Origin of the sequence: Parasphingomonas puruogangriensis (assembly GCF_036663635.1) — a bacterium.
Classification (GTDB): domain Bacteria; phylum Pseudomonadota; class Alphaproteobacteria; order Sphingomonadales; family Sphingomonadaceae; genus Sphingomonas.
The window spans coordinates 1-56,075 of record NZ_JAXOJI010000011.1 but is presented as its reverse complement, the minus strand read 5'-3'; the positions used below and the strand labels follow the sequence as shown (position 1 = coordinate 56,075).

The following is a 56,075-nucleotide window of genomic DNA, read 5'->3' as shown; positions in this document are numbered from 1 at the left end:
CCTGCTGTGTGGCGGCACATGCAACGATCGGCGCGATCGCCTCCGTGGTGAACACCTGGGCGACCTCGGCGACAGCGGCGAGCTTGGCCGTCCGGTCACCGTCACGAAGATCGCGCAGGTGGCGCTCAGCCGCGTGTCGGACCAGCTCGCCGCAGGTGAACAGCTTCCCGTCTACTGCCGCCTTCGCCCACGCTGTCGTCGGGTCCGGGTCGGACAGGAAGCGGTTAGCCACGGTTCTTCAGATAACCGCCGCCGGATTGCTTGCGAGCCTTCCGCTCTACCTTCGCGCCGGTCCCCCGGTCGCGCGGCGAGATGCACAGTTGCTTCTCCAGCGCCTCGGCCTGTGATGCCGCGTTCGATTGCACCGTCCACCAGGGGTTGTACGTCGGAACCTTCGTTTTCGGCGCCGGGATGACCGGCCCCATCTTCGCCACCGTCTTGGCCGCCAAGTCGTAGCTCACGTATGCGACGACCAGACGCTGGATGGCGTGCGTGTTCGCGACCGCGAGCTTTTCGGCCGAGCGCATCTCAGCGACAATGCGCTTCCAATGCTCTGACGCCGCATCACGGTCAGCTTTTCGACCGAAATAGCGGACCCAGTTCGGCTCAGGCGGAAGGCCGTCGCCCCCCTCCAGTGCGATGATGTCGGCCATGATGAGCCTCCCAGGCGACCGGGCCGAAACCCTCCCCCCTCAAAAATTGATCTCGGTGCGCATGGAGGGCGTGGTCGGTGTCCGCCCCGCCGCCCCCTCAACCTTTCGGCCGGGGGTGGGCTGCGCCATGCTGCCAATGGTCGAGCGTGAGCCACGCCTATCAGGCCGCAAACAAAACTAACCGGTTGAAGATACTTTCATCAGCACGAGGCCGCAGACGATTAGCGCGGCAGCGATGAGCCGCACCGCTGTTATCGCTTCTCCAAAGAATACGATGCCAACGATCAATGCACCGACCGCACCAATACCTGTCCAGATCGTGTATGCCGTTCCCAAAGGCAGCACGCGCATCGCCCACGCGAGCAGACCGAAGCTGATCAACATGCCCGCGAGGGTAATTACGCTCGGCCAGAGTCGGGTGAAGCCATTCGACTGCTTCATCGAAGAAGCCCAGACAACCTCGAATAGACCCGCAAAAACTAGTGCAACCCAGGCCATGGCAACCTCAATTAAAACTGCCGTGCCGTCCCGGACTTGATCGCCCAATGCGACGCGTGAACGAGGTCACCGCTACGGGCATGTGGCTACTCCCCGGTTTTTATCAACGTCCCTTTCCGCCATCTCGGACATCCGGCCGATCACGGCTCCTATTCCAGGGGTGGTCCGCGCTGGTCGGCCGCCCATCGCGCCCGATACCTCGGCCCTCCGCCGGCTTGGAAAAGCTGAACTGCTCGGCCGTGACGATCAAGTCGCAAGGCCGGCACAGGTTCTCGGTGTTCTCATCCTCATCGCTGCCATCGTGGTCGAGCGGGATGATGTGGTTCACTCGGTCCGCGAGGGTGGTGCGGCCTAGGCCCTGGCCTTCCCATCGTCCTAGCCCGGCACATCGTTCGCATAGGCCATGGGTGCGAGCGAGGCGGCGTTTGCGCTTGGCCTGCCCGGCGCGCCCGCGCAGGCGTTCGGCGGGCATCGATTATCCCCAAAAACGCGAAAGCCCGCCGGTTAGGGCGGGCTTCGATCTACGCTGGACATAATTGTTCCAAGGCGTTTTTGGCACTTTTCGGGGCCGCCTGCAAGCCCCTATCGCTTATCACGCCAGATAGCGAACGGCAGGATCGATTGAGAACGGACTACGCATTTTGTGCTCGTCATCCTCTCCACGAGCCCAAAAAACAGCTGCGAACCTAATCTATATTAAATTTGCTGGATTTCGCAGAGCTATAAAAGCTCATCGCACACGAAAGAGCCGGAGCGAATTGGAGCATTGGAACCGCTCCTGTTCGTTGGAGAACCGCTATGCCTTCTTTAGACGCCAAAGATTATGCGGCGCGCGCGGCAAGGTCCCGTAGGATCGCTGAGACGACCGCCGACTCCGAGATCGCAACTATTTATCGACGGAGCGCCGCCAGCTATGCGGAGCTGGCGAGACTTACGGCGCCGCATTGGTAAGAACTGTATCTCCAGGATATCACCGAGCATCGTAAGATGGACGAAGTCGGCTTCAATCTTACGACTGCGGTGGAGGCGCGTCGGCCTTTAAAGGCGGTTCGCGGGCTTAGGGTTGCTCAACCGGCCTGACGCAAACGGCGGTGTAAGTAGTTTTCGTCAAAGCCCGCTATTTGGATCAACAGGACTGGGTTCCGGATGATCAGGCTGCCGCGCGTCAGTGCAATAGCACCCGATAACCGCAACTCTTTCAAAACGCGATTGATATGGACTGCTGTCATACCCAGGGCATCGGCGAGAACCGTCTGCGAAAGCGGGAAAGAAAACTCCTGATGTACGACTAATCCAATACCGTGCGCCCGAAGATAAAGTTCACACATCAAATGCGCTACGCGTTCTATCGAACTTCTACGGCCCATACTAACGATCCACGCGCGCATGATGCCCTCATCCACGAGCTGCGCTGAATACATCGCGCTCGCTATGTTCGGGTGCTCGAGCATCATCGCTTGCATCTCAGCTTTCGTGACAGTCGCCACCAAGGCCGCACTAATGGTCTGTATGCTGTGGTCCATCTCCGCGAGTAGCTTGATATGCAGATCGCAGGCGTCACCAGGCATCAGGAACGCCATGATCTGGCGCGCTCCGTTCGGCAGCACTTTGTAGCGGCAGGCCCAACCCTCCAGGATAACGAACATCGGGCCCGGTTCATCGCCTTCCCGGATCAAGTCCTTTCGGGCGGTGTAGCGGCGAGTGCGTGAAGTGGCCTTTTCAAGCGCCGATGCGTCGGCAGCTGTTAATTCGGCTAACCCGCTCAATTTTTTAACAAATGGGTTTGCCATGAGAGGTTGTACCTCGCCTGTCTCCCATAAGACATTGCCTAATGTTATTGTCTATTATTGCCATAGGTTAGCATTTTGGCAGAAATTTGGTGTACCCGAGCTTATCGCTGGCTGGGTTTATCAGGTGCTGGTGAGGAATAGCGAACAGGTGCTCCCGCCTGCATCGGAGTGAATTATGCAAACAAACGACAACGAGCCCATCAGACAGATGCCTTCGTCGCCAGACGCCCATGGCCAGGCAGCGCTGCTATTAGTCGAAAGCCTCATCCACGGGCTTTGCGAGAATGAGACGTTGAGCGTTCGTGAGGCGGTCGAGATCACCGACCGGGCTGTAAGCGTTCAGTTCGATCAAGCGGAGGAAGCTGACACTCCATCAGGGCCGGGTTGGAAGTCGCATGATCTTCTTATGTCGATTGCGGCGTCGCTAAGGTTCGACGATAATGAGGGGCCAAGGCCTCGTCTCGTAACCGCGTAAATTGGGTGTCTTCTGGCGCCAGACGCTGTTGAAAGCATCCATTTCCGGTCATTCCTCACACAACGCCACCTTGTCGCGCACAATTCGCGCGATCTCCGCCCACGGTCGCAGAAAGCCGCGGTCGTCTAGAAACGCGGGATCGATCGCCGGCAAAAGATACGGCTCATTCGTCGCCTCGGCTGCGGGCTCCTGCCGCCGCGCCTGATCGTAGGTCTGTCGCGGGGCAGCGTCGGCGGGGCGGCGTATCACATGGCCCGGCGCGACGGCCTCGTTCATTGCATCCACCATACCCTGATCGATTGCTGAGAACGCTGCCGCCACACACATAGGCCAGCGTCCGATTGCTTCGAGTAGCAGGCGCTTCGACTTCCGTTTGTTGACCCGGTATCGCGTCGCCGCGACGGTATAGCCGATCGCGTCCCCGACGATCATGTCGAGCACCAGCGCCCTGGGCGCCGGCAGCATCTCGCGCCAGATCCCGTAGGCGTGGTGCATACGTACGCGGTGGATCCGCTCGCCGACCGCACCACCGCGTGTCGACTGATCGACCCGAGCCTCGAAGCTGGCCACCTTGACCGCCACGTCTGCCTCGATACTCCGGTGCACGTTCGCGATCTGCGCCGCCCATTCGAGTTGTTCAGCGTCGATCGTGCCGTTGGCATGGAGCTGGGCCAGCGCGCCATCGTGCGTCCGGGCGGCATGCTCGAGCGTCTCGGGCGTGCCCTGCTTGTGCGACCACCGCGCGGCGATCGATTCCGCGGCCTGCGCCTCGGCGATCAGCCGCGCCTCTTCCTTCCGCCAGACGCTGGCCTTCATGCCCTTCGGTTTCTTGAACACCGGCGGTTTCGGCAGCTGGCCGAGCACCAGCGTTTCGAAGCGCTGCCGCTCGCGCTTCCGGGCCGCGTCGATGCGGCTCAGCCGCAGATTGGCTTGGGCCACCTCGCCAGGAAACGCAGCAGCGCGTTCCGCCAGCGCCCTGCGCGCTCGGTCGATCCGAATCGCCCGCGTTTCATCACCGCTCAATCGCTTGCCCTTTGAAATCTGGATGTTCGCCCGCTGATGCGTGCCAGCCACGGAACGGCATGCGGGCCTGAATCGCACGCGGCGCGTTATGGCTTCTGCAACCGAGGAGAGAGCCATGAGCGATAACCGAGCCGAAGATGACCTGCCCGTCGACGCGACCGAGGTTGAGCAGATCATTCCACCCGAACAACCACCTATGGATGACGCCGCTGGTCCCACGGATGAGGATGATTACGACGGTGATCAGCTCGACGAGAAAACCTTCACGCGCGACGACGATTAAGCTTCGGGCGATCGGGCGCTCCATTCTGCGGAGCGCCCGCCCATCGGCAGTCACGCGACGTCCTCCCGCAACGATGGAAGCGGCCAGCATTACGGCGAGTTCTACGTCGAGATGCCAGGTGGTAGCATTCAAGGCGCCGGCATCGAATATGCTGAACCCGTGTTCGCGGATCGCGAGGCCTATCGCGCGTACATTATCGCGAAGGTCGCTGCCGAGCGTGAAGAGGTCGCAGAGGCAGCTCAGCAGAAGGATGAAGCGCGGTGATCGCGTGGCTACACCGCCTAGGCCGCGGGCAAACCGCTGCACCACGTATCCAGCGTGCTGCCAAGCCGCGCGTCCGCATTCGCGCAGACGGCTGGATCAGGCACATACCCAGCCCGTTTCCGTTTTCACCGAAGATGCTGGTCGAGGTGATGCTCGCCAGCGGGACGGTAATTGGCGATCACCTATCAGATTATGCCGGCTCGTACCCGGACGCCTGGTGGCGGAACCAGGCGCCCAGCCGATCGAACAATATCTGCTTTTACCGGATCGTGGGGGAGCCGCCGCGATGAACGCCCGCCCCCTACCCGCGCGCGCCGCTATCGAACGCGCCGTGGAAGCACTCATCGATCTGCTCGACGAGCTTGATGGCGACGCCGACCTTGAGCCGGAGCACGATATCGGCGCTGACGACCGCGGCGAGCTAATAGGCCAGACTTTCGCAGATCAGCAGCAGCAACACTCGGCGGCGATGCCGCTGCATGGTCCGACCCGATCAGCTCGGGTGGGCTTCGGGCGCTTCGGCCTCGTCGTCCTTCTCGATCGCGTTCGTGTAGGCAGCGCCTTCATCGGCAATGCCGGCATCTTCGCTCTTCTGGGCGGTGTCTTTGAAGTCGTTGGGGCTGGGCTCGGACGGCTTGTGGTCGGACATGACGCTCTCCTAGTTGGGAAGCATCAACGCGCCCGGCCGCTTCGGGTGTCCTTCCCATCTCCCAAAAGGTTTGCGTCTCAATGATCGCTGCCGCTTTCCTATGCCTCGTCACGAACGTGCATGATGGTGACGGCCCCTTATGGTGCGCCAACGGGGTCAAGGTGCGTGTCGCGGGTATCCAGGCCCCCGACTTCGAAAGCGCGGAGCCGTGCCGCCGCGGGAAGGCAGCCTACGTCTGCTCTGATACCCAGGCAGAGCGTAGCCGCGCGATCGTCGAGCGCTTGGTGCTACGGAAGACACTGAGCTGCCAGCCAGTTGGCAAATCCTACGCCCGCGTGGTGAAACGCTGCACGCTACCCGACGGCCGCAGCCTGTCCTGTGCCGCGATCGCCGCCGGCGCGGCCACGCGCTGGGATAGCTATTGGCGCCGGTATCACATGGGAGGGTGCCGATGAGCGTCGGGCCGACAAACTATCCTGCGAGCGGGTTGGCCGGGGAGCGTGAAGCACAGCGCCAGATTGATCGCAGCCGGGACAGCCTGGTTCGCTTGCCAGAAGTGCGGCGGCGCACCGGGCTCTCCACGCCGACCATCTATCGCAAGATGAAGGTCGGCGAGTTCCCGGGCCGGATCGCACTGAGCGCGAACGTGGTTGCTTGGTACGAAAGCGATATCAACAGGTGGGTGTCGGATCCTCTGGGGTGGCAGGTAGCTGCTTAATGTTGCCGCACTTGCATTCTTCGCTGAAATAACAGCTAATCCGTGCTGCTATAGGGGGGATGCTACTATGGGTTTGGCTTACGAGAATTTAGGCAATCCGACACGCCACTTCATGCTCGAAGAAATAGACATGGATGTTGCGAACGGACAATCTACATTAGCAACTACCTTAACCCGCAAGGGTGTGAATCTTGGCCGCGCATCTTGCGAACCGCAGCGGGAACACGTCGCGCTCGAACGCCTGGATTACCTTCTTCGCTTGGACAGGTGACCAGCGAGCGCGCTGAGCGTCGTGCCAATCACGCGCGACTTTTTCAAAGGTCACGCCGGCGGCCGCGTGCGCTGCCATCTTCCGCTTGCGCTCCTCGAGCCCCGGGTCGCGGTGATCGCGGAGCAGGATGCGCGCGCGATCGCGCTCTTCGCGCGCCTTGGTTAGGGACACTTCTGGGTAAGGACCGAAGATCAGCCGCTTCTCCTTGCCGCCGAATCGATATTTCAGGCGCCACGATTTGAAGCCTTTCGTGGTCACGAACAGGTAAAGGCCGCCGGCATCCGACAGCTTGTAACCCTTGTCGCGGATCTCGGCTTTGCGAGCCTGTATGTCTGTGAGTGGCACGATGCCCCCTTTTTTCGCTAGCGTGCCCCCATCATGCCCCCAACCGAAGCTTACTTCGGTGTCGACGGGTGAGAACCCTTGATGCTATGAAAGTGGCGGTTTCCCGGGGCTACTGCAACCCCGTGAAGCCCGCTGGCGACCGCTGAAATGGGGGAGTGGTGGGCGATGACGGGCTCGAACCGCCGACATTCTCGGTGTAAACGAGACGCTCTACCAACTGAGCTAATCGCCCGTAGCGCCAAAACGCCTCGGTCCGCAGCGCATGCCAAAAGCTGGCCCCGCCGGCAAGCCCTCACGCGATGGACAGGCCGGCGCGGCGGATCGCGGCAAAATAGCCGCGCATGCCGTCACGCGCCGTACCCGATAGCGCCATGAAGGCGCGGCGGCGGTCGAACGGGTCTGGCTGACGTTCGAGCAATCCCGCCTCGGTCATCTTGGCGATCCAGCGCAGCGCGGTCGTCGGCGCCACCGCCGCGGCGATACATAGCGACGAGACCGAGACCTGCGCGCGCTCGAGATCGGCGGCGTAGAGATCGAGCAGCATGTCCCAGGCCGGATCCTCGAGCAGGCTCGGTTCGAAGAATTGCGAGCGCAGCCGACGGGATCGAATCGCCTGGCGCAGCTCGACCGCGCTGACCCCGCCCTCCACCGGCGGGCTGCCATAGCCGTTGCGGCGATCATCGACCTTGTAGAACAGCGGCTCGGCGGCGGGATGGTCGTCGCGCGTCAGCCGCGCCAGCGTTTCTGCGATCCGCGCCACTTCCTCGTTAAGCCGGCGCAACCGTGCCGCCTCGGCATCGCGGGCAATCTCCCCGACATGCCGGTTGAGCGGCACGCAGGCGGCAATGCTCAAGGCCGCGACCCGCTCCGTCATGGTCGGGTTGCACAGCAGATGCACGTGGCGACCGAACAGATGATGCGCGGCTTGATCGATCTGATGGTCGTCGATGGCGGCGACGATCCGCGCCTCCCGTTGGCGCGCCTGATCGGCGATCTGAGGCAGCGCGTCGTCGAGCGCTGCCGGGTCGAGGCCTGCCGTCTCCACCACCAGCAATTCGATGCGCATCGGCCGGCGCAACGCCTCGGCGGCCTCCGCCCAACCCTCGTGCAGGATGATGCGCCCACCAGCGGCCCGGATCGCCTCCTGCGGGGCCATGGACAGCCCCGGCTCGGCAATCAGCGCGACGCTGATATTGGTGTCGAACGATGACAATGGGCCGTCGATCATCCCCCGCTCCTCCCGCTCCCCGCATCCGAAATACGCATTTTACGCGCTAGCGGGGAGCCGCACCCCATCCGTTTCGGTGCGACCGCACGGCAGCGGTGCGATCGCGACGTGCGAAACTACCGCCATTGTGGAGCAAATTCGCGCAGGATCCGATCCGAACCGCCGCCATCCGGTCGCTTATGCCGTCCAGCGACTGACGCGATCAGTCCAACGACTTGACGATTTCCTCCACCATCTTCTTGGCGTCCGCCAGCAGCATCATCGTATTGTCCATATAGAAGACGTCATTGTCGACGCCGGCATAGCCGACCCCGCCCATGCTGCGTTTGATGAACAAGACCGTCTTGGCCTTTTCCACGTCGAGCACGGGCATGCCGTAGATCGGCGAGGTCTTGTCGGTCTTGGCCGCGGGATTGGTCACGTCGTTGGCGCCGATCACGAAGGCGACATCGGTCTGGGCGAATTCGCCGTTGATATCCTCCAGCTCGAACACGTCGTCATACGGCACATTGGCCTCGGCCAGCAGCACGTTCATATGCCCCGGCATGCGCCCGGCGACCGGGTGGATGGCGTATTTCACGCGCACGCCATGTTCCTTCAGTTTGTCGCCCATCTCGCGCAGCGCGTGTTGCGCCTGCGCCACCGCCATGCCGTAGCCGGGGACGATGATGACCTGCTCGGCCTGCTGTAGCAGGAAGGCGGCATCCTCGGCCGAGCCGCGCTTCCACGGCCGCTGCTCCTTCGCCTCGCCATCACCCGTCGCCGCTTCCGCGCCGAAGCCACCGGCGATTACGCTGATGAAGCTGCGGTTCATTGCCTTGCACATGATGTAGCTGAGGATCGCGCCGGACGAGCCCACCAACGCGCCGGTGATGATCATCGCTGTATTGTGCAGCGTGAAGCCCATCGCCGCCGCCGCCCAGCCGGAATAGCTGTTCAGCATCGACACGACGACCGGCATGTCCGCCCCGCCGATCGGGATGATGAGCAGGAAGCCGATGACGAAGCTGAGCGCGGTGATCGTCCAGAACACCCAGGCGCTCTGATCCTGCGTAAAATAGGCGACGAGGCCAACGATCGCGGCGAGCACCGCGAGATTGATGACGTGGCGGCCGGGCAGCATGATCGGCTTGCCGCCCATATTGCCGTTGAGCTTGAGGAAGGCGATTACTGAGCCGGAAAAGGTGATCGCGCCGATGGCAATGCCGAGGCCCATTTCGATGCGGGATACGGTGAGGATCTGGCCGGCCGCGTTGGCGATGCCGAAAGCGATTGGATTGAGAAACGCCGCCGCCGCGACCAACACCGCTGCCAGACCGACGAGCGAATGGAACGCCGCTACAAGCTGCGGCATGTCGGTCATAGCAATCCGGCGCGCGGTCAGGATGCCTATAACGGCGCCGAGGACGATAGCGCCCGCAATCCAAAGCAGAGCCCCCTCATTGCCGGGGACATTGCAGTGGTTGTAGTATTCTGGTCCGGCCAACTTGCTAATGCATATCTGGGTAGGCCGATAATGACTGACCAGCGTCGTCACCACGGCGATCGTCATGCCGATCATGCCGTAGCGATTGCCGCGCTGCGACGTCGCCGGCGACGACAGGCCGCGCAGCGCGAGGATGAAGCACACCCCGGCGATCAGATAGGCCAAAGCCGCCCAGGGATTAACGCTTAGGTGTTCCATTTGCTCGCCCGCCTCATTCGTCATGCCAGCGAACGCTGGCATCTCCCCGTTGCTCGCGTGGACAAAGCCGCACGAGACCCCAGCCTTCGCTGGGGTGACGGCTAGTGCTTCGCCGCCGCCGCCGGCTTCTTCTTGTACATCGCCAGCATCCGCGCGGTGACCGCGAACCCGCCGAAGATATTGACGCTGGCCAGCACCACCGCGAGCAGCCCGAGCCATTTCGAGGTCGCTCCCGTGCCCCCGATGCCGGCCGCCGCCGCCGCGATCAGGGCGCCCACGATGATCACGCTGGAAATCGCATTGGTCACCGCCATCAGCGGCGTGTGCAGCGCCGGGGTGACCGACCAGACGACGTAATAGCCGACGAAACACGCCATCACGAAGATCGACAGGATTCCGATAAAGTCCATTCAGTCTCTCCCCGCCCCGCAAAGGTTACAAAGGTTGGCTGAAACATGCGCAAGTTTCACCTTTGCCCCATCGGTTGCCGCCGATCGAATCGAACCATGACAGGTCGAACGCTTGTAGGACAGCATGCTCGTCACCGATCGAGCTTCTGCGCCAGAAAGCTCTGCAACCCCCGCACATCGGTGTTGCGCCCGACCTTGAACTCGATCGCGTCATGCCCCGACAGATAGATGCTGAGTTCCGCATCGAGATCGAACGTCCCCGCCGTCTCGATCGAGAAAGCGGTGATCGAGCGGTACGGCACGGTGAGATATTCGCGCTTGCTGCCGGTCAGCCCCTGGACGTTGATGTACAGCACGCGCCAGTTGGTGAAGGCGATATAATCGCGCACCGTCTTGTAGACGAAATACACCGTCTCGCCATCAGTCAGCGCCTCGCCATGCTTGTCGATCAATTCGCGGGGATCCGCGGCGGTGGCGTTGATCAGGCCCATCAGGCCGCGGCCCGGCGCGGCGCGGGGATGGCGCGGCCCATCTCCTGCGCCGCCTCGATCCAGCAGGCGATCGCATCATAAATATTGTCGAGTGCCTGCTGCGGCGTGTCGCCGTCGGATCGACACCCGGGCAGTTCCGGCGCAATCGCCGTAAAGCCGCCGCCGTCCGCTTCTGACAGGGGCAGGATATCGACCTCATATTCTAACGGGTTCATGCGCGCGTTCCTCGCACGGCGTCGATGAACCTGACCAGATCACGCACGTAAATCGGCTTAATCGGCCGATGAGCGGGAATGGTCAGTATCTTGGCCATATCGACATGCTTCACCTTGTAATGTGATCCTTTGCTCGGCGGCGTGCAAGCGATCCCGAATGCGTTGCAGACTGCTGTAACGTCTTCCATCCGCCAATCGCGCGGATTTGTCCGCATCCGCTCCAGGAGCTTCTCAGCACCAGCCATGCGGAATCAGTTGAGTAGCCTCGTATTGACCACCGCGCCGTCCTTGGTCAGCCGGATCGCATCGCCGATCTCGTCGTCGAGCACCGGCTTGCCTGCGTCCTTGTCCCAGAATGCGCTGAGGAAATTGAACAGGTTGCGCGAAAACAGCGCCGAGGCATCTGCCGCCAGCCGCCCGGCGACGTTACGATGCCCGACGATCTTCACGCCGTTCACCGTCACGACCTCACCGGCCACCGCGCCTTCGACATTGCCGCCCGCCTCGACCGCGAGATCGACGATCACGCTGCCCGGGCGCATGCTCGCCACCTGTGCGGCGGAAATCAGCCGCGGTGCCGGGCGGCCCGGGATCAGCGCGGTGGTGATGACGATATCCTGCTTGGCGATATGCGCGGACACCAGTTCAGCCTGCGCCGCCTGATATTCGGGGCTCATCTCGCCGGCATAGCCGCCGGAGCCCTCGCCCTCGATGCCCGCGACATTCTCGACGAACACGGGTTTGGCGCCCAAGGACATGATCTGCTCCTTGGTCGCCGAGCGCACGTCGGTCGCCGAGACCTGCGCACCCAGGCGCCGCGCGGTAGCGATCGCCTGCAGCCCGGCGACGCCGACGCCCATCACGAACACGCGCGCGGCGCTGACCGTGCCGGCCGCCGTCATCATCATCGGAAAGGCGCGACCATATTCCGCCGCCGCGTCCAGCACCGATTTGTAGCCGGCGAGATTGGATTGCGAGGACAGGATGTCCATCGATTGCGCGCGAGTGATACGCGGCATGAATTCCATCGCCAGCGCCTCGATCCCCGCCGCGGCGTAACCGTCGACGCGGTCGCGTTCGCCGAACGGATTGAGGCTCGCCGCCAGCCACGCGCCGGGCGCGACGCCGGCCAAGGATGCCGGCTCCGGCCCCTGTACGCCAAGGACGATGTCCGCGCCGGCCAGCGTCGCCGCGCGATCGCCCAGGCTTGCCCCGGCGGCCTGGTAATCGGCATCGGCATAGGAAGCCGCGCTCCCTGCCCCCGCTTCGATCGCCATCGTCGCGCCGAGCGCGATGAACTTCTTGACCGTCTCGGGTGTCGCGGCGACGCGGCATTCCCCGGCGGCCTGCTCCTTCAAGACGGCGATCTTCATGCGCGCGGCGCTTAGCGCGAGATCAGGTAGATTACCGCGGCGGCGACCACGGCGCAGGCGAGAGCGCCCCATTTCAGCATGCCGATCACCTGCGCATAGGTGCCTTGATGCGCCTTCATGTCACCGTTACCGGCCATATCCTCTATTCCCTATTCGGCTATTCCCATTCTCGCTTAGCCGCCCCCCGCTTGTCCCTCAAGTCCCAAGACGCGACAGTCGGGACGCGCTTAAGCCCGTCTTTACCCCCCGTCGTTAAGGATACTTGTGACGACTGAGGACGGGAATACGGATGACGCGCAACGGACAGCGCCTTTTGATGCTGATTGACGACGAACCGGCGCAGCGCCGCCTGGTGGCGGCGATCGCGGCGCGGCGCGGCTGGCGCGCGGTGTTCGCCAATGACGGCGAGATGGCGATCGCCATGCTCGGCACGCAGGACGGCATGCAACTCGACGCGATCCTGCTCGACCATTGGGCGCCCGAGGCCGACGCCGCCGCGCTCATCTCCGAAATCCGCGTGCGCCGCCCGGCGCTGCCGCTGCTGATGCTCACCGCCAATGGTTCGGTCGCGCAGGCGGTGGCGGCAATGCGCTCCGGCGCGACCGATTTCCTGGTCAAGCCGCTGGCCCCGGAACGCCTGCTCGCCGCGCTAGACGCTGCCGTCGCCGGCATGGCGGCCGGCGAGTTGCGGCCCTTGACCGAGAAAATCCCGGCGATGCTGGCGTTCGACGAGATCGTCGGCTCGTCGCCCGATTTCCGTTCCGCGCTGGCCATCGCCGCCAAGGCGGCGCGGGCGCGCGTCGCCGTGCTGCTCGAGGGCGAGAGTGGCGTGGGCAAGGAAGTCGTCGCCGAAGCGATCCATGCCGCCTCGCCGCGCTCGAAGCGGCCGATGGTCACGGTCAATTGCGGCGCGATTCCGGCCAATCTGGTCGAATCCGAGCTGTTCGGGCATGAAAAGGGCGCCTTTACCGGCGCGTTCGAGCGGAAGATCGGGCGCTTTCAGGAGGCCGATGGCAGTACCTTGCTGCTCGACGAGGTCGGCGAGATGCCGCTCGAAGCGCAGGTCAAACTCCTCCGCGTGCTGCAATCGGGCGAGATCCACTCGATCGGTGCGCGCCATCCGCGCGACGTCGACGTGCGCGTCATCGCCGCCACCAACAAACGGCTGATCGAGGAGGTCGAAGCGGGCCGCTTCCGCGAGGATCTGTATTACCGCCTCAACGTCGTGCAGGTCACCATCCCGCCGCTGCGCGAACGCACAGCGGATATTCCCGCGCTTACCCGGCATCTGCTCGCCCGCGTGGCGCAGCAGCCGGGCCTGCGCCCGCTCGGCATTACCGACGACGCCCTGGCGCTGCTCGGCGGCTATGACTGGCCCGGCAATGTCCGCCAGTTGCAGAACGCCTTGTTCCGCGCCGCCGTATTGTGCGACGGCGATGCGCTGACCCGCGCCGATTTTCCGCAGATCGCTGCCTTGAGTATGCAGCGCCACACCGCCCCCGGCCCGGTGCCGATGGCCACCAGCGGCGGCGTCACCCTGTTTCATGCCGACGGCAATTTGCGCGCGCTGGAGGAAATCGAGGCCGATGTCATCCGCCTCGCGATCGGCCATTATCGCGGCCGCATGACCGAAGTCGCGCGTCGGCTGGGGATCGGTCGCTCGACGCTGTACCGCAAGCTGGGCGAGCTCGGGATCGATAACGCGGCGGCCTGAGCGCTCACCACAACACGCCCTTGACCGGCACGACCGGCTCCGGCGCGGGATCGCCCAGCGCCTGGAGCAGATCGATCTCGATCGTACGGGTCATCGCGGTGAGCGGCACGTCGTGGACGCTGTCGGCAAACGGATCGACCAGATCGTCGCCGATCTGCAGCACGGCAAGAAACATCAGCCCCGCCACGGTCGAGCCGATCGGCGTGGCATAACCCAAGGTCTCGACCAAACCGATCGGCAGCAACACGCAGAACAAGCGCGTGAAAAAGGTCGGGAAGAAGCGATATTGGTTGGGTAGCGGCGTGTTCTTCAGCCGCTCCATCCCGCCCTGCGCAGTGGTGATGTCGACCAAGGTGTTTTCGATCGACGCCTGCTGGATCGAATCGATCCAGCCATTGGCGCGCGCCTGATCGACTCGCCTGCCGGTGCCATCGAGAATGCCGTTGGCCATGTTGGTGCGGGCCAGCGACGGCGCGGCTTCGTCCGGCGACAGGAAGCGGAACAGCTCGGGCTTGGCATCCTGTCGCCTGAGCTGACAGCGCAGCACCTGCACATACGTGATCTGGCGCAGGATGATCGCGCGTTGCAGATCGCGGCCGTCATCGTCCGGCAGGTAGCTGCGCGCCGCCCGCGCCAGGCTGCGCGATGAATTGATCATCGCGCCCCACAACACCCGGCCCTCCCACCAGCGCTGATAGGCCGAGGTACCGCGAAAGCCGAGGAACAGCGCCAGCGCCGAACCGAACAAGGTCAGCGGCAGCGACGGCGCCTTGAACGGCATGACATAATAGGTGATCGTGACCGCCACGTCCCACACGAACAGGCCGATCAGCGGCCGCCACACTTCCGCGATGATGTGCCGCACGCGCGGCACCGAATCGATGATCATATAAGCCTCCACCGGGCCGCCCCGAACGCGCCACGCCGAGCCTCGGGTGCATCAGCGCCCGATCAGCGCCTGGTCCTTGCAGCCACGCCACACTTTCAACGCTTGTACCGTCTCTGCAACGTCGTGGACGCGGAGCAGTTGCACGCCGGCCTCGGCGCCTTTGAGCGCCAGGGTGATCGACCCGCCCAGCCGTTCGCCCGCCGGCGCCTCGTTGGACAGCGCGCCGATCAGCCGCTTGCGGCTCGCGCCGAGCATGATCGGGCACCCCAAACCGTGGAACAGCGCCAATCCGTTGAGCAGGGCCAGATTCTCCTGCAACGTCTTGCCGAAACCGATGCCGGGATCGACGATGATCTTGGCCCGGTCCACCCCGCCGGCGACGACGGCGGCAATGCGCGCCTCGAGCCAATCGTAGACCTCGATAAGCACGTTGCCGTAACCGCTGCCGCCATGCGGGCCCTTGGCCGGATCGGGCGAATGCATCAGGATCACCGGGCAGCCCGCCTTGGCCACCACGTCCAGCGCACGATCGTCCCACGACAGCGCCGCGACGTCGTTGACGATGTGCGCCCCGGCGGCGAGCGCCGCCTCCATCACCGCGGCCTTGCGCGTGTCGATCGAGATCAGCGCGCCACCCTTGGCGAGCCGCTCGATCACGGGGACGACGCGCTTGATCTCGTCGCCTTCCCACACGGTGGGCGCGCCGGGGCGGGTCGATTCGCCGCCGATATCGATCAGCGTCGCACCCTTGACGGTCATGTCGAAGCCAGCGCCGGCGGCGGCCGCGGCATCGCCCAGATGCGCGCCGCCGTCGGAGAAGCTGTCCGGGGTGACATTGAGGATCGCGGCGACGCTTGGCTGGTCGAAGCGCAGGATGCGGTCGCCGAGCGTGAGTGCCGCGCGGGGGGCGGTGATCGCGGCGTGGAGTTTGGCGGCGCGCGCGTCGGTGGCGAGCAGGCGGTCGAGATCGACGATGGGGACGGTGCGCCGTGTGTCGCCCTCGATCACGTCATAGGCGGCGAACCATTGCAGCCCGCCGGCGAGCCGCGCGACGTCGCCGTCTCGGCCGATGGGGGAGTCGACGAACTGGGTGGGGCGGAGGTGGAACGCGTTCATTAACTGTACCTTCCCCGGCGGACGCCGGGGCCCAGTCGTGGAACGCGGCAGTATCTAGCGTTGCGCACCGTAACCTCCACCTTCGCGACTGGCCCCCGGCGTTCGCCGGTGAAGGACGTAGGGGAACTTACGGCTGCGTCGCCAGCAGATATTCCTGGCGCAGCGCATCGATCGGCTTGAGTCCCTGGGGCGTTTCATAATGCCAGAAGGTCCAGCCGTTGCACGCCGGCGCGCCCTGCAGCACCGAACCCAATTTGTGGATCGAGCCCGTAATGTCTCCCGACAGCACCGAGCCGTCGGCCCGCACCGTTACGCTGTAGCGCCGTTTGGCATCGACCAACACTGCGCCCGCCAGCAGCATGCCATTCTCGACGATCGTGCCGAACGCCACGCGCGGCGCGGCCTTGGGGCTCTGCATCGTCTTCAGCGCGGATTCGTCCAGCGGCAAGGCCGCTTCGATCCGCTCGATCGCCGCGGCGCAATAGTCCGCCTCGCGCTCGATGCCGATCCAGCGCCGGCCCAAACGCTTGGCCACCGCGCCGGTCGTGCCGGTGCCGAAGAACGGATCGAGCACCACATCGCCGGGCTTGGTGCAGGCCAGCAGGATGCGATAGATCAACGCCTCGGGCTTCTGCGTCGGATGGACCTTGACCCCGTCCTTCTTGAGCCGCTCCTGCCCGCCGCAGGTGGGGAATTCCCAATCGCTGCGCATCTGCAGTTCGTCGTTCAGCGTCTTCATGCTGCGATAGTTGAACGTGTAGCGCGCCTTCTCGCCCATCGACGCCCAGATCAACGTCTCATGCGCGTTGGTGAAGCGCGTGCCCTTGAAATTGGGCATCGGATTGGTCTTGCGCCAGACGATATCGTTGAGGATCCAATAGCCCAGATCCTGGATCGCCGCGCCGACCTTGTAGATATTGTGATAGCTGCCGATCACCCAGATCGCGCCATTATCCTTCAGGATGCGCTTGGCCTCGGCCAGCCATTCGCGCGTGAACTTGTCATACGCGCTGAGCGAATCGAACTTGTCCCATTCGTCGGTCACGGCATCGACATGGCTGCCATCGGGGCGCGACAGATCGCCGCCCAATTGCAGATTGTACGGCGGATCGGCGAAGATCAGGTCGACCGACTTGGCCGGCAGCGCGCGCATCGTGGCGATGCATTCGCCCATCAGGATCTGGTCGAGCGGCAGGTCCGCGGCCGACGCCCGGACCAGCTCGGCCGGCGTCCGCTCCCGTGCCCGCACCTTATCGATAACGCCCATTAACCTAGCCCCCGTGTCTTGCCCGGCCATCCCTGCGGATGTGCGGACTCCGGTCAAGCGAACATTGGTTAACGAAAATCCCTGCCAAATCGTTAACCCGGGAGAACATTACGGGAGCGTATCCAGATGTTGAGCCTGGACTTATCCACAGGGCACCAGCGATGGGGTGTGGCGCGAAAGACTCAGCCGTTCAAAGACCGTCGGGAAAATCGAAAAAAGTCTGCGCGACGGGACCGAAGCTTCGGCGATGCAGCGGCGACGGCCCGTGTTCGCGCAACGCGGCGAGGTGCACGCGGCAGCCATAACCCTTGTTCGAGTGCCAATTATACTGCGGATATGATTCGGCGTGCGCGATCATGATCGCATCGCGGGTATGCTTGGCGACGATCGAGGCGGCGGCGATCGACAGGCTGATGGCGTCGCCGCTGACGATCGGCGTCGCGTCATAGCCCCAGCGCGGCAGGCGGTTGCCATCGACCAGCACATGGCCCGGCGCACAGCCGCCCGCTTCCGCCACTGCGTCGACCGCCAGCGTCATCGCCTTCATCGTCGCCCAATAGATGTTGAGGCTGTCGATCTCGTCCGCCTCGACGATGCCGACGCCAACGATCGCGCAACCGCGCAGTCGATCGTGCAGGCGCAGGCGCTGGGCCGGGGAGAGCTTCTTGGAATCGTTGATGCCGCGCGGAATGCCCTTGGCGGGCAGGATCACCGCTGCGGCGACCACCGGCCCGGCGAGCGGGCCGCGGCCGGCTTCATCGACCCCGACGACGGGGGCGAGGCAGAGCTTTTCGTGTTTGAGGCTAGGCATTGGTCAGCCGGTCATAAGGGGCGAGACCGAGCGCATGGCCCATCGGGCCGTGCCCCTGCCCCAGGCCGGGCGCATGGGTCAGCGCCGCACGGACATAGGCGATGGCGCGGTCGATCGCGTCGGTGAGCGGCAGGCCGGCGCCGAGGCCCGTGGCAATGGCACTGGCCAAGGTGCAACCGGTGCCGTGGCTGTGCCGAGTGGTGATGCGCGGGTTGGTCCAGCGGGCGATTTCTTCGCCGTTGCGGAGCAGGCCGTCGATGACGTCTGGACCTTCGGCGTGGCCACCTTTGACGAGGAGATAGCCCGTCGAATCTCCCTCTCCCTCTGGGAGAGGGAAGGGGCCCGCGGCGAAGCCGTGGGAAGGGTGAGGGTGATTGGTGCGCGGCTCCCCCGCTTCGCCCTCACCCTTCCGCCGCTCCGCGGCTCCCTCCCTCTCCCAAAGGGAGAGGGAATTTGCTTCCAGCACCTCCAGCTCCGGCAAATTGGGCGTCGTCACCGTCGCGATCGCCATCAGCCGCTCGAACGCGGCGATCGTCGCCGCGTCCGCCAGCACCGAGCCGCTGGTCGCGACCATCACCGGATCGAACACGATCGGCACGTCCAGCCGCTCGAGCCGATCGGCCACGGCATGCGCCGTCTCGGCCGAACCGATCATGCCGATCTTCACAGCGTCGACGCCGATATCCGAGATGCACGATTCGATCTGCGCCAGCACCATCTCGGTCGGCACCGGCATCACGGCCTGCACCCCCAAGGTGTTTTGGGCGGTGATGGCCGTCACGGCCGTCATGGCATGGCCGCCGAGCATGGTGACCGTCTTGATGTCGGCCTGGATGCCCGCGCCGCCGCCCGAATCCGAGCCGGCGATGATCAGGATGCGCGGCGTTTTTGAAGGCGTCACGACTGGAAGCGGCGCGCGGTCGCCGCAGGATTGTTGACCAAAGCCTTGCCGCTGCGGGTCGGGCGATCGAGCAATTCGCCGCCGCAATTGGGGCAACGTTCGTCGAGCGCATCGGCGCATTCGGCGCAGAAGGTGCATTCGAACGAACAGATGAACGCGCCGGGCGCCTGCGCCGGCAGGTCAGCGCCGCAGCGTTCGCAATCGGGGCGCATGTCGAGCATTACTCCCCTCCCGCTTGCGGGAGGGGTTGGGGGAGGGCCTGTAGCGACATGCGGCCTACATGCCCTCCCCTAGCCCCTCCCGCAAGCGGGAGGGGAATTAGGCCGCCGCTACCCTTACCGCATCGCAGATCCGGTCGACCACGCGCGTCACCTGCGCCGCGTCATCCCCCTCGGCCATCACGCGGATCACCGGTTCGGTGCCGGAGGGGCGGATCACCAGCCGGCCGGTGCCGGCCAGTTCCGCCTCGGCCTCGGCGATCACCGCTTTCACCGCTTCCGCTTCCAGCGGCTTGCCGCCCTTGAAACGGACGTTCTTGAGCAATTGCGGCAGCGGCTCGAAGCGGTGCAGCAACTGGCTGGCCGGCGCCCCCGCCCAGACCAATTCCGCCAGAATCTGCAGGCCGGCGACCAGCCCGTCGCCGGTGGTGGCATAGTCCGACAGGATGATATGCCCGCTCTGCTCGCCGCCGACATTGTAGCCCTGGGCGCGCATCGCCTCCAGCACATGGCGGTCGCCGACCGACGTGCGCACCAGCCCGATGCCCTGCGCGGCAAGATGCCGCTCGAGCCCGAGATTGGACATCACCGTGGCGACCAGACCGCCATTCTTGAGCCGCCCGGCGCGCGCATAGCCGCTGGCGATCGTCGCCATCAATTGGTCGCCATCGACGACATGGCCGAGTTCGTCGACCACGATCAGCCGATCGGCATCGCCGTCTAGCGCGATGCCGAGCTGGGCGCCGCTCGCCACCACCGTCTCGCACAGCAGGTCCGGCGCGGTCGAACCGACACCGTCATTGATATTCTTGCCATTGGGGCTGACGCCGAGCGTGATCACTTCCGCGCCCAATTCCCACAAGGCGGACGGCGCGACCTGATAGCCCGCGCCATTGGCGCAATCGACGACGATCTTCATCCCGTCGAGCGTCAGATCCTCGGGGAAGGTCGATTTGGCGAAGTGGATATAGCGTCCGCGGGCATCTTCGACGCGGCGCGCGCGGCCGATTTCGGCCGGCGCGGCGAGCAAGGCATCGCCCCCGTCGATCAGCGCCTCGATCGCCGCCTCGTCCTCATCCGACAATTTGTAGCCGTCCGGCCCGAACAACTTGATGCCGTTGTCGCCATACGGGTTGTGGCTGGCGGAGATCATCACGCCCATATCGGCGCGCATCGATTGCGTCAGCATGGCCACGGCCGGGGTCGGCAGCGGCCCGAGCAAGACGACATCCATCCCCACCGAGGTGAAGCCCGCGACCATCGCGTTTTCGAGCATATAGCCCGACAGCCGCGTGTCCTTGCCGATCACCACGCGGTGGCGGTGATCGCCGCGACGGAAATGCGCGCCCGCCGCCATGCCCACTTTCATCGCCATCGCCGCGGTCATGTTGGCACCGTTCGTGACCCCACGAATACCATCCGTGCCGAAATATTTCCTTGCCATACCAAGCGTTCCTGTCCGCTATGCGTTCGACGGTCTAGTGCCGCACTCGTTACCATATGCCATATCGAAGGTTCATGATGTCGCAAGCCACCCGTATCCTACTGGCGCTGGTCGTCGGGCTCGGCGGGGGCATCGCGCTTGCCGCGACCGCGCCGAGCGCGGTGGAGGGGACGATCGCCGTCGCGCAGCCGATCGGCACCGCCTGGCTGCACGCGCTGCAGATGACGATCGTGCCGCTGGTCGTGTCGCTGCTGATCACCGGGGTGGCAGCGACGGCGGAGGCGGCACAGGCCGGGCGGCTCGCCGGACGCGCGATCGCGCTGTATATCGCGCTGCTGTTCCTCTCGGCGCTGGCGGCGGCGATCCTGACCCCGTTATTCCTCGAAATCGTGCCGTTGCCGCGCGAATCCGCCGCCGCCTTGCGGGCGGCGATGATCGGCGCGGAAACAATTCCGGCGGTACCGCCGCTCGGCCAGTTCTTCGCCGATGTGATTCCGGGTAACGTCGTCAAAGCGGCAGTGGACAATAGTTTCCTGTCGCTGATCATCTTCGCCTTGATCTTCGCCTTTGCCATGACGCGCACCGCCGCCGAGTTGCGCGTACTGCTGACGCAATTCTTCACCGCGATCCGGGATACGATGCTGGTGGTGATCGAATGGGTGCTGTGGATCGGGCCAGTCGGCGTGTTCGCGCTGGCGCTGGTGGTGGGCGCCAAAGCCGGGACCGGGGCGTTCGGCGCGCTGATCCACTATCTCGGGACGGTCGTCGCGGTCGGCTTGGTGGTGTCGCTTGCCGCCTATCCGATCGCGGTATTTGGCGGACGCACGCGGCTCGGCGCCTATGCCCGCGCGGTGCTGCCGAGCCAGGCGGTGGCGGTGAGCACGCAAAGCTCGCTCGCCTCGCTGCCGGCGATGGTCGAGGGGGCGAGTTCGCTTGGCGTGCCGGTGGCCACCTCCGGCGTCACGCTACCGCTGGCGGTGGCGATCTTTCGGGCGACCGGACCGGCGATGAATTTTGCCGTCGCCATCTATATCGCCGTGTGGTTCGAGGTACCGCTGACCCCGGCGACGCTGGCGGTCGGCACGATCGTCGCAACGCTCACCTCGCTGGGCTCGGTCAGCCTGCCTGGCACGGTTAGCTATGTCAGCGCGATCGCCCCGGTGGCGGCGACGATCGGCGCGCCGGTGGCGCCGCTCGGGCTGCTCGTCGCGGTCGAGACGATTCCCGATATCGTCCGCACGCTGGGCAATGTGATGATGGACCTGGCCACCACGCTGACCTTATCACGCCGCAATCGGGACACGCCGATAGCGCCCGACCAGGCTGGATCGGGCGCTCCGGACCCGTTCCGAAACCCGACACTTCAATAATTATGCTGCAGTGCAGCAACAACTGCGATAGTCTGAGCGTTCTTTAAGCGGTCGATCCTTCGGCCGAAGGAATGACGCAATGCCCCGTATTTCCGAAACCCTGGCGGCGCTCGCGGCGGCACGGATCCCGCCGGCACCGCGCGGCCCGGCGCGCTTGCAGCCGGTGGCGCCGAGCGACAGCAACCCCGGCGCGCTGGCGGCGTGGAGTTATGTGCCGGCCGATCTGCCGCCCGGCGCGCCGCTGGTCGTCGTGCTGCACGGCTGCACCCAGAACGCCGCCGGCTACGATGCTGGCACTGGCTGGTCGCGCCTGGCCGAGCAAGCGGGCTTCGCGCTATTGTTTCCCGAGCAGCGCCGCGGCAACAACATGAACCTGTGCTTCAACTGGTTCCAGTCCGAAGACATCGTGCGCCGCGGCGGCGAGGCGGAATCGATCGCGCAACTGACCGAGCAGATGATCGTGGCGCATGGCCTGGACCGCGATCGCGTGTTCGTCACCGGCCTCTCGGCCGGCGGCGCGATGACGGCGGTAATGCTGGCCACCTATCCCGATCTCTTCGCTGGTGGCGCGATCATCGGCGGGCTGCCTTATGGCAGCGCCGGCGGCGTCTCGCAGGCGATGGAGCGGATGGCCGGGCGCCAAGCCAGCGACGGCGATGTTGCGATCGTCGCGCGCGCCTCGGAACATCATGCCGGGCGCCAGCCGAGCGTGGCGATCTGGCATGGCACGGCCGACTCAACGGTGACGGTGGGTAATCTCGATCAGCTCGAGGCGCAGTGGCGCGGCGTGCACGGCGTCGGGGCGGCGGCCGCCAAGACGGTAACGGCGCCGGGGTGGAAGCATGAGAGCTGGTCGGCCGACGGGCGGGTCGTGGTCGAGACCTGGCGCATCGCCGGCATGGGCCATGGCGTGCCGATCGATCCGAGCGGACCCGAGCGGCTGGGGGCGATTGGCCCCTATATGCTGGCGGCCGGGATCGACAGCACCGCTGCCATCGCCCGGTCGTGGGGCTTGATCCCGGCTACGGTGCCCGTCGTCGCGCGGCCGGCACCGAAGCCGGCAATGACCAGTGCGCCGCGGCCGGCGCGAAAGCCCATCCCGATCGCGCGGGCCAAGCCGGCGAGCGGAATCCAGGGCGTGATCGAAGATGCGCTCCGCGCCGCCGGCTTGCTGAAATAAGCGAGCGGCGCTGCGTTCAGGCGTCCGGCGCGCGCGGCGGCGGCAGGCGTTCGGCAAGCGTGGCAATGCCTTCGCCGAAAAACGACGCCTGCGCGACGCCGTCGATCTGCACTGGTCGTTCCGGCGTCAGCGTGGCCGCGACGCGGTGCTGCGGGTCGAGCCCAAGCCAGGCGCGCACTGCGCCTTCCAGGCTGGTCACTTCGGCGATATCGCCGCCCCCGCGCGGCACATCCTCGAGCGCAGCGCTCATCCGCCAATCGATTTCGGGCGTCTTGGCGGCGCTGCCCCAGGTTGCTTCGGTCATGTGCCTCTTTCATCATGGCCAGGATCGGCCTTGCTAAAGATAAGCCCCGACCCGGTCAGCATGTTCCGCAGCGCGGCCCTTCGCCGCACGGCCGTTATCCGCCGGTGGCCAGGAAGCGCACATCGCTCCCCTCGATTACTGCCGCGGTCAGGATACCGGTGCGATAAGCGCCGGTATCGATGCCGATCCGGTTGGTGCGACGATCGACGCCGTCGCTGATCGTATGGCCATGCACCACCATACAGCCGTGATCATGCCCGTCGGACAGGAACGGTTGCCGGATCCAGCGCAGATCCTGTGGCTGCTGCTGCTCGATCGGAACGCCGGGGCGCATGCCGGCATGGACCAGTAGATAGCCGCCAAAGCGGAAAGTATCGCCAAAGCCTTCGAGAAAAGCGATGTGGCGCTGCGGGATGGCCGCGCGCAATTGCTCGGCAATACGCTGTTCGCTCATCGCCTGCAGCGCCGCCGCGGGCACGCCATAGCTTTCCGCGCACGTATCGCCGCCATAGCCCAGCCAATCATAGGCCAGGCCTGGTTCGGCGTTCAGCACCCGGAGCAACACTTCCTCGTGATTGCCCATCAGGAACAAGGCCTTGGCCGGGAAATGGCGCAACGTGCAGAGCCGTTCGACCACCCCAGCCGAATCGGGGCCGCGATCGATCAGGTCGCCCAGGAAGACGATGCCGATGGTCGGCACGGGACGGGCGAGAATATCATCCTCGATCTGCGCCAAGAGATCGTCGAGCAGATCGAGCTGACCGTGAATATCGCCCACGGCATAGACACGCTGCCCCTCCGGACCGGCATATTCCTGCTCGGCCGAGATGCTGGCGGACATGCGACGAAAAAACTTCAGAACCAAAATTGACCTCAGACCGAACGAGCGGGGCTTTAAACCCTGGTGCAATACTATGTAGGGGCGATCGCACCGGCAACCATGGCCTGAACGTGCATCGCGCCCAATTCGATGCATGTAGCGCTGAAATCAGCGCCGACCGGCCCGACGGGGCCTGTGGGCCACCGGCCCAACGGCGGCTAAAGATTGAGATGCTTGGCGGATGATGGCTTATCGCGCTGGCGAACATGCGGCCTGGCGCCGGCGATCAGCGCGATGCAGGCGGCGAAGACGGCCGAGAGCGCCGCGGTGCGCAGCGGATAATCGACCAGGCTGTGCAGCAATATCGCGGTCGCCGCGATCACCGCGGCTTGCGCAAACTGGTCACGATCTTCGGCCCGCCAGATCGTGCGCGCGCGTCGTGCGCCCCAGAACAACACCAAAGCGGCCAGCGCGATGCCCGGCACGCCGGTCTCGAGCAGCAACTCGAGCCAGTCGTTATGGGCGTGGTTCATATAGGTGGAGGTAACCGAAGCGAGCGGTTCCTGCGTATGATAGACCGGCTGGAAGCTGCCAAGACCGGAGCCGATCGGCAGATAGTCCCGCGCCGCGCGGAAGGTCAGCGCAAACGAGGTCTGGCGCGAAATCTCCACATGATCGGTTTGCTCACCGAACAGGTTGTTACCGAATGGACCGATCACGACCAGCAGGATCACAGCCGCGGTCGCTGCCACCGTGAAGATGGCAAGCGCGCGGCGCAGCGCCCGCCGCGGCCGGCCGAAGGTCAGCCACGTCCCCAACGCAACCGGCAGCAGAAGGCCAAGGCCGGCTTGCGACCCGTTCATCAACAGCCCGACCACGATCACCGCATAGATCGCGCCGACCAACAACCGTACCGCCGAAGCGGTGCGCGGCGAGCCACGGCGGCGCAGCACGGCCGACTGCAGCGCGGCCAGAAACGGAATGCACACCAGCAGCAAGGTGGCGCTATGGTTGCTGTTGGCGAAGAAGCCGACGGCGCTGCCATAATTCGTGATCTCGTAGAAATAGGCGCTGTCCGCCCCGCCGATCACTTGGATCGTGCCGATCAACACCGAAATGAGCGTGACCGCGACGATGACGCCCGCAATGCTGCGCGGGCGGAACGCGCCGAGCGCGACAATGCCGAGAAATGTCGCAATGGCCGGCAACAGCCATAACAGGCTGGCGAGCGTCGCCTCCGGCGCAAGAGTCAATGGCAGCCACGGCAACGGCGTGCCAAGCAAGCGATAGCCCTCGATCACCGGCGTTCGGCCAGGCAGGTGCGTCCAAATTGCCGGCGGCAGCGGCACCAGCTGCAGCAGCGCAATCGCCACGAGCAAGGCCAGCAAGATGAGCGCGCTGCGCACCTGAGGGGCAAAGCCCGTATTGATCAGCTGCCATAACGACCAGGCGATCAACGGCAATGCGGCTAGCTGCAGCGAGAGATTGGCAATGAAGCCCGCCGCGCTGGCGCCGCCGAGCAGCAGACACGCCAGCAGATATACGGGGACGATCGCGTGGCGGAGCGCGGTGCGCGTCATCGCACCGCCCCCGCTGCCGGCCGCACATCGAGATCGCGGAAGACGAGATTGATTGGTGCCGCAAACTCCCCGGCAGTGCCCGTCAGCGTCAGTTGCTGCGCCGGGCAGTCAGACGGCACGGTGAAGGCCGCGACGATCCGATGCCCCTCGCCCGATTCGGTGCCGGTCGCGGGCAGCGTCATCAGGTCGCTCTTGGCGCCGGCGCAACGCAGCGACCAGGCCAATGACGGCCCCACACTGGCCTTCGCGCCTTCCACGGTAACCGCAAAGCGATAGGCGCCAGGCGCAAGCATCAACGTCTGGCGCGCCAATTCACCCGTATCCCGCCCATAATAGGTCACCGCCAGCGTCTGATCGCGAATGTCTGCCGCACCTAGGCTGGCCGAGGTCAACGTCCAATTGAACGGTGGCGATCCCGTCAGCCGGCGGAAGCCCCCGTCGAACACCAGCGGCGCGACCTGGGCGGCGGAGAGACGATAGACGTTGCGCCACACCGATCGTGCCTCGGCGTAGCGCTCCTCGTTCACCAAACGGTTGATCAATACCGGTCCCCAACCGCCATTGACGCCCGCATCGCGCCGGGCCGCAGCGCTGGCCAGCGCAAAGATGGCGGCGGGCGGGCTGTCGGACTGGGCGAGCGTGATCAGGACCGCTTGCTCGAGCGCCGGGTCTGCCTGCAAGGCCCGGCGAGCCGCTGGATACATTGCCGGCATCTTGATCATGGCCGCCAATGCTGCAGCAATCGGCGCCCGGGCCTGACCGACAAGTCGCGTGGCGACGGCAAATTGCGCAGCAACGTCATCATAACGTCCGGCCTTCAAATAACTGTCGAGCAGCAGCAGATGGACCAGTCGGTCACGGGGATCGAGCCGCTGCGCAGCCTCAAGCGTGGCAATGCCGGCGGACAATTGGCCATCGTGCAATTGTTGATGACCAGTTACCAGGTAAGGCCGCGCGTCGAGTGGCGCGGCCTGCGCAGCGCGCCGCACCGCAGCCAACGTCGCCGTTGGCACAACGCCGCCGCGTGTGGTGATCAATGCCTGCGTAGCATCCTCGAGCACGGTATCGGCATTATTCGGAGCAATCTGCGCGCGCACCGCCGACGAGGTCGGCAACGCGCGCACCGTAGCGGACCGGACGCAGAGCCAAGCGAGCACCACAGCACCGATCGTCAACAGGATCCCGGACAGCAAGCGGCGCGGGGCAGGCGAGCCCTTAGGCGTCATTCTTGGTCGTCAGCATGATCCGACGCTTCTTGTCCTTGCCATCAGCGACATACTTATACTGGTCTTCCTTCGGCTTATAGCCATAGCCATAGCCGTATCCGTAGCCATAGCTGAAGGCGCCTTGCGGCTGATACCGCGTCAAGATTGCGCCAATCAGGTGGGATCCTGCGGTTCTCAAGCGGTTCTGCGCCTCGATCACCGCGCGTGTGCGCGTGCGCCCGGCTTCGACCACCATCAACGTCGCCTGCACCTTGGTCGATAGCAGCGGCGAATCGGCCAGGCCCAGGATCGGCGGGCCATCGATCACGACGTGATCGTACGACGCGGCCGCTTCGGCCAGCAGCGAAGTGAAGCGAGCCGAGGCGATCAGTTCCGGCGGGCTCGGCGGCAGCGTGCCCGCCGGCATGATCCACAGACCCTCCACTTCGGTGCGCAGCACATGATCAGCCAGCGCGGTGTTGTTGGTCAAAACATGCGACAGGCCGATATCGTCGCGACCAGTGACGAATACCGGGCGGCGCATGTCGGCATCGATCAGCAGCACCTTCTTGCCCAGTCGCGTAAAGCTTTGCGCCAGCGCCCAGGCCGATGTCGACTTGCCTTCGGCCGGACGCGTGCTCGTCATCAGCAACGTCTTGGGCGCGCCGCCTTCGCCAACGAACTGCAACGCGGTGGCGGTCGACAGATAGGCCTCGGTGACAGACGATAGCGTATCCTGCAGCTCGTCGATCGGCTTGCCCGACTTGGCATAGGGAATACCGCCCAGGAACGGCAACTTCAGCTTGTCGCGCACATCATCCGGCGTCTTGATCGTGTCGTTGACGAATTCGAGCGCGATCGCCGCTAGCATGCCCAGCGCAAAGCCCAGTGCGGCGCCGATCATGATGTTCAGTGCCAGATTGGGCGAGAACGCACCACTGGGCACCTGGCCGCGATCGACGACCGAGGCGACGGCAGTACCGATGCCGCTGGAGACACCGATCTCCTTATAACGCTGCAACAACCCGTCATACAGCGTACGGTTGGTATCTACGTCGCGCTGCAAAATGGTATAGCGAATGCGCCGGCCACGCTGGTCGAGTACCGACGAGCTGAGCCCCGCGACCTGCGCGCGCAACCGGTTTTCTTCGCCCTGTGCGGCACGGAATTCCTCTCGCAAGGTGCCCAAACGGTCCGATTTCGCGCTGCGCGTTTCGCTGACCACAGACGCGCGCAGAGCGTCGATGCGCGCCTTCAGCGCCACCATATCGGGATAATCAGGACGGAATTCCTGCAGCTTTTGCTGATATTCGGAATTCAGCCCGGCAATCTGCGCGCGCAATCCCGCCGCATTGGCGCTTCCTTCGGTGGTGGCGCCACCGGCTGCGGCTTCGCGATAGCGCTGCTCGGCGGCGATCCGCCGGGCTTGGGTCGTCGCGAGCGCAGCGTTGAGCGACACCAGCGTACTACCGGTCAGCGAATTGGTATCGCCCGATGCCTCACCGCTGCCGGTCGAAATCAGCCCCTGTTGCTGGGCATAGGCCGTCAGCTGCCGTTCGGAGTTTTCAAGGTCACGCCGCGTATTGGCGATCTGGCGTTGCAGAAACTCACGCGCATACGACGATGATTGATACCGCCGTTCAAGATTGCTTGCGACATAAGCATCAGTGATGCCGTTGACTATCCGCGCCGCCAACTGCGGGTCCCGGCCGACAAAGGAGATTTTGACCAACTGGCTCTGCGGCTGCAGCTGCACCGTAGTGCCGGAGCGCACGACTCCAGTCGCTATAGCCATATTGCTCGCACGATTCGTGCCCGTCCCGACGATCGCCGGGTTGCTGGCAAGATTGAGATCCTGCGCCACGCGCTCAGCCAGCGCTCGGCTGGTCAACAGACCAAGCTGAGTGCCGACGAAATTCGCGCCACTGCTTGATGCGGTCTGACGACCGCTCTTTTCAGCTTCCCCCGCCATCACTTCAACCTCGGGCGGCATCAATTCGATCGTCGCCACTGACTGGTATTTCAACGGGGTCAGCAGCGTAATCAGTACGGCCGCGGCAATGCCGACGCCGGTCGCCGCCAGGATGAGCCAGCGCCATTCGAACAACACGCGCCACAGCAGGCCGAGCGACAATTCGCGTCCACCCTGCCCCGTGCCGTCACTTCCGGCGCCGACGCCCGCCGTCTGCGCCACGAGATCGCGCGACGGTTCGCGGTTCACGGGCAAATTTGTAGGGCCACTGGGCGCGCTGCTCGACATCGGGGAATCCTACAGTGAATATCGGGGGGTTGAGGGTGGATCGAGGGAAAAGCCGTCGTCAGATTGGCCCGCCCCAACCTGCCGGCTAATCAGCCTGCCGAGCTCGCTGCCCCTACAGCGCGCGCGCATGCTGAATGTTCCTGACTAATCGGGCTATGGCTTAGCTGCCCCAACCATTGCGAATTTGGCGACCAATCCGAATGCCATTCGGTCCATGGAGCAACTCGAAGCCATACATTTTCCCTGCAACACTTCCGATCCGACCCGTGCGAGGCGGCAGGCCTACAGTCATCCCGGCAAGCCCGCAACCCGTCGCCCCCGGCCATCGACCGTTACATCCCGCGCGGCACGCCGCCCCTAGGCGGCTCGTTGCCCGCCGAGATAGTGCTGGACGACGGCCGTCGCGGAACTTTGCCACGGCGGCGGGGCATGGCCAAAGATTCTGGCGAACAGCGTGCAGTCCAGGCGGCTGTCTGCCGGACGTGCCGCCGGCGTGGGATAAGCGGCTGTGTCGATCGCGCGAATCGTGGCATCGGGGCCGCCGGCGGCCGCGCTGGACGCCATGATGTGGCGCGCAAAATCGCACCAAGTGGTGCTGCCGGTGCCGGCGAAATGCGCCAGCGAGACGGGGAAGCGGCCGGAATCGAGGCGCACGGCCAGCGCCGCGAACACGCCGTCCGCGAGGTCCAGCGCCGAGGTCGGGTTGCCGACCTGATCAGCGACGACGTCGATCGCATCGCGCGTTTCGGCCAGACGCAGCATCGTCAGCAGGAAATTCTTGCCAAATGGGCTGTACACCCAGGCAGTGCGCAGGATCAGGTGATCGTCCCCGGCCGCCTGCACGGCCTGTTCGCCGGCCAGTTTCGACGCGCCATAGACGTTGGGCGGCGCGGTCGGCGAGTCTTCGCGGTACGGCGCGCCGGTCTGCCCGTTGAACACGTAATCGGTCGAGATATGCACCAGCGGCAGGCTGCGCACCGCGGCGATTTGGGCGATCACGCCCGGCGCGGTGGCGTTGACGGCAAAGGCATCGGCGACTGCCTGCTCGGCCGCATCGACCGCGGTATACGCGGCAGCGTTGACCAAGGCATCCGGCGCGATGCGATCGATCATGGCGGCCAGCGTTTCCGGTTGCGCCATGTCGAAATCGGGCCGCATCGCGCGGTGGATCTTGATACCGTCGCCAGCGCGCGCGATCAGGCTCTGGACCAATTGGCCACTACCGCCGGTGACCAGCAGCTTCATTTCGCCGCCTGTCCCAGTCGTTCGCCGGCATAACGCTCGGCGCGTAGCGGCTGCCACCACCAGTCATTGGCAAGATACCAATCGACCGTCTTGGCCAAGCCGGTATCAAAGCTTTCTTGCGCCTGCCAGCCGAGCTCGCGCTCGATTTTGCTCGGATCGATCGCATAGCGCCGATCATGGCCAGGCCGATCGGACACGAACACGATTTGCGCGCGGTACGATGTGCCATCGGCGCGCGGCCGCGCACGATCGAGCGTATCGCAAATCGCCTCGACCACCTGCAGATTGGTGCGCTCGGCGCGGCCTCCGATATTGTAGCTTTCGCCGATCGCGCCCTTGGTCGCGACCAATTCGAGCGCACGGGCGTGATCGTCGACGAACAGCCAATCGCGCACGTTGTTGCCCGCGCCGTAGATCGGCAGCGACTGCCCATCGAGCGCGTTGAGGATGACCAACGGAATGAGCTTTTCCGGGAAGTGGAACGGCCCGTAATTGTTCGAGCAGTTCGACAGCACGACCGGCAGGCCATACGTTTCATGCCACGCACGGACCAGATGGTCCGATGCCGCCTTGGATGCCGAATAAGGCGAAGACGGCGCATAAGGCGTGGTTTCGGTGAACACGCCGCTGTCGAACGGCAGATCGCCGAATACTTCGTCGGTGGAGATATGGTGGAAGCGGAAGCCGGCGCGCTTTTCGCCCACGAGCGTGCGGAAATAATCGAGTGCTGCCGACAGCAAGCGGAACGTGCCGACGACATTGGTCTCGATGAACGCGCCCGGGCCGTCGATCGAGCGATCGACATGGCTTTCCGCCGCCAGATGCATGACGATATCGATATCGTGCGCCCGGAGCACGGCGCCCACCGCCTCGGCATCGAGGATGTCGACGTGCGCGAAAAAATAGTGTTCATCATGCTCGACGGCGCGCAACGACGCGAGGTTGCCGGCATAGGTCAGGCTATCGAGATTGACCACGCGCGCGCGCTTGTTAGCGACGAGATGGCGGCATACGGCCGAGCCGATAAAGCCCGCGCCGCCGGTGACCAGGATGTTGGGCATGCGAGTCATTGCGGCGTCTCCCCGATATCGGCATCGGCGAGCAATGGCGCCGCGCGATCCTTGTCGGCGAGCATGACCTCGCCGACCGCCGGCCAGTCGATCCCGATCGCCGGGTCGTTCCAAGCAATGGCGCGCTCGTGCGCCGGCGAATAGCGGCCGTCGACCTTATAAACGACCTCGGTATCGGGTTCGAGCGTCATATAGCCATGGGCAAAGCCGCGGGGCACGAGGATCTGGTTGCCCTGCTCCGCCGTGAGCGTCAGGCCGACCCACTTGCCGAAATCTGGCGAGCCAGCGCGAATATCGACCGCGACATCGAACACCGAACCCCGCACCACCCGCACCATTTTCGCCTGCGCGAACGGATGTTGCTGGAAATGCAGCCCGCGGACCACGCCGGCCTGGGCGGAATAGGCATGATTGTCCTGGATCCAGACGTGATCCAGCCCAGCCTCGGCAAACGCCGCCACATTCCATGTCTCGGTGAACCAGCCCCGCGGATCGCCAAAGCGACGTGCGGTAAGCTCGGCAACACCCTCGAGCCCAAGCGGGCGAACCTCAACCATCGACGATCTCCGAGACCCGCCGGCGTAAATAGGTGGCATACGGAGTCTTGCCCAGACGGTCGGCGCAGGCGATCGCCGCCGCGGCATCGATGAAGCCCCGTTCGAGCGCGATCTCCTCGAGGCACATGATCTTGTACCCCTGGCGATGTTCTATCGTGCGCACGAACGACGATGCATCATGCAAACTGTCGTGCGTGCCGGTGTCGAGCCAGGCATAGCCGCGACCGAGCCGCTCGACATGCAGATCGCCGCGTTCGAGATAGGCATTGTTGATGTCGGTGATTTCCAGCTCGCCGCGCGGCGATGGCTGCACTTTGGCGGCGATATCCAACACGTCGTTGTCGTAGAAATACAGCCCGGTAACCGCCCAGTTCGATTTGGGCCGGGTGGGCTTTTCCTCGATCGAGGTCGCGCGGCCGTCGCGGTTGAACGCGACCACGCCGTAACGCTCGGGATCCTCGACCGAATAGGCGAACACGGTGGCGCCGGAAGGCCGTTCCGCCGCGCGCTGGAACTTTTCGGGCAAGGCGGCGCCGTGAAAGATATTATCACCGAGCACCAAGGCCACGCTGTCGGTGCCGACGAACTCGCGTCCGATCAGGAACGCCTCGGCCAGCCCGCGAGGCTCATCCTGCACGGCATAGCTCAGCTTGAGCCCTAGCGTGCTGCCATCGCCAAGCAGGGCTTCGAACGAGGGCAGATCGCGCGGAGTGGAGATGATGAGGATCTCGCGAATATCCGACAACATCAGCACGCCGAGCGGATAGTAGATCATCGGTTTGTCGTAGATCGGCAACAATTGCTTCGAAATCGCCAGGGTGGCGGGATACAGACGCGTACCCGAGCCGCCCGCCAGAATGATACCTTTCACACTTCCTCCACCGTACAAACTGCCGAGACTGGCAAACGCCCGACGCTAAATTCCCGCCATGGCGGCATCCGCACCGGCATGTGCGCCAGCCCTATAGCCCAGCAACTACCCGCTGCATTGTGAAAATCGCCGTGCCGTCGCCAAAGCGATATTCCTCCAACGCCGGATAGAATTCTTCCCGCGCCTAGCGCGAAGTCGGGGCGTTGGGCAATGACTTCGCGGAGGGACTTGGCGGCAAGCGACCCGCCGTCCACGCCGCGGGCCAGCCGTTCGCTTCGCCCGTATCGACAGATGGCGCCCATGCCTCGCATTCGCCTGTCTCGGAACTTTCGCCGTAAGCAAGTTGCCGACTAACAAATCGCCTGCGCTAGCAACTCCATTACCCAAGCGGCACAGTATCAAATGGCTAAGGTCCGGCAGCGATCGACATGTATCGTTCAACTTGTCCGACACGTCCCAGCGGAATTTTAATAGAAGCTATTCTCTGCAAGAATTGCTTTCTATCAACTTATTCAAGGCCCTGATCAGCACCCCTTATTAATAAGTGGCACCGTGCGCCCGCTAACCTTTTTTTAGCGCGCGCAGTGCACATTGGCGGTCATGCGTTATCCCCTTATCGTCCCCAACCCGCCGCGCCTCAGCGAGCATGCCGATGCGCTGCGGCGGATCGAGGCGTCCGGGGTGTTCAGCAATAACGGCGCCGAGATTCAGGCGTTCGAGCGCGACGTGACGGACGCCCTATTCGGCGGGCATGGCGCGAGCTTGGCGGTGGCCAATGCGACGCTCGGGCTGATGGTGGCGATCCGGCACGCCGCGCGCACCGTGTCGCGCCCGGCTGGGCTGGCGCTGATGCCGGCGCTGACATTTGCCGCAACGGGTCAGGCGGCATTGTGGGCCGGCCTGACGCCGCTGATCTGCGATATCGATCCGGGCGATTGGGGCGCCTGCGCGCGCGCCGAGGAACGGCTGTTGCACCAACATGGCGCGCAAATCGCCTGTCTGGTGCCCTATGCAACGTTCGGCAATGCGATCGATCTCGACCGCTATGCCTGGTTGCAGCGCCGTCACGATATCGGCGTGGTGATCGACGCCGCTTCCTCGCTCGGCACGATCGACGGCGCCGGGCTTGGCTTTGGCCAGCAGGCGCCGTTCGCGGTGGTCTATTCGATGCACGCGACCAAGACCTTCGCAGTGGCCGAGGGTGGGCTGGTGCATAGCGGCGACACCGGCATGATCGCGACGCTGCGCGCGATGATCAATTTCGGCTTCGACGGCAGCCGCAGCGCGACCCTGCCCGGGCTCAACGCCAAGCTGCCCGAGATCACCGCGGTGCTGGCGCAAGCCAAGCTGGCCGAGATCGAGACGATCTGCGATGCGCGGTCGGCCATAGAAGCAGCCTATCGCGCCGGCCTGCGCGCCGACGCATGCCAGGCCGTGCAGGGCCGCCGCCGTGCGATGCAGTTCATGCCGGTGCTGCTCCCGCCGACGCTGGCGGCACGGCGGGAGGCGATCGCCGCGCGGCTCGCCGCACAGGGCGTCGGCACCGGCCGCTATTTCAGCCCGCATCTGGGCGAACAGCCCTTGTTCCAGGCCGAGGCGATGATCGAGCCCACCCCGGTTGCCGACGACGTCGCCGCGCGCCTGATGTCCTTGCCGATCACCGATGCGATGAGTCCGGCCGACGCCAGCACGATCGCCAGCCTGTTCACCGCGGCTTGCACCGCCGAAACGGCGCGCGCGCCCGCCACGGCCCGCGCCCGCCCGATCGCCGAGACGCTGATCGTCGGCGGCGGCCCGGCCGGCACGGCCTTGCTCACCGCGGCAAGTAAGCGAGGACAGTTGGCCGATTTTGCCCGCGGCCTGGTGATGGTCGAGCGGGACGACGGCATCGGCGGCGGCCGGCTTGGCGGCTATGCCATCACTTCCGATAGCACGGCGATCACCTTCCTGAGCGCGGTGAAGGACAATCCCTATGCCGAGTTGGCGCAAGTCGCCGATCATCCCGCCGGCCGCGCTGTGGCGCGCTATACCGATGCGCTGGGCGTTCCCTTAGTCGAGGCCGGCCCACTGCTGCGCGCCACCGGCGACCGGCTGGGCGATCTCGTCCGCGCCAATGGCGGCACGATCCTGACCGGGCATGAGGCGCTCGGCACCCGCCGTACGCCGGCCGGCCTGTGGTCGACGCGGCTGCGGCGATGCCGCGACGGCGCGGAAGTCGAGCAACTCTCGCATGACGTGGTGATCGCCACCGGCGGGCATCAGCCACTCGACCGGCTCAGCACGCAGCTTGTCGCGGGCGAATCATTGCTTGCCCAGGCCGGCGGTAAATTGCTCCAGTCGGACGACGTGCTCGCGCTCGGCGGCTATGCCAAGCTCGCCGACCTGCTGGCGGGGAAGCGCAATCCCAAGATCGTGGTGATCGGCGGCTCGACCAGCGCGCTGACCACGATCGCATTGATCCTCAAACAGACCCCTGCCCTGCCATTCGGCGCCGGCGGCATCACGCTGCTCCATCGCCGTCCCTTGCGCCCCTTCTACCCCTCGGTCGAAGCGGCTGCGGCCGAAGGGTTCAGCGATTTCGATGCGCAGGACATCTGCCCGGTCAGCGGCTTCGTCTACCGCCTGGCCGGTTTCCGGCTCGAGGCGCGCGATCTCGTGCTGCGAATGCTTGGCGTGGATGGCCGCGTGCCCGACCCGCGGCTGCACACGCACCATATCGCGGGCCCCGACGATGCCGCGGCCCGCGCCTATCTGGCCGATGCCGATATGGTCATCGCGGCGCTCGGCTATCGCCCGCACGCACTGCCGGTGCGGGGCATCCGCGGCAAGCCGATCACGCTCGCCGCGGCGAAGGGCCGGCCGATGGTCGACCAGCACTGTCGCGTGGTCGATGCGCAGGATGCGCCGATCTCGGGGCTGTACGGCATCGGGCTGGCCGCCGGCTTCGTGCCATGGGGTGCGCTGGGCGGCGAGGCGAGCTTTTCCGGCCAGGCCAACGGGCTGTGGCTGTGGCAGAATGCGGTCGGCCAAATGATCGTCGATCAGATTCTCGACCGGCAAAACGCCGATAGCGCCGCGCCACGGCGCCAGGCTGCGGGATGACCACGCCCGTCGTCAGCGTGATCATGGCGGCGTATAACGGCGCCGCCTTCCTGCCCGAGACGATCGCCAGCCTGCAAGCGCAGACCTTCGCCGACTTCGAAGTCCTGATCGTCGATGATTGCTCGACCGACGACACGCGCAACGTGCTCCGCGCGATCCAGGATCCGCGCTTCCGCATCATCGAAAGTCCGGTCAACCAGGGCCCGGTGCGCACGCGCAACTGCGCGGTGACGCACGCGCGCGGCCGCTATCTTGCCGGGCTCGACCAGGACGATCTGTGCCTGCCCGAACGATTCGCCGCCCAGGTCGCCTATCTCGAGGCGCATCCCGATACCGTCGTGCTCGGTACCGCGGCGGCCTATCTCGACGATGGCGTGGTCAGCCCGCCTACGCGCACCGGCCATACCACGCCGGCGCTGATCGAATGGCTGATGCTGATCGAAAATCCCCTGGTCTGGTCGTCGGTAATGGTGCGCGCCGCGGCGGCGAGCGACCCGTTCACGGATCCCCAGCGGCTCTATGCCGAGGATTTCGATCTCTATCACCGCATGGCGCGCCAGGGCCGGGTGGCGCGGCTCGATACGCCGCTGGTCGTCTATCGCCGGCACGCGGGCGGCGCCTCGCAACGTTATGCCGACACGATGTGCGCCAGTGCCGCCATCGTGCTGGCGGACGCCTATCGCGCGCCGTTCGGCGATGAGGCGCAAGAGATGGCGGATCTGATCGTCCGCCACATGATGCATGACGTGCCGGTTCCAGACGGCGCGACTTTGCTGCGGCTGGGCCAGGCACTGGCGCGGCTGCAGGCGCACTTTTTCGAGACGCACGACGTGGATATCGAAAGCCGGCGGCTGATCCGCTGGGAAACCGCGCGTCGCTGGGGGCTGGCCAGCCGCTATGCGCTGCGCCGTGGCACGATCGGGCTGCAGGATGCGGTCGCGGCGCGGCCCGACCATCTCGGGCTCGGCCATAATGGGTTCGACGATCTCGTCATGTCGCGCCTGCTCGGCCGCGCGCGCGTCGCCCGGCGGCGCTATCGGCGCTGATCTTGACGCCCCCCGGCCGGTGGCGGAAAACGCAGCCATGGCACAGCATGACTATACCAGCCGGATCGAATGGACCGGCAATCGCGGCGATGGCACGCGCAGCTATCGCAGCTATGACCGCAGCTGGACCGTCGCCACGCCGGGCAAGCCGCCGATCGCCTGCTCGAACGATCCGCTGCTGGGTGGCGATCCGACGCTGCACAATCCCGAGGATCTGCTGCTGGCCAGCCTCGCGGCCTGCCACATGCTGTGGTATCTTCATTATGCCAGCGTCGCCGGTATCGTCGTCATGGCGTATCGCGACGTTCCGATCGGCATCGGCGAGAGCATGGCGGATGGCGCCGGCCGGTTTCTTGGCGCCACGCTCAGGCCGCATATCGTGCTGGCCGCCGGCACCGATCAGGCTGGGGCGGACGCGTTGCATGACGATATCCACCGCGTTTGCTTCATCGCTCGCTCCGTCAGCTTTCCGGTGAGCTATGCCGCAAGCTATGCGCATCAATGAGGCCGGCCGGCGCCACGAACCGATTGCGGGCTGACGCGTTCAGCCGGCACAATTGCTAGGAACGAGCATGTCCATCGACGAGCAGATGATCGATACGCCCGACGGCCCGATGACCTGGGCCGAATGGAAGAAGAAGCATCCGGTGCAGGTGCCGTCGCGCCGCACCAAGGGCAAGGACCTACCGGTCAAGGTGAAGATGTTCACCGAGGACCCAAAGCCGACTAAGCCTAAGAAGGCCTGAGCCTCCCCTTCCCATTTTACGTTCCCAGCCTCGCTCCCCGGCGAAGGCCGGGGCCCAGTCGCGCCACGTTGGTATTCGAGCGCTGCGCAACGTACCCTGTACCATCGCGCCTGGGCCCTGCCCTTCGCCGGAGAACGCCTGAGGACAAGGGATTGGCTACGCCGGCGTCGCGATCCGCTTCAGCGACGCCACGAAATCGGCCGCCCTCTTGCCAACCTCGTCGGCCGACATGCCGGCGGCATACAGCGCGCCGCCGAGCCCAAACCCGGCCGCGCCGGCGGCCAGCCACGGCGCCATCGTCTGCGGCGCGATCCCGCCGACCGGCAACATCCGCACCGTCTTGGGCAGCACCGCGCGCATCGCCTTCAACACGCCCGGGCTGGCGGCCTCGGCCGGGAACAGTTTCAGCGCGGCAGCGCCCGCCTCGAGCGCGGCGAATGCCTCGGTCGGCGTGGCGATGCCCGGCAGCGACACCAGCCCGCGCCCCGCCGCCTCGGCGATCACCGCGGTGTTGGCGTTGGGCGAGATGATCAGCGTGCCCCCCGCCGCCTCGACGCGGGCGACGTCCTCGACCTGCAAGACCGTCCCCGCGCCCACCACCGCGCGACCCGCGACCGCCTTGGCCAGCCGCGCAATGCCCTCGAACGGCTCGGGCGAATTGAGCGGCACTTCGATGATCGTGAAACCGGCACCGACCAGCGCCTCGCCGACGCCCACAACCTCATCCGGGCGCACGCCGCGCAGGATGGCGATCAGCGGCAGTTGCGCAAAGGCGGCGTCGAAGGCGGCGAGATGGGTCATGCGGAAAGCTCCCGAAGGCGTGTGATGCCGGCGACGAAGGCGCCGTGACTGTCGATGATCGTGGCAGTGCCGCCGAGCGCGGTTACGGCGGCGGCGTAGAGCGCGCCGAGCCCGGGATCGGCGAGGATATGGACGGCCTGCCCGGTATGCTCGGCCAGCCGCGCCGCGACATCGCTGCCGATCAGCACGCCGCTGGCGTAGGACGCCGCATCGGCGTCGTCCCGCAGGCCGAGCACGCCGCTGGCGCGGATACCGAACAGGCTGGCGGCGAGATCGCGCTTCGCGCCTTCCGTCACGCCATCCTGGAACGCAGCACCGTCGGTCACTGCGCCGCCGAGCTGCCGGGCAAGCAGCCCGCCACCGCGCAACAAGGCGAACAATTCGCCGGTCATCGCGGTCACGAAACTGGTGATCCGCGTGTCTTCGAGCAACGCCCATTTGCAATGCGTGCCCGGCTGGCACAGCAAGGCGGTGTCCGGCGTCATTCCCGCTGCGGCGGCGCCGAGCAACTGTACTTCCTCGCCGCGCATTACATCGGCGCGCGCGCCAGCGCGGTAGACCAGCCCCGGCACGATCGCCGTGCGATCGTCGATCCATGCCAGTGCCCCGGCCAGCGCATCAAGCCCGGCGGGTGCTGCGACATATGGCACGTCGCGCCAGCCGATCGTCGATCCGACCATCCCGGCCAGCAGCATCGGCAGATCGCCGAGCCGGGCCCGGATGCCGGCGACCTCTGCGGGATATTCGGCTTGGGCCACCGCTGCGGCGCCACGCGTATCGCGTTCGGTCTGCATGACGACGCCATTATCGATCACGAAGGCGCGGCGATTGGTGGTGCCCCAGTCGACCGCGATGAAAGGGCTGCTTGCCGGCACGTGCGCACTCCATTCAGGGCGTCGCCGGCCCGGGCCTAGACGACCCTGATCACAGCGATGCCGCGCTGTTTATACCACCCGCCCCGGCTGTCCAGCACGCAGCGATGGCGCATTTCAACGTTTCGTTCATCGCAGCGACAGAAACAGTTGCTGCATTGCAACACAAATTAATTAGCCCGGCCGAGGGAACCAAAAAGGGCAACTAAGTCGAGCGGCAGCTGTTCTACGGGCCTCGGTCGCTCGACCCCATAGCGGGGACGACCGTCTGATTACCAAGGAATGAGGTTTATTATGCGTATGTTTTCCCTCGCGGCTGCCGTTGCAGCCGTGACCCTGGCCGTTCCCGCGTTCGCGCAGGATGCCTCGATCGACACGACCGAAGCAACCGCGCCCGACGGCACCAAGGCGTTCGGCATCGAACCCTATGTCGGCGTGATGGGCACGTGGCAGTCGTTCGACAGCGAGCAGAACAAGGCTGGCATCCCGCAGCTCGCCAACGGCAAGCGTCTCGACGGCTGGGAAGTGACCGGCGTGGCCGGCGTCAACGTGCCGCTCGGCCCAGTGTTCGTCGGCGCCGAAGGTAACGTCGCCAAGGGCGTTTCGGGCGATATCGATTGGGAATATGGCGCAGCAGGCCGGTTCGGTTTCCGCGCTGGCGATAGCGGCATGATCTACGGCAAGGTCGGCTATCAGTGGGTCAATTTCGACCGCTTTGGCAAGAACAGCCCGGATTACGACGCCATGACCTACGGCATCGGCTTCGAAGTCGGCCCGAAGGATATCGGCCTCGGCGGCGTCACCGGCAATGCCGGCGTGCGTCTGCGCGGCGAAATGAGCACCTTCGGCAGCGCGCACTCGCTGCGTCCGTCGCTCGGCATCGTCACGCACTTCTAATCTAACGAGAAAGGGGCAGGCCGGGTTCTCCCGGCCTGCCCCTTTTTTGGCTGCGGCAGACGAACCGATCTATGTCGCAGGTGGCGTCTTCGCCCTACGATCCGTACCGGCAGCTATTAGGCCCAGCGGCCTTTCGACCCGATGCGCTGCCCGGTAATGCTGGTGACCAGCGTCTCGATCTGCGCCTCGGCAAAACCGGCGGCGATGAAGCGGTTGATCTCCGTCATCGGCAGCGCAAAGCCGCGGCGCCAGGCATGGACCGACAACCGCCGCAATGCTTCCAGCTTGGGATCGGCCAGGCGCGATGCCGTGCTGAGCCCGAACACGCCACCCAGCGCGCGCGATAGCCGGCCGGGCGTGGCCAGGCTGGCCAACGTATCGTTCTTGGCCAGCGCGATCACGCTCCATTCCAGCGCGGTGAAGCCGGGCAGCGGCGTGGCCGCCGTGGCGCGTTCGGTGCGGCTGCGGGCCGGCGCCGGAAACATATTGTCGAGATCCAGATAAGCCATCGGACGTTCCCTTCGTAGAACGGCAGGCGATCGATCGGACGCCCGCACGCGCGAGCCCCCTCCCAACCGGGAAGCGTAGTCGGCCACGATCGGCGGGTGCGCCGCACCTGCCGTCGATACCGGATAAATATGTGGGGAGACGGGCTGGCCCGGCTTCCATACCAGGCGGTATATTAAGCGCCGGGCGGGCCGTCAACAGCTTTCTATAACGCTCGGTATTTTAGTCGGCGACAAATGCACGCCAGCCTATTTGGTCGGCCATACCGCCATGGTAGTGGCGACCAATTGCTGCAGTTCCTCGCATGTCGCGCCGGAGCCGCCCTGCAGCGCCAGCCCCTGCATCAGTGTGATGAGATATTTGACCAACGCCGCGGCCTCCATACCCTCGGGCAATTCGCCGGCCGCCTTGGCCTGTTCGAAGCGCGCCACCAGGGCCGCTTCCGAGGAGGCGCGGCGTTTGACCACTTCGGCCTTGATCGGCTCGGCTTCGGCACCGCAGGCGACGCTGCTGATCACGCCGAGACAGCCCTTGGGATCGCAAGTGCTCATCTGCATCTGCAGCGCGCCCTCGAACAGCCGCTCGGCCACGCCGCGGGCGGTCGGCGCTTCCAACGCCGCGCCCATATAGGCCAGCTTCTCGCGCTCGTAGAGATCGAGCGCCTTGTGGAACAAGGCTTCCTTATTGCCGAAGGCGGCGTACAGGCTGGGCTTGGTGATGCCCATCGCCGCGGTCAGGTCGCTCATCGACGCGGCTTCATAGCCATGTTGCCAGAAGACGCGCAACGCCGCCGCCAGCGCATCGTCGAGATCGAATTCGCGCGGCCGACCTTTGGTGGCAATGGGTGAGCAAACCGTATTCATACCAAGCGGTATATAGGAAGAAAACCCGCGCGGTCCAATGGGTAAGCCGGCAGTGGACGCGAGCGGCGCGGCGCGCGCGACGTCACGGTCGAATGGCCGCGCCGTTTGGCGTCAGGGGCGCAGGACGATCCGGCCATCGACCTTGCCCTGCCGCAGTCGATCGAGCACGGCGTTGACCTGATCGAGCGGCTCGACCGTCACGGTCGCGCGCACCTTGCCCTCGGCGGCGAAGGCCAATGCCTCGGCCAGGTCGCGGCGCGTGCCGACGATCGACCCGCGCACGGTGATGCGCTTGAGCACGACGTCGAAGATCGGCGTCGGAAACGCGCCCGCCGGCAGCCCGACCAGCGCCACTGTGCCACGCCGGCGGGCGCAGGCAATCGCCTGGCCGAACGCGGCCGGGGACACCGCCGTGACCAGTACGCCATGCGCGCCGCCCCCGGTCGCCGCGATCACCTTGGCCGCGGCGTCCTCGGTAGCGCAATTCGCCGTGACGTCGGCCCCCAGGCTGCGCGCGAGCGCCAACTTGTTTTCCGCGACATCCAGCGCGGCGACATGCAGGCCCATCGCCTTGGCATATTGGATGGCGACATGGCCCAGGCCACCAATGCCGGAGATCACCACCCATTCGCCAGCGCGGGCCTCGGTTTCCTTCAACCCCTTATAGGTGGTGACGCCCGCGCACAGGATCGGCGCCAGCGCGACGAAGTCGGGATTGGCGGGCAGATGGCCGACATAGGCGGCGTTGGCGATGGCATATTCGGCATAGGTGCCGTTGACGCTGTAGCCGCTATTGTTCTGGCGTTCGCACAACGTTTCCCAGCCGCTCCGGCAATATTCGCACTGGCCGCAGGCGTCGTGCAACCAGGGGATCCCGACAGCGTCGCCTTCTTTCAGATCGGTCACGCCGCTGCCGACCGCCGCGACATAGCCGACGCCCTCATGGCCGGGGATGAGCGGCATGATCGGAGCAACCGGCCAATCCCCGTCGATCGCGTGGATATCGGTATGGCACACGCCGGTCGCCTCGATCTTGACCAGCACCTCGCCCGGGCCGGGCGCGGGGATGGGCACGTCCTCGATCGACAGAGGCTGACGGAATTCCCGCGCCACGGCGGCTTTCATCATGGACATTGGCCGGATTTCTATGGTGCATCGGTAGCAATGGCGCCCCGCGCGAGGGGCGCCGGCCGCTACATCGAGCCGGTCATGTTGCCGGGCATCGGCATCATGTTGGTGTTGAGGTGGTACATCACCCAGATCGACCCGGCGATCGTCAGCACCACGATCACCGTGGTGAACAGGAAGGCGAGCAGCGTCCAGCCGCCTTCGGAGCGGGTGTCGAGGTGCAGGAAGCACAAGACGTGGACGATGATCTGGACGAAGCCCATGGCGAAGATCAGCAAGGCCGTCGTCTGCCCGTCTTGCACTGCGCCGGACATGACCAGCCAGAACGGCACGATCGTCAGGATGATCGAAAGGATCGTCCCCACGCGATACCCGCGCCGGCTATGCGCCGGCGTCTCCTGGTTGTGGGCGGCGTCTTGCGCGATCGAGGGCTGGCTCACCGGATGGCTCCAAACAGATAGACGAAGGTGAAGACACCGATCCAGATGATGTCGAGGAAATGCCAGAACATCGACAGGCAGATCAGCCGGCGCTTCATCGGTTGGCTGAGCCCGTGTTGCCCGAGCTGCACGAGCAGCACCCCGATCCACAGCAGCCCGACCGTGACGTGCGCGCCGTGGGTGCCGACCAACGTGAAGAAGGCCGAGAGGAAGGCGCTGCGCTGCGCGGTGGCGCCTTCGGCGATCAAGTGCGAGAATTCGTACAGTTCGACGCCGACGAACGCCGCGCCAAGCAGGCCGGTGACGGCGAGCCAGAAGCGGGTCGGGCCGACCCGCCCGGCCTCCATGTGCGGCATGGCCTCGCCAAAGGTGATCGACGAGGCCAGCAGCAGCGCGGTGTTGAGCGCGACGAGCGGCAGATCGAAGATCTCGTGCGGCATGGGCCCGCCGGCGTAACTGGTCCTGACCACGCCGAACATCGCAAACAAGGACGCGAAGATCAGCGCGTCGCTCATCAGATAGATCCAGAAGCCGAGCACGGTGGCGCCGTTGCCGCCATGATCGTGCTCGTCTTCGGGCGAGTGCCAGGTCGGCGCGGCGTCGCCTTGGTGGAGCGTGTGGTCGGTCATGTCAGGCTCCCACGGCCGGCTGGTGGCGCGTGCTCTCGGTCAGCGCGACCTCCTCGGCCGGAATGAAATAATCGCGCGCGAAGTTGAACGTATGGCCCACCGCGACGACCAGCAGGCCGGCGAAGCTCAGTGCGGCGAGCCACCACATGTACCACACCATGGCAAAGCCCAGGCTGAGCGCGAGCCCGGCGAGAATGACGCCGGCGCCGGTGTTGCGCGGCATATGGATCGGGCGATAGCCCCCCGCCGGCCGCTCATAGCCGCGGTTCTTCATGTCGTACCACGCGTCGAGATCGTGGATCACCGGCGTGAAGGCGAAGTTATAGGCCGGAGGCGGCGAGCTGGTCGACCATTCGAGCGTGCGGCCATCCCAGGGATCGCCAGTCAGATCGCGTAGCTGGTCGCGCTTCACGAAGCCCATGACGATGCTCATCACGAAGCCGAGAATGCCGATCAGGATGATCACCGCGCCGATCGCGGCGATGACGAAATACGGCTGCAGACTGGGATCGTCGAAATGACTGACGCGGCGCGTAGTGCCCAACAGCCCGACAACGTAGATCGGCGTCCAGGCGATCCAGTAGCCGATCACCCAGCCCCAGAAGGCGACCTTGCCCCAGAAGTCGTCGAGCTTGAAGCCGAACGCCTTGGGGAACCAATAGACCATCCCGGCGAACAGGCCGAACACCACCCCGCCGATGATCACATTGTGGAAATGGGCCACCAGGAACAGCGAATTGTGCAGCACGAAATCGGCCGGTGGAATCGCCAGCAGCACGCCGGTCATGCCGCCGACCACGAAGGTCAGCATGAACGCCAAGACCCACATCATCGGCAGTTCGAAGCGGATGTCGCCGCGGTACATGGTGAACAGCCAGTTGAAGATCTTGGCCCCGGTAGGGATGGCGATAACCATCGTGGCGATGCCGAAGAAGCTGTTGACGCTCGGCCCCGCGCCCATGGTGAAGAAATGGTGCAGCCAGACGAGATACGACAGGATGGTGATTACCACCGTGGCATAGACCATCGACGAATAGCCGAAGAGCCGCTTGCCGGTGAAGGTCGAGGTGATTTCGGAATAGATGCCGAACGCCGGGAGGACGAGGACATAGACCTCGGGATGGCCCCAGATCCACACCATGTTCCAATACATCATCGGCGCACCGCCGAGTTCGTTGGTAAAGAAGTGCGTGCCGAGATAGCGATCGAGCATGAGCAGGAAGAAAGCGGCGGTGAGCGCCGGGAAAATGGCGATGGCGAGGATGTTCGAGCAGAATGCCGTCCAGCAGAATACCGGCATCTTCATCATCGTCATGCCGGGCGCGCGCATCTTGATCACGGTGGCGACCATGTTGATCGCCGATAGCGTCGTGCCGACACCGGCAATCTGCAGCGCCCACAGATAGTAATCGACCCCGGTTTCCGGGCTGTAGGCAAGGCCGGCAAGCGGTGCATAAGAGAGCCAGCCGGTGCTGGCGAATTCGCCGACGAACAGCGAGATCATGACCAATATGGCGCCCGCCGCGGTCAGCCAGAAGCTGAAATTATTGAGGAACGGGAAGGCCACGTCGCGCGCGCCGATCTGTAGCGGCATGACGAAGTTGACCAGCCCGACGACCAGCGGGATGGCCACGAAGAAGATCATGATCGTGCCGTGCGCGGTGAATATCTGGTCGTAATGGTGCGGCTCCAGATAGCCCTGGTTGGCACCAAAGGCGACCGCCTGCTGCGCCCGCATCATCAGCGCATCGGAGAAGCCGCGCAGCAGCATGATGATGCCGAGGATGATGTACATGATGCCGATGCGCTTGTGATCGACGCTGGTGAACCACTCGTTCCACAGATAACCCCACAGCCGGAAATACGTCGCCGCGCCGACCAAAGCGGCCCCCAGCAGCACGACGACGATGAACGTCGTCAGCAGGATCGGCTCGTGCAGGGGAAAGGATTCCCAGGTGAGCCGTCCGAAGATCGATTTGAGAAGGTGATCGCTCATGATTGTCCCGATGGTTGGGGATCAGACCCGCACGGCGCGACGCGCACCGGGGGCGAGGAAAGGCTGCGTAGCGGACATGTCGCGATTGCGCGGATCGCCTGGCTTGAGCGCGCCGGGGGCGCCGGGCTTGAGCGCGCCAGGCGCGCCGGGCTTGGCCGGTTTGGTGACGTTCGGCCCCGTGCCCTTGTCCTCCGGCGCCTTGAACAGCGCCGGCGTCGGCGTGGTGCCTTGCAGCGGCGCGGCGCTGCGGCCCGGCATGCCACCGCCGCTGCGCGCCATATCGCGGCGCATCACATCGACCATGCACGGCGTGCCCGGCGCGACGCAGCGGTTGAGCACGCGATCGAACAGGCCCGGCATGACCGACCCGAAATACAGCACCGGCACCTTCACGCTGGGCTTTTCCAGCACCACGTAATTGGCCGGCGCGAGCGCCCCGCGCTTGCTGGCTTTCACCCCGGCGACCCAGCGATCGAAATCGGCCGGCGCCATGCCGCGCAGCTTGAAGCGCATGTCGCTATGGCCGCGACCGGTATAATTGCCCGAATAGCCCCAGCTCTCGCCGGGCTTGTTGAGCACCGCATTGAGCACTGATTGCATGCCGGGCATGGCGTAGATCATGCCGGCCATGGTCGGCGCGTAAAAGGTGCTGAACTGGCTCGTCGAGGTGATCGAGAAATGCACCGGTACATCGACCGGAAGCGCCAGTTCGTTGACCGTGGCGATGCCCTGGTCGGGATAGATGAACAGCCATTTCCAGTCGAGGGCGACGACCTGCACCTCCAGCGGCTTGGTGTTCGCGGCAACCGGCCGGCCCGGCGCCAGGCGATCGAGCGGCCGGAACGGATCGAGCAGGTGCGTGCTGGTCCAGGTTACGACGCTGAGCGCGATGATGATCAGCAGCGGGCAGGCCCAGATCACCAGCTCCAGCGAGGTCGAATGATCGAAATTGGGATCATAGACCTTGTTGGGGTTGCCGCGCCGATAGCGCCACGCGAACAGCACGGTGAGCACCATCACCGGCACGATAATCAGCAGCATGATGCCGGTGGCGAACAGGATCAGATTGCGCTGTTGAACGGCAATATCGCCGGTCGGGTTCATCACCACCATGTTGCAGCCGCCCAGCAATGCCGGGATCGCCACGAGTGAAAGGCGCGCGGCCCTGCGGATAAGATCGGATGTTGCTCTGCCCATGGCCGGCGCTTAGCCTCCGATTCACTGCGGCACTTTGTCCGCGATCAAAGTTTTGTCGTTTGTTTATCACTATAGCGCGGCCGTCGGCATCCCTGATTAATCACGGCGGGCCGCCGCAATCGTCGCCACGAACGGCTGAGCAGATAGGACGCAACGCGATGGTAGCCACGACATTGGGCACGACACCGGGCCCGGGGAACTCCACCCCCCTGGAGCGCGATGCGCAGTTGATCAACGCCCGCGAGCATCAGGTCCGCCCAGGCGATATTGCCGTCGGCGTGATCATCGGACGATCGTCGGAATTCTTCGACTTCTTCGTCTATGCGCTCGCCTCGGTCCTTGTGTTCCCCGCGGTCATCTTCCCCTATGTCGACGCGCTGACCGGCACGTTGTATTCGTTCGCCATCTTCGCACTCGCCTTCGTGGCGCGGCCGTTCGGCGCGCTTGCCTTCATGTGGATCGACCGCAAGCACGGCCGCGGCGTCAAGCTGACCGCGGCGTTGTTCCTGCTCGGCGGATCGACGGCGGCGATCGCCTTCGTCCCCAGCCACGCGCAGGCCGGTGGCCTGGCCGTGATCCTGCTGGCGCTGTTCCGTATTGGCCAGGGCTTCGCGCTCGGCGGCACGTGGGACGGCCTGCCGGCGTTGCTGTCGCTCAACGCGCCGCCCGAGCGCCGCGGCTGGTTCGCCATGATCCCGCAGCTCGGCGCTCCCGTGGGCCTGTTCGTTGCCGCCGCCGTGTTCGCCTATCTGCTGACCGCGCTCAGCACGCCCGACTTCCTCGATTGGGGCTGGCGCTTCCCCTTCTTCGTCGCGTTCGTGATCAACGTGGTGGCGCTGTTCGCACGCCTGCGACTGATCTCCACACCGGAGTTTCAGCACTTGTTCGAAAGCCGCGAGTTGCAGCCATCGTCGGTGGTTGCGCTGTTTCGCGAAGAGGGACGGACGGTCGTGCTGGGGGCGTTCGCACCGCTGGCGAGTTTCGCTCTGTTCCACCTCGTCACGGTGTTTCCGCTGTCCTGGTTCGTGCTCACCTCTGGCCAGCCGCCGGTCCGCTTTCTGGTCATCGAACTGGTCGGCGCGATCGTCTGCCTGATCGCCGTGACGATGTCGGGCGTCATTGCGGACCGCGTCGGCCGCCGGACGTTGCTCGGCGTGTCGGCCGCGCTGATTGCCGGCTATAGCGGCTTCGCGCCGCAATTGCTCAGCCAAGGCCAGGCCGGCGAATGGACCTATATGATGCTCGGCTTCATTCTGCTCGGCTTGTCGTTCGGCCAGTCTTCAGGCGTGGTGAATGGCAGCTTCTCGCCCAAGCATCGCTATACCGGCTCCGGCACGACGGCGACCGCATCATGGTTCATCGGCGCCGCGTTCGCACCCTTGGCGGCGCTGCTGCTGGCCAGCATGTTCGGGCTGATCTCGGTCGGCGCCTATCTGTTGTCGGGCGCGGTGTGCACGCTCGCCGTGCTGGCACTGGACCGCAATGCGGCAAGCAAGAAACCCGCCGACACGGTCTGACAGGCTCTGAATAGCAGCCAATTGGGCCGCGCGGCTGGTGACGAACTCGACGGCGCACTGGCGTGACGACACGGACGGTCTTTTCTGAAAGCTGCGCCGGCGCACTGCGCTAGGCAGCCTGCGCGCGAAGCTCCAGGGCAGTGCGGTCCGAGATGGTTATCGCCCGGCCGCCCGGCAGGCCGATCACCCCGGCCCCCTTGAGCCGCGTCATCTGGCGGCTCACGGTCTCGATCGTTAGCCCCAGGATGGCGCCGATCTGGCCGCGCGTCAGCGGCAGATCGAAGGTCAGCGGCCCGTCCGGGGTGGCCCGGCACCCGCTGCTCGTCGCGTGCAGCGCCATTTCCAGCAGGAAGTCCGCGATCTTTTCTTCGGCCGACTTGCGCGCCAGCGACAGCATGCGGCCACGCGCGGCGCTGAGCGCCGCCAGCGTGCGCTGCAACAGCAGCCGCTCCATACGCCCATGATCCTCAAGCACGCGCTGGAACGCCGCGCGCGAGAAGACGCACAGTTCGGCATCGGTCAACGCGGTGATGGTGAAGTCGGCCAGGCCGGCATAGGCCTGGCCGACAAAATCGGCCGGGTAGAGCAGGCCGACAATCTGTTCTCGACCGTCCGATGTCGACGCGACGATCTTCAGCACGCCGGACCGCAGGTTGGCGCAAATGATGCTTTCGTCGCCCGCCCAGATCACCGTCTCGCCCCGCGCGACCAGCTGGCGCCGACCGATCGTGTTGAGCGCACCCAACTCCTCGTTGTTCAGGCTCCCGCACAGCGCCTCGTCGCGCACGGCACAATCGGTGCAGAGGTCTTTATGGGCCATGAACCACCTTAGACCAGCCACCCCCTCAATCCGACTCTTTTCCGGCTCGACCCTGTCCGGCCGTTCGAGTGCGGCGTTGGCGCCGACCCCCCCGACAAGCGCAAGCGGATTCTCAGTGGTCGACCGATTTCCGCCCCGCGCGGGGAACGGCGATCGCTGTTCGGCGGTTTGAGAGCAACCAAGGGCAATCTCGTCCCCGGGCTCGAAGAAGGATCGTTCCACCATGGCCGCACCGGAAGATCTCAAAGAAATCTACACCGACGAGTTGAAGGATCTTTGGTCTGCCAACGACCAGATGAAAAAGGTGCTGAAGAAGATCACGTCGAAAGCCAGCGACGCCGCGCTGAAAGAGATGCTGACCAAATCCCAGGTGGACATCGAGAAGCACAGCAGTGTGCTGAAGGAACTGATTGCCGCGAATGACGAGAAGGTCTCGAAGGAGCATTGTAAGGGCATGGAGGGCCTGGTGGCCGAGGCGACCAAGCATGTGCTCGAAGAGGGGCCCGAGAAGGGCCCGCTGCTCGACGTCATGATCATCGCGCAATATCAGCGCATGACCCACTATGGCATCGCCGGATTCGGGACCGCTGCCGCCTTTGCTAAAGCGCTGGGGCTGAAGGAAGATACCAAGAAGCTGAAGGATGCCACCAAGGAGATCTATGGTGGCGACGAATATATGACCAAGCTGGCGGAAACGAGCGTCAACCTGCAGGCCGAAGACGTCTAAGATGACGACGCGCCGACATGCGCTCGGCGAGCAGTTGCAAGACCGCGGTACGCGTGAGCGCGTGCCGCGGGAGCTGATACAAGGACATTCCAAGCGATGACTACGTACCCGTTGAGTGAGCCGGCGACCGTTCGCAGAAGTGCCGATGCCGGCACCGCCGTGCGCGAGAGCGACGACATCGTCGCCCGCGGATCGCTGGCCGACTGCGCCGAAACGCTGGAGACGTGGTCCGCCGAAGAGCGTGCCGCTATCCAGATCGACATCGACGATATGGACATAAGATACGGGCCCGAAGAGATCGACACGCTGCTGTCGTTTCTGCGCGATGAAAGCGCAGGTCTATCGAACAACGACATAGCCGCCATTACCGACCCCGATGACTGAAACGGCACGCCCATGAAATTGCCCGGCGGCTCTTGCCTTGGTGACGCTGGCTGGCCACTCTAGCGCTTCATCACTTGGGGGGCGTTTGATGCATAGCTGGATTTTTGGCGCGCTGCTGGCGGCTACCGCCCCGACGGCCATCGCCCCGCCACCGACGCAGACCGCCAAGCCGGCACCCGCGACGAAAGAACAGTTGCTGACCGCGCCCGCCGGCGCGCGGCATTACACGATCAGTTCGATCGCCGGGAAGCATGGCGACATCTGGTCCTGGACGTTGCCCGATGGGCGCATCGCCTATCGCATGTCGATGTCGCTGCGCGGCTGGATCACCGAGACCGACGAGATCATGACGCTCGGGCCGGACCACCGCCCGACCGAAATTGCGATCCGCGGCTATACCGACTCCGGCGACGCCACCGAAACCTTCACCGTGGATCCCGGCGGCGTCGCGCGCTGGCAGACCGCGATCGATTCCGGCACCGCGCCCTTCGCCGGCCGACGCTACAACAGCTATGGCGGCCCGTGGCTCGCCGCCGAGCATGACATTGCCGCGTTGGTCGCGGCGGGCGAGAAGGGCATCGACCTGCTGCCGACGGGCCATGCCACGCTGACGATCGGCGCAACGCACCGGATCGACGGTCCGGCGGGGCCGAAGACAGTCAAGCTCGCCTTGATCCGCGGCTATGGCTTCGCCCCCTCCCCCGTATGGCTCGACGAGCAGAATCGCTATTTTGGCAATGCTGGCGGCATGTCGCTCCTGCCCGAGGGATATGAGAAAGCCGGCCCGATCCTGAAAGATGTGCAGGACAAGGCCACCGCCGCGATGGTGCGCGATATCGCGCACCACTTCCTGACCCCCGCCAACCGCACGCCGACCTTGATCGATCACGTGCTGCTGTTTGATTCGGTCGCCGGCGCCTATCTGCCCGATCGCGCGGTGCTGATCGCCGATGGCAAGGTCGCGGCGGTCGGCGCGGGTGGCTCGATCACGCCGCCGGCAGGCGCGGCGGTGCTCGACGGGCGCGGCAAGACGCTGTCGCCAGGCCTATGGGACGCGCACCAGCATGTCGGCGACGATTGGGCGCTGCTGCAGAACGTCGCCACGGGCATGACCAATTATCGCAGCCCGGGATCGGAAATCGCGGATGCGCTAAGCATCGTCAAACGCCGCGCGGCCGGCGACTTGCTCGCGCCCGATGGCAAGATCTCGGTGATCATCGATCGCAAGGACCCACTCGCCGCGCAGGGCGCGCTGACCGTATCGTCGGAAGCGGAAACGATCGCCGCGGTCGACAAGATCAAGGCCGCGGGCCTGTGGGGCGTGAAATTCTATACCTCAATGACCCCGGCCTGGATCGCGCCCGGCGCCGCCGAAGCGCACAAGCTGGGGCTGCATGTAAATGGCCATGTCCCCGCCGGCATGCGTCCGCTCGACGCGGTGCGCGCCGGCTATGACGAGGTAACACACATCAACTTCATCATGATGCAGGCCATGCCGCAGGCAGTGGTCGACAAGGCCAACACCGCGGCCCGGCTGGAGGGGCCGGCGAAATACGGCAAGGACGTCGATCTCGATTCACCGGCGATGAACGCCTTCTATGCCGAACTCGCCAAACGAAAGACCATCATCGATCCGACGCTGACCGTATGGGAGCCGCTGATGACGTCGGACGGCAGCGCGATCTCGCCGGAATATGCGCCGTTTACCGACGTCGCGCCGCCCGCTGTGGTTCGCGGCTGGAAGATCAGCGGCTATCCCTTGTTCGACGGCCTGACGCGCGACGATTTCCGCAAGAGCTTCGCCAAGATGGTCGGCCTGGTCGGGCGATTGCACAAGGCCGGCGTGCCGATCGTCGCGGGCACCGACGGCTATGGCCTGGAACTGGTGCGTGAACTGGAACTCTACCAGCAGGCCGGGCTGAGCAATGCCGCGGCGCTGCAAACCGCGACAATCGTGCCGGCGCGGATGACCGGCATGGCCGATCGAACCGGATCGATCGCCGTGGGCAAGACGGCAGATATCATCCTCGTGGAGGGCGACGTATCGAAAGACATCACCAACCTGCGCCATGTCGAAACCGTGTTCCTCGACGGATACCGGCTCGATGGCCAGGCCTTGCGGCAGGCAAGCGGCCTTTCAGGCATGCCGAAATGACCTGCTGAGCCGCCATGACGGATCCTGCTGCCGGTATTTCGCGCAGGGTTTGACTACCCCAATATGCCGATCAGGCCCTCGACCGAATAGGGTTTGCGCAGCAGCGGAAAGCCATGGCCGCTCTCCTCGGCAAGGGCGTGGCTATACCCTGTGGTCAGAACGACAGCGAGATCGGGCCAGCGATCACCAATCCGCCGGGCGAGCTCCAGCCCGTTCATGCCCGGCATGATCACATCGGTGAAGACGAGATCGATCTTGTCGCGTGCCACGCCTAGCTGCTCCAGCGCGGCATCGCCGTTTTGCACCCAGGTGACGATCTGGCCGAGTTCCTCGAGCAGCCCGCGGGCAAATTGGCCGACCGCTTCGTTATCCTCGACCAGCAGCACACGCTTGGTGGTGAGCGGATGATCCCGCACCGTGCGCGGCATGACACACTGCTCCCGATGCGCCGCGGCAAAGGGCAGATAGAGGGTGAAGGCGGTGCCCACGCCCACCTCGCTATGCACCTCGATCTCGCCGCCCGACTGTTTGGCAAAGCCATGCACCTGGCTGAGACCCAAACCGGTGCCCTTGTTCAGCCCCTTGGTGGTGAAGAACGGTTCGAAGATCTTGGCCAGCGTTTCCGGTGCGATGCCGTTGCCTTCGTCCGCCACCCGGACGGCAACGAAGCTGCCGCTCGCGGCGCCATGGCCGCGAACGGCGGGCACGCCCTGGACGACCTGCGTCGCGATCGACAGCTTGCCGCCGGCCGGCATGGCATCGCGCGCGTTGATCACGAGGTTGAGCACGGCCGTTTCGAACTGGTTGAGATCGGCATTGACGAAGGCCTCGTCGCCCGTGCCGATGGCCACGACGATGGTCGAGCCGACGCTGGTCTCGATCATGTGCCGCATCTTTTCGACCCGCTCCGCGGCATCGAATATTTCGGGCTTCAACGGCTGGCGTCGGGAGAAAGCGAGCAATTGGGAGGTCAGCGCGGCAGCACGGTCCGCCGTGTCGGAAATCGCCTCGACATAGCGGTCGCGCTTCTCCGGGCTCAGCGACGGCATCTTCAGCAGATCGGCCGATGAGCGGATAATCGTAAGGAGGTTGTTGAAATCGTGCGCAACGCCGCCCGTGAGGCGACCGACCGCCTCCATCTTCTGCGCCTGCGCCATGGTTTCGCGCGCCCGCTCGACCTCTTGGTACGCATGCCAGCGCTCGGTCAGGTCGCGGGTGACCTTGGCGAAGCCGATCAGCGCGCCGGCTTCGTCGTAGATCGGATCGATCAACACCCCGGCGCGGAACCGTGACCCGTCCTTGCGCACGCGCCACGCCTCGACCTCATATTTGCCCGCCTCCAGCGCAACGCGCAGCGCCCGCTCCGGCTCGCCGGCCTGGCGATCCTCTTCCGTATAGAAGGTCGAGAAGTGGCGTCCGACAATCTCGTCGGCGGAATAGCCCTTGATGGCCTGCGCGCCCGGGTTCCAATTGGTCACGTGCCCCGTGGCATCGAGCATGTAAATGGCGTAATCCTTCACGCCCTGCACGAGGAGGCGGAAGCGCTGCTCGCTTTCCAGCAGCGCGCGCTCCGCCGCCCGCTTGTCGGTGACGTCGCGGGTGACTTTGGCGAAGCCGATCAGCGTGCCTGCCGCGTCGAACACCGGATCGATGACCACGCTCGTCCAGAAGTGCGCGCCATCCTTGCGCACGCGCCAGCCTTCGGCCTCGAACGTGCCAAACTCTGCCGCGGTATCCAGCGCGCGCTGCGGCAGGCCGCTCGCCCGATCCTGTTCGGTGTAGAAGAGCGAGAAGTGCTGCCCGATAATCTCGTCGGCCGCATAACCCTTGAAGCGCTGCGCGCCGGCATTCCAGGTGGTAACCCGCCCCTCCCGGTCCAGCAGGTAGATCGCATAATCCTTGATCGCGTTGACCAGGAGCTCGAACCGCCCGTCGCCGCTAATCTCGTTCAAGCTGGTCCGCTCAGTCACACGCTGGTCCGTCATACGTCATTACTGCGCGCGGCAGCTTAGCGGCCTGCCACGTCGGTAAGCTCGATGGCATTAATCGCTATAAGCAGGACCGCAAGCGCGCCGTTAAGTCAACCATGCCGCAGCGAGCGGCGCGCGCGGCGATGGGTCGACGAGGCGAGTGCGGGCCCAGATCACTTGGCTCGATACCGAGCCCGAGACGGCCACAGTGCTGCGGGTGGCGGGCACTGCAAGACGTGCCGGCGATGCGGACGGCGCCGCCGATGCCGTTAACGCCGCAGGGGGAATGTTGCAGAGACCTTGACGCTTTCCCGCCGTTGCGAGTGCCCCACATGGCACCTGCCGGCCAAAGAGCGCGCCAGTCTTCGGCTCCCCTTCATTCCGGCTGAGCGCGACGAAAGTCTTCCTTCCTTGCCGTTGCGCTTTGGGAACCCCGGTTCGACGTGTTGTTGCAGCATTGAGCTGGGCATTTTTCATCGGACTATTTCCGGGGCGGCGAAGACAATGGGCGCACACGCCGTCGTGCAGCTTAATTTGTTGCGCAATACGCCTTCCATTCCCGCTGCCGATATAACTTCATCGCCCCCCGCCGTCGCACTGGCCGAAGGGTGAACATATCGTAACGACGAATTTTTCGTGATCGCCATCGTCGTAGCGATCGCCGCGGCCCATGCCACCCAGCCCAAACCCGTCGTGTTAGGCTAACTGTTAGTTTGAGCCGAAGCCCTAAGTAATGGAATGATTTCGATAGCAATTGGCGGTGCTGTCAGTCTAATGCGAACCGCTCTCCACAAGATGCATATCGGTCTTTGAGCAGGACGGCCTAGCTCGCGACTTGGCCCCACTCAGCCAGCGCGGCTGAGCGACGTTCCTTGTAGGTCTGGCGGTCGATGAGGTGGCGTTCGAGATTGAAGTGGTTGTGAACTTTGGCATGCACGCTGGCGAACTTCTGTAGCGTCTTCATTCGCTTGAACCTGAGCATCGCTCGCTCTCGTCGTCGAAACGATAGGTGGCTGTTCTCCACCCGGTTGTTGGCCCAGCGCCCGACCTCCTGCTTCTCAGCGTTACCGAGCTCATTCATCGCTG

At 64.9% G+C, this 56,075-nt stretch carries 57 protein-coding genes and 1 tRNA gene (1 of these 58 running past the window's edge); 14 read left to right on the top strand and 44 right to left on the bottom strand.

Annotated features, from left to right (window positions below):
* The 6 genes from U1739_RS19865 to U1739_RS19840 form a co-directional block, all read right to left on the bottom strand.
* Positions 1 to 232: the 5' portion of a hypothetical protein gene (locus U1739_RS19865; protein ID WP_332710347.1), read on the bottom strand. It extends 47 nt beyond the left edge of the window; 232 of the gene's 279 nt are visible here — the first part of the coding sequence; the start codon lies at positions 230 to 232; the stop codon falls past the left edge of the window.
* The gene (locus tag U1739_RS19860; protein ID WP_332710346.1) at positions 225 to 653 is read right to left on the bottom strand and encodes a P27 family phage terminase small subunit; all 429 of its coding nucleotides are present in this window, start codon (positions 651 to 653) and stop codon (positions 225 to 227) included. The genes U1739_RS19865 and U1739_RS19860 overlap by 8 nt, the downstream gene beginning before the upstream one ends.
* A gap of 177 nt (positions 654 to 830) precedes the next feature.
* On the bottom strand, positions 831 to 1,151 hold the full coding sequence (locus tag U1739_RS19855; RefSeq protein ID WP_332710345.1) for a DMT family transporter: 321 nt from the start codon (positions 1,149 to 1,151) through the stop codon (positions 831 to 833).
* Between the two features lie 103 nt (positions 1,152 to 1,254).
* Positions 1,255 to 1,623 (bottom strand): HNH endonuclease, encoded by a 369-nt coding sequence (locus tag U1739_RS19850; RefSeq protein WP_332710344.1) that lies wholly within the window; start codon positions 1,621 to 1,623, stop codon positions 1,255 to 1,257.
* 595 nt (positions 1,624 to 2,218) lie between these two features.
* The gene (locus tag U1739_RS19845) at positions 2,219 to 2,941 is read right to left on the bottom strand and encodes a Crp/Fnr family transcriptional regulator (RefSeq protein ID WP_332710343.1); all 723 of its coding nucleotides are present in this window, start codon (positions 2,939 to 2,941) and stop codon (positions 2,219 to 2,221) included.
* Positions 2,942 to 3,464: 523 nt separating this feature from the next.
* Complete coding sequence (locus U1739_RS19840; protein WP_332710342.1) at positions 3,465 to 4,556, bottom strand: hypothetical protein; 1,092 nt, start codon at positions 4,554 to 4,556, stop codon at positions 3,465 to 3,467.
* On the opposite strand from U1739_RS19840, the gene U1739_RS19835 reads away from it, so the two are divergent.
* The gene (locus U1739_RS19835) at positions 4,555 to 4,722 is read left to right on the top strand and encodes a hypothetical protein (RefSeq protein ID WP_332710341.1); all 168 of its coding nucleotides are present in this window, start codon (positions 4,555 to 4,557) and stop codon (positions 4,720 to 4,722) included. The two genes, U1739_RS19840 and U1739_RS19835, sit on opposite strands and share 2 nt — an antisense overlap.
* Before the next feature lie 757 nt (positions 4,723 to 5,479).
* Here U1739_RS19835 and U1739_RS19830 read toward each other — a convergent pair.
* Positions 5,480 to 5,635 (bottom strand): hypothetical protein, encoded by a 156-nt coding sequence (locus U1739_RS19830; protein WP_332710340.1) that lies wholly within the window; start codon positions 5,633 to 5,635, stop codon positions 5,480 to 5,482.
* A 451-nt stretch (positions 5,636 to 6,086) separates the two neighbouring features.
* On the opposite strand from U1739_RS19830, the gene U1739_RS19825 reads away from it, so the two are divergent.
* Positions 6,087 to 6,353: a helix-turn-helix transcriptional regulator gene (locus U1739_RS19825; protein WP_332710339.1), complete on the top strand. Its 267-nt coding sequence runs from the start codon at positions 6,087 to 6,089 to the stop codon at positions 6,351 to 6,353.
* A 169-nt stretch (positions 6,354 to 6,522) separates the two neighbouring features.
* Here U1739_RS19825 and U1739_RS19820 read toward each other — a convergent pair whose 3' ends face one another.
* From U1739_RS19820 to U1739_RS19780, 9 genes are all read right to left on the bottom strand, one after another.
* Positions 6,523 to 6,969 (bottom strand): tyrosine-type recombinase/integrase, encoded by a 447-nt coding sequence (locus tag U1739_RS19820; RefSeq protein WP_332710338.1) that lies wholly within the window; start codon positions 6,967 to 6,969, stop codon positions 6,523 to 6,525.
* Between the two features lie 156 nt (positions 6,970 to 7,125).
* Positions 7,126 to 7,201: transfer RNA gene (locus U1739_RS19815), tRNA-Val, on the bottom strand.
* Positions 7,202 to 7,261: 60 nt separating this feature from the next.
* Positions 7,262 to 8,197 carry a winged helix DNA-binding protein gene (locus U1739_RS19810; protein ID WP_332710337.1) on the bottom strand — a complete coding sequence of 312 codons (936 nt, stop codon included), beginning with the start codon at positions 8,195 to 8,197 and terminating at the stop codon, positions 7,262 to 7,264.
* A gap of 202 nt (positions 8,198 to 8,399) precedes the next feature.
* Positions 8,400 to 9,881, bottom strand: a complete 1,482-nt coding sequence (locus U1739_RS19805; protein ID WP_332710336.1) for an NAD(P)(+) transhydrogenase (Re/Si-specific) subunit beta — start codon at positions 9,879 to 9,881, stop codon at positions 8,400 to 8,402.
* Positions 9,882 to 9,982: 101 nt separating this feature from the next.
* Entirely contained in the window at positions 9,983 to 10,291 is a 309-nt protein-coding gene (locus U1739_RS19800) for a proton-translocating transhydrogenase family protein (protein WP_332710335.1), read from the bottom strand.
* 131 nt (positions 10,292 to 10,422) lie between these two features.
* A complete protein-coding gene (locus U1739_RS19795) occupies positions 10,423 to 10,782 on the bottom strand; it encodes a PH domain-containing protein (protein ID WP_332710334.1) in 360 nt (119 codons plus the stop codon).
* Positions 10,782 to 10,997, bottom strand: coding sequence for a type II toxin-antitoxin system HicB family antitoxin (locus U1739_RS19790; RefSeq protein WP_332710333.1), 216 nt, complete (start codon positions 10,995 to 10,997; stop codon positions 10,782 to 10,784). Before U1739_RS19790 ends, U1739_RS19795 begins: the two co-directional genes overlap by 1 nt.
* A 251-nt stretch (positions 10,998 to 11,248) precedes the next feature.
* On the bottom strand, positions 11,249 to 12,370 hold the full coding sequence (locus U1739_RS19785; RefSeq protein WP_332710332.1) for an NAD(P) transhydrogenase subunit alpha: 1,122 nt from the start codon (positions 12,368 to 12,370) through the stop codon (positions 11,249 to 11,251).
* Between the two features lie 11 nt (positions 12,371 to 12,381).
* Entirely contained in the window at positions 12,382 to 12,507 is a 126-nt protein-coding gene (locus U1739_RS19780; protein WP_332710331.1) for an aa3-type cytochrome c oxidase subunit IV, read from the bottom strand.
* 152 nt (positions 12,508 to 12,659) lie between these two features.
* On the opposite strand from U1739_RS19780, the gene U1739_RS19775 reads away from it, so the two are divergent.
* Entirely contained in the window at positions 12,660 to 14,084 is a 1,425-nt protein-coding gene (locus U1739_RS19775) for a sigma-54-dependent transcriptional regulator (protein WP_332710330.1), read from the top strand.
* A 4-nt stretch (positions 14,085 to 14,088) separates the two neighbouring features.
* On the opposite strand, the gene U1739_RS19770 is transcribed toward U1739_RS19775, so the two are convergent.
* The 7 genes from U1739_RS19770 to glmM form a co-directional block, all read right to left on the bottom strand.
* Positions 14,089 to 14,973, bottom strand: a complete 885-nt coding sequence (locus U1739_RS19770) for a bestrophin family protein (RefSeq protein WP_332710329.1) — start codon at positions 14,971 to 14,973, stop codon at positions 14,089 to 14,091.
* Positions 14,974 to 15,024: 51 nt separating this feature from the next.
* Positions 15,025 to 16,089: a dihydropteroate synthase gene (gene folP / locus U1739_RS19765; RefSeq protein WP_332710328.1), complete on the bottom strand. Its 1,065-nt coding sequence runs from the start codon at positions 16,087 to 16,089 to the stop codon at positions 15,025 to 15,027.
* A 127-nt stretch (positions 16,090 to 16,216) separates the two neighbouring features.
* A complete protein-coding gene (locus U1739_RS19760; RefSeq protein ID WP_332710327.1) occupies positions 16,217 to 17,356 on the bottom strand; it encodes a site-specific DNA-methyltransferase in 1,140 nt (379 codons plus the stop codon).
* 190 nt (positions 17,357 to 17,546) lie between these two features.
* Positions 17,547 to 18,167 carry a ribonuclease HII gene (rnhB, locus tag U1739_RS19755; protein WP_332710326.1) on the bottom strand — a complete coding sequence of 207 codons (621 nt, stop codon included), beginning with the start codon at positions 18,165 to 18,167 and terminating at the stop codon, positions 17,547 to 17,549.
* On the bottom strand, positions 18,160 to 19,068 hold the full coding sequence (gene thiD, locus U1739_RS19750) for a bifunctional hydroxymethylpyrimidine kinase/phosphomethylpyrimidine kinase (protein WP_332710325.1): 909 nt from the start codon (positions 19,066 to 19,068) through the stop codon (positions 18,160 to 18,162). The genes rnhB and thiD overlap by 8 nt, the downstream gene beginning before the upstream one ends.
* The gene (locus U1739_RS19745; RefSeq protein WP_332710324.1) at positions 19,065 to 19,289 is read right to left on the bottom strand and encodes a DUF1272 domain-containing protein; all 225 of its coding nucleotides are present in this window, start codon (positions 19,287 to 19,289) and stop codon (positions 19,065 to 19,067) included. Before U1739_RS19745 ends, thiD begins: the two co-directional genes overlap by 4 nt.
* A 97-nt stretch (positions 19,290 to 19,386) precedes the next feature.
* Positions 19,387 to 20,730 carry a phosphoglucosamine mutase gene (gene glmM, locus U1739_RS19740; RefSeq protein WP_332710323.1) on the bottom strand — a complete coding sequence of 448 codons (1,344 nt, stop codon included), beginning with the start codon at positions 20,728 to 20,730 and terminating at the stop codon, positions 19,387 to 19,389.
* 77 nt (positions 20,731 to 20,807) lie between these two features.
* Here glmM and U1739_RS19735 point away from each other — a divergent pair, with 77 nt between their 5' ends.
* Entirely contained in the window at positions 20,808 to 22,100 is a 1,293-nt protein-coding gene (locus U1739_RS19735; RefSeq protein WP_332710322.1) for a dicarboxylate/amino acid:cation symporter, read from the top strand.
* Between the two features lie 79 nt (positions 22,101 to 22,179).
* Entirely contained in the window at positions 22,180 to 23,280 is a 1,101-nt protein-coding gene (locus U1739_RS19730; protein WP_332710321.1) for an extracellular catalytic domain type 1 short-chain-length polyhydroxyalkanoate depolymerase, read from the top strand.
* A 16-nt stretch (positions 23,281 to 23,296) separates the two neighbouring features.
* On the opposite strand, the gene U1739_RS19725 is transcribed toward U1739_RS19730, so the two are convergent.
* The 9 genes from U1739_RS19725 to rfbA form a co-directional block, all read right to left on the bottom strand.
* Positions 23,297 to 23,584, bottom strand: coding sequence for a hypothetical protein (locus U1739_RS19725; protein ID WP_332710320.1), 288 nt, complete (start codon positions 23,582 to 23,584; stop codon positions 23,297 to 23,299).
* 94 nt (positions 23,585 to 23,678) lie between these two features.
* Entirely contained in the window at positions 23,679 to 24,425 is a 747-nt protein-coding gene (locus U1739_RS19720; RefSeq protein WP_332710319.1) for a metallophosphoesterase, read from the bottom strand.
* Positions 24,426 to 24,622: 197 nt separating this feature from the next.
* Positions 24,623 to 25,984 carry an O-antigen ligase family protein gene (locus U1739_RS19715; protein ID WP_332710317.1) on the bottom strand — a complete coding sequence of 454 codons (1,362 nt, stop codon included), beginning with the start codon at positions 25,982 to 25,984 and terminating at the stop codon, positions 24,623 to 24,625.
* Complete coding sequence (locus U1739_RS19710; RefSeq protein ID WP_332710315.1) at positions 25,981 to 27,210, bottom strand: tetratricopeptide repeat protein; 1,230 nt, start codon at positions 27,208 to 27,210, stop codon at positions 25,981 to 25,983. Before U1739_RS19710 ends, U1739_RS19715 begins: the two co-directional genes overlap by 4 nt.
* Positions 27,200 to 29,410: a GumC family protein gene (locus U1739_RS19705; protein ID WP_332710314.1), complete on the bottom strand. Its 2,211-nt coding sequence runs from the start codon at positions 29,408 to 29,410 to the stop codon at positions 27,200 to 27,202. The genes U1739_RS19710 and U1739_RS19705 overlap by 11 nt, the downstream gene beginning before the upstream one ends.
* Positions 29,411 to 29,806: 396 nt before the next feature.
* Positions 29,807 to 30,694, bottom strand: a complete 888-nt coding sequence (rfbD, locus tag U1739_RS19700; protein WP_332710313.1) for a dTDP-4-dehydrorhamnose reductase — start codon at positions 30,692 to 30,694, stop codon at positions 29,807 to 29,809.
* The gene (rfbB, locus tag U1739_RS19695) at positions 30,691 to 31,755 is read right to left on the bottom strand and encodes a dTDP-glucose 4,6-dehydratase (protein ID WP_332710375.1); all 1,065 of its coding nucleotides are present in this window, start codon (positions 31,753 to 31,755) and stop codon (positions 30,691 to 30,693) included. Before rfbB ends, rfbD begins: the two co-directional genes overlap by 4 nt.
* A gap of 5 nt (positions 31,756 to 31,760) precedes the next feature.
* Positions 31,761 to 32,321 (bottom strand): dTDP-4-dehydrorhamnose 3,5-epimerase, encoded by a 561-nt coding sequence (gene rfbC, locus U1739_RS19690; RefSeq protein WP_332710311.1) that lies wholly within the window; start codon positions 32,319 to 32,321, stop codon positions 31,761 to 31,763.
* Positions 32,314 to 33,192, bottom strand: a complete 879-nt coding sequence (gene rfbA / locus U1739_RS19685) for a glucose-1-phosphate thymidylyltransferase RfbA (protein ID WP_332710310.1) — start codon at positions 33,190 to 33,192, stop codon at positions 32,314 to 32,316. The genes rfbC and rfbA overlap by 8 nt, the downstream gene beginning before the upstream one ends.
* Before the next feature lie 600 nt (positions 33,193 to 33,792).
* On the opposite strand from rfbA, the gene U1739_RS19680 reads away from it, so the two are divergent.
* The 4 genes from U1739_RS19680 to U1739_RS19665 all read left to right on the top strand — a co-directional run bounded on the left by U1739_RS19680 (position 33,793) and on the right by U1739_RS19665 (position 38,086).
* Entirely contained in the window at positions 33,793 to 36,294 is a 2,502-nt protein-coding gene (locus tag U1739_RS19680; protein WP_332710309.1) for a DegT/DnrJ/EryC1/StrS family aminotransferase, read from the top strand.
* Positions 36,291 to 37,340, top strand: coding sequence for a glycosyltransferase family 2 protein (locus U1739_RS19675; RefSeq protein ID WP_332710307.1), 1,050 nt, complete (start codon positions 36,291 to 36,293; stop codon positions 37,338 to 37,340). Before U1739_RS19680 ends, U1739_RS19675 begins: the two co-directional genes overlap by 4 nt.
* A gap of 37 nt (positions 37,341 to 37,377) precedes the next feature.
* Positions 37,378 to 37,845 carry an OsmC family protein gene (locus U1739_RS19670; RefSeq protein ID WP_332710306.1) on the top strand — a complete coding sequence of 156 codons (468 nt, stop codon included), beginning with the start codon at positions 37,378 to 37,380 and terminating at the stop codon, positions 37,843 to 37,845.
* Between the two features lie 67 nt (positions 37,846 to 37,912).
* Positions 37,913 to 38,086, top strand: coding sequence for a hypothetical protein (locus U1739_RS19665; RefSeq protein WP_332710305.1), 174 nt, complete (start codon positions 37,913 to 37,915; stop codon positions 38,084 to 38,086).
* Positions 38,087 to 38,242: 156 nt separating this feature from the next.
* Here U1739_RS19665 and U1739_RS19660 read toward each other — a convergent pair whose 3' ends face one another.
* Both U1739_RS19660 and U1739_RS19655 read right to left on the bottom strand, forming a co-directional pair.
* Entirely contained in the window at positions 38,243 to 38,887 is a 645-nt protein-coding gene (locus U1739_RS19660; RefSeq protein WP_332710304.1) for a 2-dehydro-3-deoxy-6-phosphogalactonate aldolase, read from the bottom strand.
* Positions 38,884 to 39,762 (bottom strand): 2-dehydro-3-deoxygalactonokinase, encoded by an 879-nt coding sequence (locus tag U1739_RS19655; RefSeq protein WP_332710303.1) that lies wholly within the window; start codon positions 39,760 to 39,762, stop codon positions 38,884 to 38,886. Before U1739_RS19655 ends, U1739_RS19660 begins: the two co-directional genes overlap by 4 nt.
* A gap of 291 nt (positions 39,763 to 40,053) precedes the next feature.
* Here U1739_RS19655 and U1739_RS19650 point away from each other — a divergent pair, with 291 nt between their 5' ends.
* On the top strand, positions 40,054 to 40,656 hold the full coding sequence (locus tag U1739_RS19650; protein ID WP_332710302.1) for an opacity protein: 603 nt from the start codon (positions 40,054 to 40,056) through the stop codon (positions 40,654 to 40,656).
* 116 nt (positions 40,657 to 40,772) lie between these two features.
* On the opposite strand, the gene U1739_RS19645 is transcribed toward U1739_RS19650, so the two are convergent.
* From U1739_RS19645 to cyoA, 7 genes are all read right to left on the bottom strand, one after another.
* Entirely contained in the window at positions 40,773 to 41,165 is a 393-nt protein-coding gene (locus U1739_RS19645) for a hypothetical protein (RefSeq protein WP_332710301.1), read from the bottom strand.
* Between the two features lie 246 nt (positions 41,166 to 41,411).
* Positions 41,412 to 42,026, bottom strand: a complete 615-nt coding sequence (locus U1739_RS19640) for a TetR/AcrR family transcriptional regulator (RefSeq protein ID WP_332710299.1) — start codon at positions 42,024 to 42,026, stop codon at positions 41,412 to 41,414.
* Positions 42,027 to 42,137: 111 nt separating this feature from the next.
* Positions 42,138 to 43,160, bottom strand: coding sequence for an alcohol dehydrogenase AdhP (gene adhP / locus U1739_RS19635; protein ID WP_332710298.1), 1,023 nt, complete (start codon positions 43,158 to 43,160; stop codon positions 42,138 to 42,140).
* A 59-nt stretch (positions 43,161 to 43,219) separates the two neighbouring features.
* Entirely contained in the window at positions 43,220 to 43,594 is a 375-nt protein-coding gene (cyoD, locus tag U1739_RS19630) for a cytochrome o ubiquinol oxidase subunit IV (protein ID WP_332710297.1), read from the bottom strand.
* Complete coding sequence (cyoC, locus tag U1739_RS19625; RefSeq protein ID WP_332710296.1) at positions 43,591 to 44,223, bottom strand: cytochrome o ubiquinol oxidase subunit III; 633 nt, start codon at positions 44,221 to 44,223, stop codon at positions 43,591 to 43,593. The genes cyoD and cyoC overlap by 4 nt, the downstream gene beginning before the upstream one ends.
* Position 44,224: 1 nt before the next feature.
* Entirely contained in the window at positions 44,225 to 46,219 is a 1,995-nt protein-coding gene (gene cyoB, locus U1739_RS19620; RefSeq protein ID WP_332710295.1) for a cytochrome o ubiquinol oxidase subunit I, read from the bottom strand.
* 21 nt (positions 46,220 to 46,240) lie between these two features.
* Positions 46,241 to 47,416: a ubiquinol oxidase subunit II gene (gene cyoA / locus U1739_RS19615; protein WP_332710294.1), complete on the bottom strand. Its 1,176-nt coding sequence runs from the start codon at positions 47,414 to 47,416 to the stop codon at positions 46,241 to 46,243.
* A 158-nt stretch (positions 47,417 to 47,574) separates the two neighbouring features.
* Here cyoA and U1739_RS19610 point away from each other — a divergent pair, with 158 nt between their 5' ends.
* Positions 47,575 to 48,933 (top strand): MFS transporter, encoded by a 1,359-nt coding sequence (locus tag U1739_RS19610; RefSeq protein ID WP_332710293.1) that lies wholly within the window; start codon positions 47,575 to 47,577, stop codon positions 48,931 to 48,933.
* Between the two features lie 109 nt (positions 48,934 to 49,042).
* Here the strand turns inward: U1739_RS19610 and U1739_RS19605 are convergent, their stop codons facing one another.
* The gene (locus U1739_RS19605) at positions 49,043 to 49,978 is read right to left on the bottom strand and encodes a Crp/Fnr family transcriptional regulator (protein WP_332710292.1); all 936 of its coding nucleotides are present in this window, start codon (positions 49,976 to 49,978) and stop codon (positions 49,043 to 49,045) included.
* Between U1739_RS19605 and U1739_RS19600 the strand changes: the two genes are divergently transcribed.
* The 3 genes from U1739_RS19600 to U1739_RS19590 all read left to right on the top strand — a co-directional run bounded on the left by U1739_RS19600 (position 49,977) and on the right by U1739_RS19590 (position 53,019).
* Positions 49,977 to 50,480: a ferritin-like domain-containing protein gene (locus U1739_RS19600; protein ID WP_332710290.1), complete on the top strand. Its 504-nt coding sequence runs from the start codon at positions 49,977 to 49,979 to the stop codon at positions 50,478 to 50,480. The two genes, U1739_RS19605 and U1739_RS19600, sit on opposite strands and share 2 nt — an antisense overlap.
* A 111-nt stretch (positions 50,481 to 50,591) precedes the next feature.
* A complete protein-coding gene (locus U1739_RS19595; RefSeq protein WP_332710289.1) occupies positions 50,592 to 50,864 on the top strand; it encodes a hypothetical protein in 273 nt (90 codons plus the stop codon).
* Positions 50,865 to 50,952: 88 nt separating this feature from the next.
* Positions 50,953 to 53,019, top strand: a complete 2,067-nt coding sequence (locus U1739_RS19590) for an amidohydrolase family protein (protein WP_332710288.1) — start codon at positions 50,953 to 50,955, stop codon at positions 53,017 to 53,019.
* A gap of 53 nt (positions 53,020 to 53,072) precedes the next feature.
* Here U1739_RS19590 and U1739_RS19585 read toward each other — a convergent pair whose 3' ends face one another.
* A complete protein-coding gene (locus U1739_RS19585) occupies positions 53,073 to 54,971 on the bottom strand; it encodes a hybrid sensor histidine kinase/response regulator (RefSeq protein WP_332710287.1) in 1,899 nt (632 codons plus the stop codon).
* A gap of 841 nt (positions 54,972 to 55,812) precedes the next feature.
* On the bottom strand, positions 55,813 to 56,075 hold a 263-nt coding region (locus U1739_RS19580), incomplete at its 5' end, for a DDE-type integrase/transposase/recombinase (RefSeq protein WP_332710286.1).

Excerpts from the sequence above, each read along its gene's own strand:
- U1739_RS19660 (WP_332710304.1), bottom strand. The coding sequence starts at position 38,887 with ATGACCCATCTCGCCGCCTTCGACGCCGCCTTTGCGCAACTGCCGCTG.
- U1739_RS19805 (WP_332710336.1), bottom strand. The coding sequence starts at position 9,881 with ATGGAACACCTAAGCGTTAATCCCTGGGCGGCTTTGGCCTATCTGATC.
- U1739_RS19795 (WP_332710334.1), bottom strand. The coding sequence starts at position 10,782 with ATGGGCCTGATCAACGCCACCGCCGCGGATCCCCGCGAATTGATCGAC.
- rfbB (WP_332710375.1), bottom strand. The coding sequence starts at position 31,755 with ATGCCCAACATCCTGGTCACCGGCGGCGCGGGCTTTATCGGCTCGGCC.
- U1739_RS19745 (WP_332710324.1), bottom strand. The coding sequence starts at position 19,289 with ATGCTCGACATGCGCCCCGATTGCGAACGCTGCGGCGCTGACCTGCCG.
- U1739_RS19835 (WP_332710341.1), top strand. The coding sequence starts at position 4,555 with ATGAGCGATAACCGAGCCGAAGATGACCTGCCCGTCGACGCGACCGAG.
- U1739_RS19845 (WP_332710343.1), bottom strand. The coding sequence starts at position 2,941 with ATGGCAAACCCATTTGTTAAAAAATTGAGCGGGTTAGCCGAATTAACA.
- U1739_RS19775 (WP_332710330.1), top strand. The coding sequence starts at position 12,660 with ATGACGCGCAACGGACAGCGCCTTTTGATGCTGATTGACGACGAACCG.
- U1739_RS19605 (WP_332710292.1), bottom strand. The coding sequence starts at position 49,978 with ATGGTGGAACGATCCTTCTTCGAGCCCGGGGACGAGATTGCCCTTGGT.
- U1739_RS19760 (WP_332710327.1), bottom strand. The coding sequence starts at position 17,356 with ATGGGCGTTATCGATAAGGTGCGGGCACGGGAGCGGACGCCGGCCGAG.
- U1739_RS19825 (WP_332710339.1), top strand. The coding sequence starts at position 6,087 with ATGAGCGTCGGGCCGACAAACTATCCTGCGAGCGGGTTGGCCGGGGAG.
- U1739_RS19780 (WP_332710331.1), bottom strand. The coding sequence starts at position 12,507 with ATGGCCGGTAACGGTGACATGAAGGCGCATCAAGGCACCTATGCGCAG.
- U1739_RS19645 (WP_332710301.1), bottom strand. The coding sequence starts at position 41,165 with ATGGCTTATCTGGATCTCGACAATATGTTTCCGGCGCCGGCCCGCAGC.
- U1739_RS19610 (WP_332710293.1), top strand. The coding sequence starts at position 47,575 with ATGGTAGCCACGACATTGGGCACGACACCGGGCCCGGGGAACTCCACC.
- cyoC (WP_332710296.1), bottom strand. The coding sequence starts at position 44,223 with ATGACCGACCACACGCTCCACCAAGGCGACGCCGCGCCGACCTGGCAC.
- rfbC (WP_332710311.1), bottom strand. The coding sequence starts at position 32,321 with ATGGTTGAGGTTCGCCCGCTTGGGCTCGAGGGTGTTGCCGAGCTTACC.
- U1739_RS19735 (WP_332710322.1), top strand. The coding sequence starts at position 20,808 with ATGTCGCAAGCCACCCGTATCCTACTGGCGCTGGTCGTCGGGCTCGGC.
- U1739_RS19800 (WP_332710335.1), bottom strand. The coding sequence starts at position 10,291 with ATGGACTTTATCGGAATCCTGTCGATCTTCGTGATGGCGTGTTTCGTC.
- adhP (WP_332710298.1), bottom strand. The coding sequence starts at position 43,160 with ATGTCCATGATGAAAGCCGCCGTGGCGCGGGAATTCCGTCAGCCTCTG.
- U1739_RS19860 (WP_332710346.1), bottom strand. The coding sequence starts at position 653 with ATGGCCGACATCATCGCACTGGAGGGGGGCGACGGCCTTCCGCCTGAG.
- rfbD (WP_332710313.1), bottom strand. The coding sequence starts at position 30,694 with ATGAAGCTGCTGGTCACCGGCGGTAGTGGCCAATTGGTCCAGAGCCTG.
- U1739_RS19770 (WP_332710329.1), bottom strand. The coding sequence starts at position 14,973 with ATGATCATCGATTCGGTGCCGCGCGTGCGGCACATCATCGCGGAAGTG.
- U1739_RS19790 (WP_332710333.1), bottom strand. The coding sequence starts at position 10,997 with ATGAACCCGTTAGAATATGAGGTCGATATCCTGCCCCTGTCAGAAGCG.
- glmM (WP_332710323.1), bottom strand. The coding sequence starts at position 20,730 with ATGGCAAGGAAATATTTCGGCACGGATGGTATTCGTGGGGTCACGAAC.
- cyoB (WP_332710295.1), bottom strand. The coding sequence starts at position 46,219 with ATGAGCGATCACCTTCTCAAATCGATCTTCGGACGGCTCACCTGGGAA.
- folP (WP_332710328.1), bottom strand. The coding sequence starts at position 16,089 with ATGAACGCGTTCCACCTCCGCCCCACCCAGTTCGTCGACTCCCCCATC.
- U1739_RS19830 (WP_332710340.1), bottom strand. The coding sequence starts at position 5,635 with ATGTCCGACCACAAGCCGTCCGAGCCCAGCCCCAACGACTTCAAAGAC.
- U1739_RS19720 (WP_332710319.1), bottom strand. The coding sequence starts at position 24,425 with ATGTCCGCCAGCATCTCGGCCGAGCAGGAATATGCCGGTCCGGAGGGG.
- U1739_RS19725 (WP_332710320.1), bottom strand. The coding sequence starts at position 23,584 with ATGACCGAAGCAACCTGGGGCAGCGCCGCCAAGACGCCCGAAATCGAT.
- U1739_RS19675 (WP_332710307.1), top strand. The coding sequence starts at position 36,291 with ATGACCACGCCCGTCGTCAGCGTGATCATGGCGGCGTATAACGGCGCC.
- U1739_RS19785 (WP_332710332.1), bottom strand. The coding sequence starts at position 12,370 with ATGAAGATCGCCGTCTTGAAGGAGCAGGCCGCCGGGGAATGCCGCGTC.
- U1739_RS19665 (WP_332710305.1), top strand. The coding sequence starts at position 37,913 with ATGTCCATCGACGAGCAGATGATCGATACGCCCGACGGCCCGATGACC.
- U1739_RS19640 (WP_332710299.1), bottom strand. The coding sequence starts at position 42,026 with ATGAATACGGTTTGCTCACCCATTGCCACCAAAGGTCGGCCGCGCGAA.
- U1739_RS19650 (WP_332710302.1), top strand. The coding sequence starts at position 40,054 with ATGCGTATGTTTTCCCTCGCGGCTGCCGTTGCAGCCGTGACCCTGGCC.
- U1739_RS19850 (WP_332710344.1), bottom strand. The coding sequence starts at position 1,623 with ATGCCCGCCGAACGCCTGCGCGGGCGCGCCGGGCAGGCCAAGCGCAAA.
- U1739_RS19590 (WP_332710288.1), top strand. The coding sequence starts at position 50,953 with ATGCATAGCTGGATTTTTGGCGCGCTGCTGGCGGCTACCGCCCCGACG.
- U1739_RS19730 (WP_332710321.1), top strand. The coding sequence starts at position 22,180 with ATGCCCCGTATTTCCGAAACCCTGGCGGCGCTCGCGGCGGCACGGATC.
- U1739_RS19680 (WP_332710309.1), top strand. The coding sequence starts at position 33,793 with ATGCGTTATCCCCTTATCGTCCCCAACCCGCCGCGCCTCAGCGAGCAT.
- U1739_RS19810 (WP_332710337.1), bottom strand. The coding sequence starts at position 8,197 with ATGATCGACGGCCCATTGTCATCGTTCGACACCAATATCAGCGTCGCG.
- U1739_RS19840 (WP_332710342.1), bottom strand. The coding sequence starts at position 4,556 with ATGGCTCTCTCCTCGGTTGCAGAAGCCATAACGCGCCGCGTGCGATTC.
- cyoA (WP_332710294.1), bottom strand. The coding sequence starts at position 47,416 with ATGGGCAGAGCAACATCCGATCTTATCCGCAGGGCCGCGCGCCTTTCA.
- U1739_RS19670 (WP_332710306.1), top strand. The coding sequence starts at position 37,378 with ATGGCACAGCATGACTATACCAGCCGGATCGAATGGACCGGCAATCGC.
- U1739_RS19715 (WP_332710317.1), bottom strand. The coding sequence starts at position 25,984 with ATGACGCGCACCGCGCTCCGCCACGCGATCGTCCCCGTATATCTGCTG.
- rnhB (WP_332710326.1), bottom strand. The coding sequence starts at position 18,167 with ATGCCTAGCCTCAAACACGAAAAGCTCTGCCTCGCCCCCGTCGTCGGG.
- U1739_RS19855 (WP_332710345.1), bottom strand. The coding sequence starts at position 1,151 with ATGGCCTGGGTTGCACTAGTTTTTGCGGGTCTATTCGAGGTTGTCTGG.
- U1739_RS19600 (WP_332710290.1), top strand. The coding sequence starts at position 49,977 with ATGGCCGCACCGGAAGATCTCAAAGAAATCTACACCGACGAGTTGAAG.
- U1739_RS19710 (WP_332710315.1), bottom strand. The coding sequence starts at position 27,210 with ATGACGCCTAAGGGCTCGCCTGCCCCGCGCCGCTTGCTGTCCGGGATC.